This window comes from Streptomyces cellostaticus (genome assembly GCF_001513965.1).
In the GTDB taxonomy this organism is placed as follows: Bacteria; Actinomycetota; Actinomycetes; order Streptomycetales; family Streptomycetaceae; genus Streptomyces; species Streptomyces cellostaticus.
The window spans coordinates 640,632-696,447 of the sequence record NZ_KQ948016.1 but is presented as its reverse complement, the minus strand read 5'-3'; the positions used below and the strand labels follow the sequence as shown (position 1 = coordinate 696,447).

Sequence of the window (55,816 nt, the reverse complement as noted above, 5' to 3'; positions counted from 1 at the left end):
GGGGGACGCGCCCGGCTTCCGGCTGAAAGCGCTGGCACCGGTGGCCGGGCCGTACGACCTGGAGGGCACGGAGGTGCCCGCACTCGCCGACGGCCGGGTCAACGACACCAGCGGTGTGCTGTACATCTCCTATTTCCTCACCGCGCAGAACCGGCTGCATCCCATGTACAAGAACCCCGCGGAGGTCTTCCGGGCGCCCTACGCGGACCGCGTCGAGGGCCTCTTCGACGGGCGGCACGACGAGGAGGACATCAGCAGGCAGCTCGCACCCAACGTGCGGGAACTGCTGACGGACGACTTCTACCGGCAGCTCACCCACCCCACGGGCGGGTTCCTGGAGGCACTGCGCGGGGGCGACCACACCTGCGACTGGAAACCGGACGTGCCGGTGCGGCTGTACGCCGGTGACAAGGACACGGACGTGCCGATCGGCAACGCCCGGACATGCGCGCGCACCCTCGCCGCAGAGGGGGCGAGGGTGCGGGTGCTGGATCAGGGGGACGTCGACCACGTGGGGTCGTACATCGCGGCGCTGCCGAAGATCGCTCGGTGGTTCGGCGGCAAAGCGGCTTAGTACCAGCCGTTGGCCTGCCAGAAGCTCCAGGCCTGGGCCGGGCTGCCGTAGCGGGAGTTCATGTAGTCCAGACCCCACTTGATCTGGGTGGCCGGGTTGGTCTTCCAGTCGGAGCCGGCCGCGGACATCTTCGAGCCCGGCAGGGCCTGGACCAGGCCGTAGGCGCCGGAGGAGCTGTTGGTGGCGCTCGGGTTCCAGCCGCTCTCGTGCTCGACGATCTTGCTGAAGGCGTTGAACTGCGCGGCGTCCGGGATCATCTTGTGCGCGATCGCCTGGGCGGAGGAGGCCTCGGTCGTGGCGGCCTGGGCGGGCGCCGCGGTCAGTGCCATACCGGCGGTGGCGGCAGCCAGAGCGGCGGCGGTGAGGGCCTTCTTCGGGGAAGCGATGCGGCGGATGAAGGAGACGGACACGGAGAACCTCTTGCGTCGGGGACGGTGGATCGCCCGTATGTCCGAGCCACGCTTGATGCGTGGCCCCATACGTCGGCGCCGCGACCCGTTCGGGCTCGTGGCGCCTGGCGACGTCCTCAACAGAACCAGGCTCGCAGCGGGTCCGCAATGACCCCTTTTACTAGTTGTGGCCGGATCGAGGGGAAAGGTCGCTTGTGTGGCGTGGGTCTCAAAGTGCAGGTCAGAAGGGGTGCAGGAGGAGACGTATCGGACATAAGCAACTACGAACCCTGGTCGTAGGTGAGCTGCGTCATGTGGGGTGCTTCACCGCGCTGCTCACGACATGGATACGGCCCCTCACGCAGCGGGTGCGTCGAATGTGACCGCGGTCTCGAAAGCGGCGCGCCGGGTGGCCCGGCGCAGCGCGCGCAGCAGCGCCGGGCCGAGCACCAGGGTGAGGACGACCGTGCAGATCGCCCGGCCCAGGTCCCAGCCCATCGAGGTGGCCAGGCAGTAGGCGGCGAAGCGGGCCAGGTTGGCGGGGACCGTCGCCTGCGGGTCGAAGGCGATGTTCGAGGTCAGGGCGCCCATGAAGGGCCAGCCGGCCAGGTTCATGAGCGTGCCGTAGGCGAAGGCCGCGAGGAAGCCGTAGGCGGCCAGCAGCAGGAGTTCGCCCCGGCCGCGCAGGCGGACCTGGCCCGGGAGCAGCCCGGCGCCCATCGTGAACCAGCCCATCGCCAGCATCTGGAACGGCATCCAGGGGCCGACCCCGCCCGTGAGCAGCGCGGACGCGAACATCGTCACCGAGCCGAGGACGAAGCCGAAGCCGGGGCCGAGCACCCGGCCGCTGAGCACCAGCAGGAAGAACATCGGCTCGATCCCGGCCGTGCCCGCGCCGATGGGGCGCAGGGCCGCCCCGGTCGCGGCCAGCACGCCCAGCATGGCGACGGCCTTCGGGCCGAGACCGGACTCGGAGATCGTCGCCGCCACGACCGCGACCAGCAGCACCAGCAGACCGGCGAAGAGCCAGGGCGCGTCCTCGGCGTGCGCGCTCAGCTGAGAGGAGGGCGGGGCGAGGAAGGGCCAGCAGAAAGCGACCACCCCCACCGCACTGACCAGCACCAGCGCGGCGAGGGAACGGGGGCCGAGGCGGATGGCCCGGACCCGGGCCTGCGAGGCGGTCATCCCAGGGCCTCCCGCACCTCGGTCACCGTCAGCCACTGCTGCGGGGCCAGGATCTTGGTGACCTGCGGGGCGAAGGAAGGTGAGGAGACCACTATCTCCGCCGTCGGACCGTCGGCGATCACCTCGCCCTCGGCGAGCAGCACCACCCGGTGCGCGATCTCGGCGGCCAGCTCCACGTCATGCGTGGCCAGGACGATCGCGTGCCCCTCGGTGGCCAGCGCGCGCAGCACCGTGACCAGGCGGGCCTTGGCCGCGTAGTCCAGGCCGCGCGTCGGCTCGTCCAGCAGAAGCAGCGGAGGGCGGGCGGCCAGCACGACCGCCAGGGCGAGCGCCAGCCGCTGGCCCTCGGAGAGGTCACGCGGGTGCGTGTCGTCCGTGATGCCCGGCAGCAACTCGGACACCAGGGCCCGGCAGGTGCCGGGTTCGGCCCCCGCGTCCCGGTCGGCGGCCGTGCACTCCGCGGCCACCGTGTCCGCGTACAGCAGATCACGCGGCTCCTGCGGGACGAGACCGACCCGGCGTACGAGGTCCCGGGGCGGGGTGCGATGGGGTACGGCCCCGCCGACGCGGACGATACCGGCGGTGGGCTCCACCAGCCCGACCAGGGAGCCGAGCAGCGTGGACTTCCCGGCGCCGTTGCGGCCCATCAGCGCGACGGTCTCGCCGGGGGCCACGGTCAGGTCGACGTGCCGGAGGGCGGTGATCCGGGCCCGGCAGACGGCGAGGGCGCGGACCTCCGCGATCTGTGGGGGAGCGGTGGGGTCGGGGGTTGCGGCTGCGGTCCGGCGGAACAGACGGCGCCGGGGGGACGGTACGGGGACGCTGGTGCCGGGCGGGGGTGGAGTCGCTTGCCCGCGCTCGCGCGGTGCCGCCGCTGCGCCCACCCGTGCCGCCCCGGCGGCCCGACCGCCCGCAGCTGGGTGGGTCAGTCGTTTTCGCAGGTCAGCGGCGCGGCGGCGGGCGTCTCGGACCGTCAGCGGCAGCGGGGTCCAGCCGGCCAGGCGGCCCAGGTCCACCACCGGCGGGTACACCGGGGAGACGGCCATCACCTCGGCCGGGTCGCCGAACAGCGGGGCCGCGCCGGGAGCGGGCAGCAGGACGACCCGGTCGGCGTACTGGATCACACGTTCCAGGCGGTGCTCGGCCAGCAGGACCGTCGTACCGAGATCGTGGACCAGGCGCTGCAGAACGGCCAGGACCTCCTCCGCCGCGGCCGGGTCGAGCGCCGAGGTCGGCTCGTCGAGCACCAGCACCCGCGGGTGCGGGGTGAGGACCGAGCCGATCGCGACCCGCTGCCGCTGCCCGCCGGAGAGCGTGGCGATGGGCCGGTCGCGCAGATCGGCGAGGCCCAGCAGGTCCAGGGTCTCCTCCACCCGGCGCCGCATCACCTCCGGGGCGAGCCCCAACGACTCCATGCCGTAGGCGAGTTCGTCCTCCACCGTGTCCGTCACGAAGTGCGCGAGCGGGTCCTGCCCCACCGTGCCGACGACGTCGGCCAGTTCGCGCGGCTTGTGGGTACGGGTGTCCCGGCCGGCCACCGTGACCCGGCCGCGCAGGGTGCCGCCGGTGAAGTGCGGGACCAGCCCGCTGACCGCGCCCAGCACGGTCGACTTGCCGACCCCGGACGGGCCGACGAGCAGCACGAGTTCGCCCTCGGGCACCTCGAAGTCCACTCCCTGGACGGTCGGTTCGGCCGCGCCCTCGTAGGTGACACTGACCTCCTCGAAGCGGATCACGACGGCTCCTTGGGGGCTTTGGGTACGACGAAGGCGGGCAGCAGTGCGAGCAGGACGGCCGCGGCCGGCCAGAGAGGGAGAGCGGGGGCCGTCAGGGGGACGACTCCCGGGTTCAGCGCGCCCGGATCGCGCACGGAGGCGAGCGCGAGCAGCGCGGCGACGGCGGCACCCGAGCCCGCGACCAGCCAGGCGTGCGCACCCCAGGGCTCCGGGCGGTACCGGGTGCGCGGGGTGCGGCGGCCGCCCAGGCGCAGGCCCGCGAGCGCGGCGGCGACCCCGGCGCACATCACCGGCAGCCCGTAGGTGCCGCCCTCCGCGGTGAGCAGCCCGTACGTTCCCGCGCACACCCCGAGCAGGCCGCCGAGGGTGAGCGCGGTCGTCGTACGCCGCACGCGGGCGGGGACGTCGGCGGTACGGCCGTAGCCCCGGGCGTCCATCGCGGCGGCGAGGGCGACCGAGCGCTCCAACGCGCCCTCCAGAACCGGCAGTCCCACCTGGAGCAGGCCCCGCACACCCCGGTCCGGGCGGCCGCGCAGCCGGCGGGCGGCACGCAGCCGCTGGACGTCGGCGATGAGGTGCGGCGCGAAGGTGAGCGCGACGACGACGGCCACGCCGGCCTCGTACAGGGCGCCGGGCAGGGACTTGAGGAGACGCGCCGGGCTGGCGAGGGCCCCCGCGGCACCGACACAGATGAGGAGAGCGGCCAGCTTCAGGCCGTTGTAACCGGAGAAGAGAAGGGCTTCCGCGGTGACCTCGCCGCCCAGGCGGATGCCCTGTGCCCAGTGGGGGAGGGGGACTTCGGGGAGCGTGAGCAGGGTGTGGGTGCCGGGGATGGGGGAGCCGAGGACGACCGTGAAGGCGAGGCGGATGAGGAGGACGGCGGCGGCGAGCTTGACGAAGGCGGCGTAGGAGCGGGCCCAGGGAGCGGCGGAGCGGTGTGTGGCCACGACGTAGCCGGCGGCGGCTATGAGGAGGGCGAGGAGGAGGGGGTTGGTGGTGCGGGTGGCGGCGGTACCGAGCCCGAGCGACCACAGCCACCAGGCGCCGGGGTGAAGCGGTGCGCGGTGCTGATGCCGGCCGGGGGCGGGTGTCGCTCGCCCGCGCTTGCGGGGTGCCGGGGCGGCTTTGCGGCCGACAGAGCTGCAACTCCCCAGGGGCGCGGGGAACTGCGCGACCCGCCCCCACGGACCCGCGGCCGGGCACTCACCCGCGGGATCACGGCGCGACCCACCGCTAGACATCCTTGCGCCGCCGCGCCTGCCACACCGCCGCCCCGCCCAGCAGCGCGACCACGGCCACGCCGATCGGCAGCCCCAGCGACGGACCACCGTCCGACTCCTTCTTCTGCGCCCCCTTCTTCCGGGTGCCGTCGGCAGACACCTGCTCCCCGCACCCCTGCCGCGGATACCCGGCAATCGCGCACAGCAGGGCGTTCGTGTCGTAGCGCAGAGGGCCCGCCACCGCGGCCAGGGCCTCGGCCGTCGTCGCGTCGGGGGAGACGCGGGCGCAGGCGGCGCGGCGGGCGGGCGGTGTCTCGCCGGACGGGGCGTCCGCCGCCGTGCCGGAGTCGATGACGAGAGCCACGCGCTTGGTGCCCGGCTTCGCGGGCGTCGCCGCGCAGATCGTGGCGAAGTCCGCCGTGCCGCGCGGCCGGCTCGCGTCCGCGGAGTCCGCGCTCACCGCGAAGCGGAAGCCCTGCACGGCACCGTCGTCGGGGCGGGCGGTCGAGGGGCCCTCGGTGGCGTACGTCCAGTGGCCGCCGTCCCGCTCCCAGAACGACCAGTAGCGGTAACCGGCGGCATGCGCCTGGGCGGCACCGGCCACGACGACGAGCGCGGCGACGAGCAGGGCCGCGGCACGGCGGACGGCGGTCACGGCTGCTGCCGCTTCCGGCGGCCGCTGAGCAGGAAGCCGATGCCGATGCCGGCGACGAGGCCGACGCCGACGATCCACCAGACGCGCGTGCCCGAGTCGTGCGCGGCCGGCTTCGCCTTCTCGTCCGCCGCCTTCGCCGTCTGCGGCGCCGGTCCCGTCGCGTTGAGCGCCCGCACCAGGTCCGTACCGCCGAAGTCGTGCGGGTCGTCGCCCATCGCGTGCGCGGCGAAGACCAGCTCGGCGTAGGCGGCCGGGCCGCTCTGCTCCGCCCACTTCACCGCGTTCTTCTCCAGCCAGGCGTACGGCTTCTTGGCCGGCCGGGTCCAGCCGTCCGCGGCGAGCGCGACGACCGTGTCGGCGGTGTTGCCGTAGTCGGGCTGGCTCTTGCCGCCGGGCATCGGCGCGGAATTCAGGTAGCCGTCGTCGGTCAGGGCGTCCGTCAGGTAGGCGGAGGCGTTGTTCGCCACCTGGGCCGGGGTGAGCGGCTTGTCGGAGTCGGCGCAGCTGTGGCCCTGCTCCGGGGCCTTCCCGGCCTTCGTCACGAACCCCTTGCCGAGCGCGCCGAGCACCGCGGCCGCCGTCGCGTCCGCGTTGGCGGTCAGCTTGCCCTTCTTGTCCGGCTGGAAGGGGAGCGCTCCGGCCCCGGCGCCCTCGCAGGGCAGGGACCACTTGGTCAGCAGGTCGTACGGGGTCTTGCTCCCGGTATGCAGCTGGGCGGGGTCCTGGCCGACCGCGGCGAAAGCGCCGATGACGACGCTGGTGGAGTTGGTGTCGCTCACAGCGCCGGGCGAGTAGCCCCAGCCGCCGTCCTTGTTCTGGAGCGTCGTCAGCCAGACCAGGGCCTTGCGGACAGCGGCGTCGTGGCCGCCGACCGCCTGCAGGGCCTGGACGGCGGCGGCCGTGCTGTTGGTGTCGGGCCGGGCGCCGCCCTTGCCCTCGCAGGGCTTGCCGGTGTCGGCACGGAACGCGGCGAAGCCGCCCTTCTCGCACTGCTGGCCGACCAGCCACTCGACGGCCGAGGTGGCGGGACGGTACCCGAGGGTCCGCTGGGCGAGCAGAGCGAGCGACTGGCGCCACACCCCGTCGTACGTCGGGTCGTTCTTGCCGAACAGCCCGGACGGCGTCGACACCTTGGGGGAGGCGGAGGGGGACGGATCGGCGGCCGTGGCGGGTGCGGCGGCGGCCAGCACGCCTATGGCGGCGAGAGCCGCGGCACTGCGGCGGACGTTCATGGTCGGCGACTGCCTCTCCCTGCGGGGGAGCCGGGCAGCGCACGGGAGACCCCGGGCGGCTCGGCTCCGTAAACCTCGACGGTGCCGTGCGCAACGGGCCGCCGCGCACGCGAGCCGGTCAACATCCCGTGCGAGGCAGTCCGGCTCACCGCCCTGCGGCGGCTCACGGTTGCGGGCCAGCGCCGGAATTGCACCGGCTTTCCCCCGTACGGGTGTGATGACGACCTCGGCCACTTTACCGGCAGCCACGAACGGGCTGAGGAGTGGCTGTGGACGCACAGGGGCGGTGACTAAGGTCACGGCCATGACGATTACGGGGAGACTGCTGGGGTCGGGTCGTTCGGCCGACGTGTACGAGATCGACGGCGCATGGGTACTGCGCCGGGACCGCGAGGGCTGGGGGGACGCGGCCGCCGAGGGGGCCGTGATGGAGCACGTACGACGGCACGGGTACCCGGTGCCCCGGATACGGCCCTCCGGCTCGCGTACCGACCTGGTGATGCAGCGGCTGGAGGGGCCGACGATGCTGGGCGCGTTGGCCGAGGGCCGGATCGGTGCGGCTGAGGCGGGCACGCTGCTGGCCGGGCTGCTGCGCCAACTGCATGCCGTACCGGGCCGGGACGCGGCCGCACCGGGTGCGCGTGTGCTGCACCTCGACCTGCATCCGGACAACGATGGGGGTCCCCCCGGCTCGAACGAAGTTGAGAGCTGGGGGAGCTCACCGCCGACGGGCCCCGGGTCATCGACTGGTCCAACGCCGAGGACGGGCAACCGGGCCTCGACTGGGGCATGTCCGCGGTGATCCTCGCCCAGGTGGCCGTCGGGGGCGAACCCATCGCCGACGGGGCCCGGGCGATGCTCGCAGCCCTGCTCGCCGACCCCTCGGACCTCACCGACGAGGGACTGGCCGAGGCCCGCCGACGCCGGGCAGCCAACCCGACGATGAGCCGCCGGGAGGTCGAACTCCTCGGAAAGGCAGAGGAGTTGATCAGGGAAGTGGCGGCGTGGTCGGCGGCTTCCGTGACGCCGGTCCAGGCAGAAGTCGACGAGGGCCGTATGTGACGTCGGTCTGCCCATCCGTCAGGCACCGTTGCCTGGAGCCGGCCTGAGCCGCCGGGCAGGCCCTACGCCGCGTGGGTCCGCAGGCTCGCCGCAGGGATGATGCCCGCCGTCAGGTGGCGGGCCATGCGGTGGAGTCCGTGCGCAGGTGGCCGTCGGGGGCGAACCCTTCGCCGACGGGGCCCGGGCGATGCTCACAGCCCTGCTCGCCGACCCCTCGGACCTCACCGACGAGGGACTGACCGAGGCCCGCTGACGCCAGGCAGCCAACCCGACGATGAGCCGCCGGGAGGTCGAACTCCTCGGAAAGGCAGAGGAGTTGATCAGGGAAGTGGCGGCGTGGTCGGCGGCTTCCGTGACGCCGGTCCAGGCAGAAGTCGACGAGGGCCGTATGTGATGTCGGTCTGCCCATCCGTCAGGCACCGTTGCCTGCAGTCGGCCTGAGCCGCCGGGCAGGCCCTACGCCGCGTGGGTCCGCAGGCTCGCCGCAGGGATGATGCCCGCCGTCAGGTGGCGGGCCATGCGGTGGAGTCCGTGCGTGCACTGCGCCGGGTCCTCGCCCACCACCACCCAGTGCGCGAGCCGGTCGGTGACGTCCGCGTGCGCGGCCGCCGTCACCCGGTCGCCCTGCTGCCGGGTGAGGATCATGCGCTCGACGGACGACTCGTACGCGGCGGTGGGGTCCAGGTCCAGCCGGGTCAGGCGGCCGGTCGCCGCCGGGTAGGCGAACTGGATCGCGGCCGCCCGCTGCCGGGTCGGGGCCACGTCCGGAAGGCGGCCGGTGGCCAGGGCCGCGGCGGCCCGCGCCAGGTCGACGCCGGTGGCCCGCTCGACCAGCAGCGGGATCAGGTCGCCGGGCAGGTGCGGGACGACGTCGGTGACGCGGGGGCCGCGGGCGGTGAGCCGCAGGCCGATGTGCGCGACGGTGTGCGCGAGGCCGAGCGCGCGTACGGTCCGCTCCACCGTGTGGCGGAGGAAGGGGTTGTGCAGCAGCCCGTCGTGGGCGTGCACGGTGTGCCGCAGCGGCTGCCGGGCGGGCGGCGGGCCCGGGGTCGTACGGGTGAGCGCGGCGATGCGGACCTCGTCGTCGAGGACGACGGCCTCGGCCGAGACGAGCGGTCCCTCGGTGTCGTCCCGGCCCGCCGGCGGGACCTTGTGGCGGGCCAGCAGGGACCGTAACGCGGCCGGATCGGCGCAGGCCTCGGCCGTCTCCTGCGGGATGCCGGGCAGCCCCAGCCGGGCGGCGATCCGTGCGGCGGCGGGCAGTTGCTCCCTGGCCCAGGTCATGACGCCGCCGACCCCGTGCCGTGCCGCGTGCCGCGCGACCGCCTCGGCCGTGGCCGGTCCCTGGCCCGGGTCGGCAGCGATGCGGCCGGCCAGGTAGGGGAGCGCCCAGCCGGGCGGGGCGGCGCCGGCCAGTACCACCGGGTGGGCCGCCGCGATCCGCGCCAGCGCGAACTCGCCGTACGCGGCCGGCCCGCCGGCCTCGAGAAGAAGGACGGGATCCGGCATGGTCGCCTCACCTTCGTGGGGAGAAGGCGGACAGAGGAACGCCCCGGATGCTGCTCCCCCATAGGCAGCACCCGAGGCGGGTCGATCTTGCTCTCTGTACCTCGATCCTCACCTACCGCACCCTCAACTGTCAACGATTACTGCCTAATTCCGCAGGCGTTGCTGTCACGTCTGGAAGGTGCACGGGTGACCCGGTAGCCTCGCGTCAGCTCAGCCACCGAACGGACGACATGCCCAGGGGGGACCTCGGTGAGTGACGCCTACGCCCCGCTGGCCGCTGTGCTGGAGCGACTCGGGGAGCTGACCGGCCGTCCCGGCCGGCTGCCGGAGGTCCTGGATGTGGCCGACCTCTCCCACCGCACCGGCATACCCGTCGGTGTCGTCGTGGAGCTGCTCTCCGGCGGCCGGGCACCCGCGGCCGACCTCGCCCAACGGGTGCGGCAGCGGCTGGACTTCATCCGGGAGACCCGGCGCCGCCCCGACGGCAAGCGGTACTCGCTGGACGAACTGGCCAGGATCGCCGGAACCAGCCGGCAGTGGCTGAGCGTGTGGCGCAAGAGCGGTATGCCGAGCCTCGAACACGCCGACCGGCTGCGCAGGTTCTTCGGTCTGCCGGCGGGCTTCTTCGCCGCGGACGAACCGGAGGCGCTGCACGAGGCGTTGCAGCCGGTGCTGCAGAGCCTGGAGGCGGAGGCGGACCCGCTGCTGCGGCTGCGCGAGTGCGGGCTGGTCCGGCTGGCCGCGCGCGCCCCGCAGATGAATGCCCGTCAGCTGGCCACCCTCGCCGACCTGGTGGAGATGATCATTACGTCGGAGCAGACCGGGAGCCTCGGAGAGGCGAAGGGCGCCGGGCGCGCCTGATCCGGTTGCGGCGGCCGCGCCCGGTGCTCAGTGGGCGAAGGTATAGGGGTCCAGGGCGTCGTCCGGGAGGTGCTCCATGAGCATGCGTTCGCCGACGCCCGTCTCCGCCGCCAGCTGGAGCAGGACGTCCAGGGCCACATGGTCCTCGAGTGCGTGACCGGTGGAGTCGAAGACCGTCGTCCGGTGCCGGTACGGCGCCCAGCGTTCGGGATGGGAGCACACGGCCGACAGCCGGGGCCCGATCTCGGGCTCGGACAACTGCTGGCATTCGCCTTCGTGCCGCGCCTGGTCCAGGTGGTCGGGTACGACGAGTGCCGCACGCAGCAGCGGGAGGGGAAGCTCGGTCTTGCCGACCAGGTCGGCTCCGACCGCGTTGATGTGCGCATGGGGCTGGAGCCCGTCGGCGGACAGCACGGGTCCCTCCCCGACCCCGACGGTGGTGGCGGTGCAGATGATGTCGGCCGTGGCGACCAGCTCCGCGAGGCCGGCCGGGCGCACCTGAAGATCCAGGAAGCGCACGCGGTCCGCGAAGGAGGCCGCGTGGCTCGCCTCGATGTCGTGGACGAGGATCTGCTCCAGGGGGAAGACCCGGCTCAGGGCGTGGGCCTGGGTCACCGCCTGGGCGCCCGCCCCCACCAGCCCCAGCACCCGGCTCTCCGGCCGCGCCAGCAGCCGGCTGGCCACGGCGGAGGCCGCTCCCGTGCGGATCGCGGTGAGCAGTCTCGCGTCGCACATCGCGGTCAGCCGGCCGGTCTCGTCGTCGAAGCGGGTCAGCGTTGCGCTGATGACGGGTAAGTACTGACGCTTCGTCGTACGGAAGGGGGTGTAGGAGACCGTTTTGAGCGTCATGCAGTCACCGGGCACGTGGTACGGCATCCACTCGATCGACCCGGTGTCCCCATGGCACCGGCTGAAGCCGGCCCGGGCAGGTGCGACGCCTTTGCTCTTTTCGGCCAGGGCCCGGTGCAGTCGGTCGATGACCAGATCGGCGAAGACGTCACGGCCGCAGAGCTCGACTATCTTTCCCACGTGACGTTGCGTCAGAACCAGGGCGTCCATGTGCTTCCTTCCGGAGGTCGGGCGGGCAGCCCACAGTGCTGAGCGGGCACGCGGGGAGATCGGTCGGCCTTGCCGAGCACCTGTACGCCGGCTGATCCGAGACCGTGGGGAAGGCGGAGGCGGAGGGCGGCAGGCGATGGCCACGGGCCGTAAGCGGTGTTGTGGGCCTGAGGTCCCACTGGCTCGGGCGAACCGTCATCGCAGGTGTGCGGTGATCCTGCTCCCGCGCACTGTGATTGTCAAGATCTTCTGCATTGTCATGCAGAAGAACCTGACGCTCTGGTTGTCTGCAAGATGACCGGATACCCTCACGTCTGCCTCAGCAGCAGAACAGACGACGCCCCCCGGAGAACGCTCGGTGGCTCACGACGACGCATATGCCAGACTGGCCGAAACCCTGAAGGCCCTGGCCTTCGCGGCCGGGCAGCCGGAACGACTCACGGAGGTCGAGGCCGTGGACGTCGCCGCGTTGTCCCAGCACACGGGCATCGAGCAGCAGGTCGTCAGCACCCTCCTGAACGGCGGCCGCGCACCGGAGACGTCGGTGCCCGCGCGGGTGCGCCAACGGCTGGATTTCCTCCGTGCGCACTACTTGCGCAAGGACGGCAAGCCGTACTCCCAGCAGGAACTGGCCGCCATCGCGGGCGTCACCCGGCAAACGCTGAGCGAGTGGTACAAGAGGGGCCTGCCCGGCCTGGAGGCTGCGGAGAGGCTGCGTCAGTTCTTCAATCTCACGCCGGGGTTCTTCACCACGGACGAGCCCACGGCCCTGAACCTCGCCCTCGCTCCGGTGCTACGGGAGCTGGAGCGCAGGTCGGACCCGCTCGGACCCCTGCGGACCCAGGCGATGTACCGCCTTGCGCGGCGGGCACCGAGCATGCCGGACGGGGCACTGGAGGGCCTTTTGTACTGGGCGGAGCGGATCACCCGCCCGCACGACGAAGCAAGCGGGACCGTGTGACGACGTAATCGGAGAGCGCTCTCTCGGGGATGAGACCGGAAGTGGCATGCAGGTGCCACGTTTTGGCCATTCGTCAAGCCTTGGATCACCCCGTTTCCGTGGTACATCCCTTTCCTCCCGCGCACGGTTAAACGCAGCAGGTGGCTGAAGCGACAGGGGCTTGGCATATTTGCGACCACACGTGACCGCCCTGCCACGTTGAGCTGCGGACCGGCCCGACCGCGGCTCCTTCCACTTCAGTCGAGGGCCGACGGGGAGAATGGTGCGTACGACCAGGAAGATGCGCCGGCTTGCCAATGCGCTCATCGACCCCCTCAGGGTTCCGATTCCCGCAGATCCCGGCGAGCTGCTGGACGCCCTGGTCGCATCGGCCTCGCAATGGCGAGGGCGCCCCATCGTGGTGCACATGGCCAATTTCCCGGCGCCGCACACCGCCACCACGGGACTGTGGATCGAACGCGACACGCGCGACGACATCATCATCGAGGCGGGCGCCCCGCCCTGGATGAAACTGGTGATCCTGGGGCACGAGTTGTGGCACATGGCAGACAACGACTCGTCATCACTCGCCGTGCACTCCGAGAACCTCTTTCCCTCGGCGGACGGCGAAAGCTCCCGGCCGGCCGCCGCACGCACCCGGTTCCTGGAAATCGCGGAGCAACGAGCCGACCTGTTCGGAATGCTGATCGGCGACCGGCTGCGCCCCTGGCTGAAAGCCTCCCCCGACTCCGTCTACGCGGCGCAGACCTCCTGCACGAATGATCTCGCCGGCCGTATCGGGGCGGCTCTCAATTACCGTGGGACCAACAGATGAGCGACTTGATCAACTACATAAGTAGCGGAATTCTGTGGCTGGGTCTGCTGGCCAAAATACCGGATCTCGTACGCCAGCGACGTGACCCGTTTCTGCTCTCCATCAGCAGCGTTCTGGCCTTTGCCTCGCTGTGCTTCCTGTTCGGCGCACCCCGCACGGTCGGGTTCATCAACTCCGTCAGCGGTGTGCGGAACCTGGCGGCTCCCCTGACCTACGCGGCCATCACGGCCTACAGCGCCGCGTCCCTGGTCCTCATCGTGCACTGGCGCGGCGGCCCGGACACGGCCCGCACCGCCCGGCGCTGGATCCTCGGATACGCGGCCGTCCTCGGCGGCATCGCCGCCATGTTCGCGCTGGGCCACACACCGGTGGAACGCCGGACGGACTTCGACACCTACTACGCCACCACGCCGTACATCGCCGAGCTGATCGTCCTGTACCTCGTCGCGCACCTCACGGCTGTCGTGGTCACCGCATACCGGTCACTGAGCTGGGCCCGGCACGTGAAAGGCCATCTGCGCGCCGGGCTGGTGACGCTGGGCATGGGCACCGTCCTCGGTGCCGGATACAGCGTTTCCAAGATCGTCGCCGTGACCGCCCGCTGGTACGGACACAACTGGTCCCGGCTCGGCACGACGCTCTCGCCGGCCTGCGCCGGACTGGGCGCGGCGCTGACCGTCGCGGGCACCGTGATCCCGCTGGCCGGCCCCTATCTGACGAACCGAGCCCGGTGCTGGCGCGCCTACGCGCGGCTCGGCCCGCTGGACCGGGAACTCGCGGAACTGCTGACCCGCGAGAGCCTGCGTGCTCCGCGGCCCTTCTGGCCCTCGCCCACCCGATGGCTGACCTGGCGCCAGACCGCCATTTACAACGGCCTGTACTACCTCGAGCGCTATTTCGACCAAGGGCTGTACCGGGAAACGTACATCGGTGAGCTGCATACGGCAGGCGATGCGCACCGAGCAGAAGCCGTCGCATGGGCCACCGCCATCACCGCCGCGACCCAGGCGGCGAGCGAAAGAGGGAAAAGGATCACGGCTGCCGGCGAATCCGAACCGCTTCCGGCACGCCCCGACCTTCCGGCACTTCTTTGCATCGCCGACGCACTGGCCGGCTGCGAGGGCGTAGTGGCCCTGCGCCTCGACGAGGGCGCCGCCCCTGCCGAATCGGTATGAGGCCGACTGCCGCATCGGTAGGAGACCGACGCTCACCCCCAGTGCACCCTCGCCCATGCTGAACGGAGCTCTCGACCCATGAGCCTTGTCGTGTACTCAGCGTCATGCTTGTTCGGGATGGCCGCCCTGCTGCTCTTCCAGAAGCCGCGCGTCGCCCTGAGAGAGCCGTTGACCGCTTCCACCTGTGCCGCGATCTTTCTCGGCGGACTGTGCTTCTTCTGTTCGGCGCCCGTCACCCTGGACGCGGTGAACGACCTCACCGGAATACCCAATTTCGGCGCTCCCATGACCTACAGCGTCATTTCGGCGTACAGCGCCTCGCTGCTGATTCTGCTCATCAACTGGCGCGGTGGTCCCGCCGACGGAATCCGGCTCTGGAGCGTGCGGATCGCCGCCGTGTACAGCCTGCTGATCGCCGCCATCATCACGCTGTTCACCCTGGGGGACGCGCCCGTCGAACGACTGCGGGATCTCGACACGTACTACGCGAACACCCCGTACATGCGGGAGATGATCGTTCTCTACCTTGTCGGACATGGCGCCTGCATGATCACCATGTGCAGGGTGTGTCTGCGCTGGTCGCGCGAAGTGACCGGAATTCTCCGGACGGGCCTCCAGCTCATCATGGTGGGCCTGGCGCTCGACGTGGTCGGGTTTGAATGCGCGAAGTTGACGGCGGTCATGGCCCGGTGGACGGGACACGACCTGGACTACCTGTCCACCGACGTCGCGCCGCCGGTGACCTCGCTGGGCGCCCTGATCTGCAGTGCGGGCTTCGTACTCCCCCGGCTCCTGCCCGCGGCCCAGGCCCAGTGGCGCAGCCTGTGGGACTACCGGGCGCTCGCCCCGCTCTGGGCCGAAGTCCAGAACGTGCCGACCGCCCCCAAGCCCGCACCCCCGCGCTGGCAACTGCCGCGCGGCAGGCTGTACTACCGCGAGCTGAGGATTCTGGACGCCCTGCTCGCCCTGCAGTCCCGCTGCGACGGCCGGATCCGCGAGGCGGCCTACCAGCAGGCGAAGGCCCAGGGCAGTTCGCCCGGCGAGGCGAACTTCGTCGCGGCCGCCGCCATGGTGGCCGACGCCGCACGCCAGGCCGGACAACTGCCGCCACCCGAATTTTCCGAGCCGGCAGGCACATCCCGCCTGCACACGGCAGTCTTTTCGGAAACAGGCGAACTGGTCCGTCTGTCACAGGCTTTGGCGACCTCACCCGTCGTCAGAGCAGCACGCGAAGGTGCGAAGCGGGCCACTCGAAGCTGAAGGACGCCGAAGGACTAGGAGTGTGATGTCGCGTAGAGCTGTCGTCATCGGTGCCGGCATAGCCGGCATGCTCGCCGCCGCGGCGCTGTCGCCGGTCGTGGACCACGTGGTGGTGCTGGACCGCGACGAGCTGCCCGACGGGCCCGAGCACCGCACCGGTGTGCCCCAGGGGCGCCATGCCCACCTGCTGATGCACGGTGGCCTGGAGGCGATGGAGAAGCTTGTTCCCCAGGCGGGCATGCGCGCGTACCTGCTGGCGGCCGGCGCCAGGCAGATCTCGCTCAGCTCCGGCATGCTGGCCCTCACCCCCGCGGGCTGGTTCAGGCGCTGGCGGCACGACGAGTACCTCACGATCACGTGCAGCAGGGCCCTGCTGGACTGGGCCGTGCGCACCGCGGTGCTGCGCAACACCAACGTCACCGTTCACCGGGCCCAGGCGACCGGGCTGCTCGGCAGCGCCCGTCAGGTGCTCGGCGTACGCCTGTCACCCGGGGCCGGCGGCGAGTTCGCCCCCGGCCTCCTCGCCGACCACGGGCTGCGCCTCACCGGCGACGGCCGGGAAGCCGAGCTCGACGCCGACTTCGTCGTGGACGCCAGCGGCCGGGGGACCCGGGTCCTGCGGTGGCTCGAAGCGCTCGGCATCCACGACGTCCGCGAGGACAACGTCGACTCCGGCCTGGTCAATGCCACCCGCGTCTACCGCGTTCCGCAGGGCGCGCAGAACTGGCCGCTGACCCTGATCCAGGCCGACCCCTACACCGGCCGCCCCGGACGCAGCGGCATGATCGTCCCCATCGAGAACGACCAGTGGATGGTCAGCCTGGGCGGCACCCGCGGCAGCGAACCCCCGAAGGACCCCGACGACTTCCTCGGATACGCCCTCGCACTGCCGAGCCCTCTGGTGGGCCGGCTCATCGCCGACGCCACGCCCCTCACACCGGTCTTCACCAGTCACAGCACCAGCAACTCCCGCCGGTATCTGGAGAAGGCCCGCGTCTGGCCCGACCGCTTCGTCGCCCTCGGCGACGCCGCGGCCACCTTCAACCCCCTCTACGGCCAGGGCATGTCGGTGGCCGCGCTCGGCGCCCAGTCCCTGGCCGAAGCCGTCCGGCAGACCGACGTCGCCGCGCCCGGGCTGGCCCGCCGCGTCCAGCGCACGCTGGCCGGGTCCGTCGAGGCGGCGTGGTCCGTGGCCGTCAGCACGGACGTCCTGTATCCCGGTGTGGAGGGCGGCAGCCCGACCCTGGCGCACCGCCTCACCGCGGGGTACTCACAGCGCCTGACGAAGGCCGCCGCCGGCTCCTACGCTGCGGCATCCGCCCTGTGGGACGTCACCTGCCTGCGCACGGGCCCGACGCGGCTGATGCGACCGGACGCCGTCCTGTCCGCGCTGATGGGCCCCGCGCTGCCCCCGCTCTCCGGCCCACCCCTGACGGCGGACGAGCGGGCCTTCCTGGCGCGCCTCGGCCAGGGTGTTCCCACTGCGGCCCGCTGACCGGAGTCACACCGCCACGTAGGCCACCGGCTCGCTCCCCGGCACCGGTTCCGCCCGGCCCAGCTTCACCAGGCGGCGCAGATGGGCCTCGGCCTCCGAGACCGCGATGGTTCTCGATCCGTAGGGGATGTCGGGCCAGGGCCGGTTCCACTCCATGCGCTCGGCCAGCTGCCAGGGGGTGAGCGGTTCGCGCAGGAGGGCCAGCAGACCGGTGAGGCGCTGCTCGTGGTGGACGAGCAACTCCCGTACCCGGCCGGGTGCGTCGCCGAAGGAGTACTGGTGGGCGGGGAGCACCTCGGCCGGGCCGAGGCGCCCCACCCGCTCCAGGGAGTCCAGGTAGTCGCCGAGGGGGTCGGTCACCGTGGCGTCGTCGGGATCCTCGTACAGACCGATGTGCGGGGTGATCTCCGGGAGGAGGTGGTCGCCGCTGAACAGCCGCCCGTGCCCCGGGCGCCGGGCGGGGTGCTCCTCCTCCAGGTGCAGGCAGACATGGCCGGGGGTGTGGCCCGGCGTCCAGATCGCCCGCAGCCGGCGGCCGGGCAGGCCGAGGAGTTCGCCGGGGACGATCTCGCGGTCGGGCAGAGCGGGGGCGAGACCGGGAAGGGTGCGGCGGCGCGGGGCGCGCAGCGGAGCGACGTGCTCCTCGGGCGCCCCGGCGGCCGTCAGCTTGGCGGCCATGTACGCGTACCAGCGCTCCGGACGCGTCTGCCGCGCCCTGCGCACGATCGCCGCGTCGGCCGCGTGCATCGCCACCCAGGCACCGGAAGCCTCCCGCACCTGCCCCGACAGCCCGTGGTGGTCCGGGTGGTGATGTGTGATGACGACCCCGTGCACCTCCTGGACCGACGTACCGCAGGCCGCCAGCCCCGCCGTCAGCGCGTCCCAGGAGGCCGGATCGTCCCAGCCGGTGTCGACCAGCACCGGGCCCCGGTCGGTGTCCACGACGTACACCAGCGTGTGGCCCAGGGGATTGTCCGGAATGGGCACCTGAACGGACCGTACGCCCCCGCCGTGATCGAACGTCTTCGCCATCTGTCCTCCGCCCCGCCGCCCGCACCCCACGGCCATTGCCCACTATAACTAGAACTGATATCAGTTCTGAAACAGCGTCAGAAACAGGCGGTGCGGCGGGAGGCAGTCGGTCATGACCGAGCTCGTGGAACACGGACAGCTGTTCATCGGCGGGGAGTTGAGCGACCCCCTGGGCAAGGACGTCATCGAGGTGATCTCCCCGCACACCGAGGAGGTCATCGGCCGGGTGCCGCACGCCGGCCGCCAGGACGTCGACCGGGCGGTGGCCGTCGCGCGCCGCGCCTTCGACGAAGGTCCCTGGCCGCGCGCCTCGCTTGCGGAGCGGATCGAGGTCGTCACCCGGATCAAGGACGGCATCCTCGCCCGGCACGAGGAGATCGCCCGGGTGATCTCCGCCGAGAACGGCTCCCCGTACTCCTGGAGCGTGCTGGCCCAGGCGCTCGGCGCGATGATGGTGTGGGACGCGGCGATCAGGGTCGCGGGGGACTGCACGTACGAGGAGCGCAGGGACGGCGTCCTCGGGCCGATCCTCGTCCGCCGCGAACCGGTCGGCGTCGTCGCCGCCGTGGTCCCCTGGAACGTCCCGCAGTTCGTCGCCGCCGCCAAGCTCGCGCCCGCGCTGCTGACCGGCTGCACGGTCGTGCTCAAGCCGTCCCCGGAGTCCCCGCTGGACGCGTACCTGCTCGGCGAGATCGCCCGCGAGGCCGGCCTGCCGGAGGGAGTCCTGTCCATCCTCCCCGCCGACCGCGAGGTCAGCGAGTACCTGGTCGGGCACCCCGGCGTCGACAAGGTCTCCTTCACCGGCTCGGTCGCGGCCGGCAAGCGGGTGATGGAGGTGGCCGCCCGCAACCTCACCCGGGTCACGCTGGAGCTGGGCGGCAAGTCGGCGGCGGTCGTGCTGCCCGACGCCGAGGTGGCGACGGCGGTGGCGGGCATCGTCCCGGCGGCCTGGATGAACAACGGGCAGGCCTGCGTCGCCCAGACCCGCATCCTCGTCCCGCGCGCCCGCTACGACGAGTTCGCGGACGCCTTCGCACAGGCGGCCACCGCGCTGAAGGTCGGCGACCCGCTCGACCCGGCCACCCAGGTCGGCCCGCTGGTCGCCCGGCGCCAGCAGCAGCGCAACCTCGACTACATCCGCATCGGCCAGGAAGAGGGCGCCAAGATCCTCACCGGCGGCGGCCGCCCGGCCGGCCTGGAGCGCGGCTGGTACGTCGAACCGACCCTCTTCGGCGACGTCGACAACTCCATGCGGATCGCCCGCGAGGAGATCTTCGGCCCCGTGATCTGCCTGCTCCCCTACGGCGACGAACAGGAAGCGGTGAAGATCGCCAACGACTCGGACTACGGCCTGTCCGGCAGCGTGTGGACGGCCGATGTCGAGCACGGCATCGACATCGCCCGCCAGGTCCGCACCGGCACCTACTCCGTCAACACCTTCAGCCTGGACATGCTGGGCCCGTTCGGCGGCTACAAGAACTCCGGCCTGGGGCGGGAGTTCGGCCCCGAGGGCTACGGCGAGTACCTCGAACACAAGATGATCCACCTGCCGGCGGGGTCGTAGGGATGGGCGACCGCTGGCACGTCGAGGTCGACCGGTCCGTCTGCATCGGCTCGGCCCAGTGCCTCCACCACGCCCCGTCCGGCTTCCGCCTCGACTCCGCCCGCCAGTCCCACCCCGCCGACCCGGACACCGACGCGAGCGAACAGATCCTGGAGGCGGCCGAGAGCTGCCCGGTGGAGGCGATCGTCATCACGCTGGTGGGCAGCGGGGAGCCGGTGTTTCCGCCCGAGGAATAGCGGTTCCCCTTGAGTAACAGGCCCGTTCAGTCGAGCCAGGCGAGCGGGTCTTCCTCGTCCTCCCCGGATTCCCGGACCGTTGTAAAGCTGACCGGGACTCCCAGCTCTGCAAGACCGGCAAGAACGTCTGGCGAGAGGTAGAGTCCCGTCCCTGATGATTCGGCAATGCCTGCTACGTCGACCTTCACCGATTTTCCCGCCTCTTTCAGCGCGTCGAGCGACGGCTTGCGGGGGCTGAGGAATCCGATAAGTTCCGCGGCCTGTTCATCGGGGCTTTTCGAGTGTCGTTCGTCAACGGTGAGCGTGGCCCAGTCGGGACCGGAATAGATGCCCACACCTTCGGACGAGGAGAACTCCTCACTGTCGGTGAGTTGCAACGCCGCAAGCAGAAGATCAGAATTCACTTCCTGGCCTGATACGACCAGGGACGTGCTCAAGTTACCCCACGGCTTCAACTTCGCTCCAGGTTCCATGACTGTTCTTTCAGCGTTCGTTCATATTGGCTGCGACCCAGAGGGGGAAGCCTAGACGTGCGATTCGCTTGAGTTCCTCCGGCTGGAGGGTGAGGGAGCAGTCGTTCCCGGCGAATCCGTAGATGTCGACGATCACTTCGTATCCCCGCTCGACCAATTGCGCGAGCTCGGTCCGCTTGCTTTCCACCGTGGAAAGGATGTTGCCCAGCTGCTCGTGAAAGTCCCGGCTGACATTCTCGTTGCAGTTGATCCCCCACTCTCCGTCGACCTTGCCCGGGTGATCCCATTTGCTGGGTCCCGGGTTGCGCACACCAGTGGGCTCGATACCGAGGAAGGATGTGATCTCCTCGGGCTGGAGATCGCGTCCCTTGACGACGAGTGACACGTCCGTCAACACCCAGTGGCGTTTTTTTGTTACAGGCATGTATGGCTCCTCACAGGTCGGAACATTCTACTTGAGCTCACGGCATGCCGCCCAGTGAACATTTCCCATGCCGGGCTTCAGCAGCTCGCTCAGGGCGGTCTCCTTGCCGACGGTCGTCGAATTCTCGAACACACTGAAACCTCCACCGCCCGATGAGACGGGAGGCGCCAGCGTGTAGTTCGGAATTACATCGCCCGGTCCGAACGTCTCCACGTAACCCCCCGGATATACGCCTCGCTCGACGGTCAGGCCGTTGAGCCCGGGAAGTGCGTCTCCGTGCTGCACGTAGAAAGAGATGTTGGTTCCCTCGGGAACCACGGTTTCGCCGGCCCTGCTTTTGAGATAGCCATGCCCTGCGAAGACTTTCTCCCCGTCCGGACGGCCACCGGAGAGCACCCGGTCCGCATAGTAACGGCCATCAGTGTCCGGCCATTTCTTGTTCACGATCTCCGGTTTGGAGTCGCGCAGCGCCTGCATGACGTCGGCACGCTCGGGCATGGGGTCCCCGGCACCTCTGGCGGCCTGACGCTCAAGGCCCTCCCGTACTCCGCGTTGCGCCGCCGACTCCAGGCCCTCCTTCGTCGCCGTCCGCAGGCCGAGCCGCAGTCCGCCGCGGGCGAGGCCGGCGCCCTTGGTACCGATCAGCTCGGGGATCAGGCGGCCGACGAACTCCGAGGGGTCCTTCTTGAAGCCGTCCACGGCGGCCTGGACGACCCGTTCGGGATGCGTGGCCGTGGAGACCAGGCCGGAGAGCGTCATGCTGACGTTCTGCAGGTAGGCGGCCGGGTGGGTGAGGTTGTAGGGGTCGGTGGGGTTCAGGCCCCGGACGAAGTTCAGCAGTCCGGCCGTGCCCTTGAGGGCGCCGCCGACGACATGGGTGAGTTCGGTGTTGACGGCCTGGTAGCCGTCGGAGAGGTTGTTGCCGAGGCGCTCCAGCGGCGGGGGTTCGGCGGGTGCGTGCGCGAGGGCCGCCTTGACCTTGCCCTGTGCCTCGGAGGCGGCCGTGTTGCGCTGCTTGCGGGCCTCGGCGAGCTTCTCGGCCGCGGCCTTGACGTCGGCCTTGCCGGGGTCCTTGAACGGCTCGGGCTTGGGGCCCGGGTCCTCGTTCGCCTTGATCTTGGCGTTGTAGGCGTCGACCTTCTTGTTGTACGCGTCGACCGCGTCCTTGGACGCCTTCACCCCCTTCTTGTAGAGCTCCACGGCCTCCTTGGCCTGGCCCTGCGCCCACTTGACGGTGCCCGCGTACGACTCCAGCGCCCCCGCCGCCGCGTTGCAGGCCTCGGCCGCCTGCGCCCACTTGGCGGGATGAACGCCGAACTTCTCCCGGAACGCGTTGCCGCCCTCGCCCTGCCAGCCGGAGGAGTCGACCTTCCTCAGCCCCTGACTGACCTTGTCGAAAGCGCCGTGGAAGTCCCGCAGGTGCTTGGCGCTCTCGCGGATCTTGTCCGGCTTGCCGTGGACGAGCTCGTCGGCCTCCTCGGTCTGGCCGAGCTGCTGCTCGCCGGGGGTGGCACCCAGGTCGGAGGCGACCTCGTCGCCCCAGTCCTCCACACTGTCGGCCCAGTCGTGCGCACCGACGTAGTCCAGGCCCTCGCCCACCTTGTCCGTGGCCCAGTCGACGCCCTCGCCGAGCTTCTTCTTGCCCGCGTCGTAGAGGTCCTCCGCACCGCCCAGCAGCGAGTTGGTGAGGTCTCCGAGCCCCATCAGCCCTCACCGCCCTGCTGCCCGGCCGCCTTGGCACGGGCCTCGGGAGACGGGCCGAAGGTGTCGTCCAGGAACTGGTTGTACTCCTGGTCCGACACCCCCATCGCGCCGTGCAGGTTCTCGGGGTTCAGGCCCGGCATCACGCCGATGGTGCGCGAGGTCATCACGTCCCGGCCCGCGTCCTTCCAGCCCTGCCCGCTGTTGGCCAGGGCCTGGTCGAAGGACTCCTTGCTGTAGTCCACGTTGCCGCTGTAGACACCGGACTTCGCGATGTCGCCCCAGCCCATCTTCTCGACGTCCTCCTCGGAGGCGTACGGATTGCCGATGGCCGCGTTGGTGACGACCTTGAAGGTGCCCTCGACGTACTTGTCGGTCTCGTAGTACGTGCCCGCCGCCAGGCCCGTCTTCTCGGCGAAGCCGTTGCCCTCGTTGATCAGCGACCGCACGCCCCATTCCCAGCGCTCGCAGAACGACTTGAACTCACCCGTCAGCCCCTCGTGGCCGAGTTCCAGCCCGGACAGGGCGATGTCACCGAAGCCGCGCCCGGCCCCGGCCTCGCCGACCATGCCGAGCTCCTTCAGCTCGCCCAGCGCCTCGGTCAGACCCTTGGCGATCAGGCCGAGCCCGTCGGTCTTCAGGTCCTTGCCGCCGTCGGTCACCTCGTGTCCCCCGTCCCCTTGTCGACGTCCACCGCCACCTCGTCCGGCACGATCCCGCGCACGGGCGGAAACACCATGCCTTCCTCGCCGTCCGCGCAGTCCAGGGCCACTCCGCACGGCACCCCGGCCGCGGGCACGGCCACGTCCAGCAGGCGTGCGCCGAGGATCGTCTGATACGTCCACTCGCGGGCCGGCTCGCCGCGCGCGACGGCGTAACGGGCCAGCGCCTGCTCGTCGGAGAAGGCCAGGAGGAAACGGAGGCCGCCCAGATCGGCGGTCAGCAGACCGCGTTCGGAGTCCGGGCCCGGGCCGTCGCCCAACGGCACCAGGACGGGGGTACGGCGGAACTCATCGAGCAAGGCGGCGAACTCCCGCCTGCGGACTTCGGCTTCGGCCGCTTCGGCGGAGGCCCGCTCCGGCGAAGGGACCGTCGAACGGCCCGCCGCGGGGCCCGCCCGCTCCGGTGACGGCTCCGGTTCCTCCGGTGCGGGAACCGTCATCTCCGCATAGTCGTACAGCCGTGACCTGGGAACGTCGTCGCGCGGTGCCTCGTCTGCCCCGCCCCCGTGTTCAGACATGCGGACCATCATCACAAGTGCACCGGCAGGGAACAACCTGCCGCCGTCACACCCTTGTCACAGCTGCGCGTCAGCGCGAGGCACCGGGGTCGGTCAGGTCGATCAGGCGGCACACCGTCTCGATGTCGATCTTCACTTGTGCGATGGAGGCACGGCCGGACAGCCAGGTGATCAGGGCCGAGTGCCAGGTGTGCTCGATGACCCGGACGGCGGAGAGCTGTTCGGGGCTCGGGTCCTCCAGGCCCATCGCGTCCAGGATGATCACCGTGGTCTGCCGGGAGACCTGGTCGACCTCGGGGGAGACGCTGCGGTCGGCGAAGGTGAGGGCGCGGACCATGGCGTCGGCCAGATGCGGCTCGCGTTGCAGGGCGCGGAAGGCGCGCATCAGGGTCTCGGCGACGCGCTCGGCCGCGGTCTCGCCCTGCGGGGGCTTCTTGCGCAGCGTGCCGTGCATGTGCTCCAGCTGGTCCTGCATGGTGGCGACCAGCAGATGCACCTTGGACGGGAAGTAGCGGTACAGCGTGCCGAGGGCCACCTGCGAGGACTCGGCGACCTCGCGCATCTGCACGGCATCAAAACCGCCCCGGCTGGCCAGCTGTGCGCTCGCGTGCAGGATCCGGCGGCGGCGGGCCTCCTGCCGCTCGGTCAGCGGCGGCGAGGAGGGCCGGACGCTACGCGCTTCCACCTTGGATTCCGCAGGCATGGGTCCCGTTCCGTGACAGTCGGTGAGGGCGTCTGTAGGGCATGTGATCATCCTGCACGGCGGGGGCCCGCGTCGTGGCGTGAATCACCTGATCCACTGCTCACAGCGCCCCTACCTGCCGGTAGATTCAGAGCCTCTTGAACGATCAAGTCTGAAACTTGTTCTAGATTAGCGTCCCGTCGTAGTCTCGCGGGACAGTGCAGGGAGAAGGGGGTCCAGAGTGACCGCTGAGGCCAGGGAGGCCGGGTCCCCGAAGGGCCTTGCCGCCGACGGCGAGCGACCGCTCGACATCGCGCTTCTCACCTATAAAGGGAACCCGTTCTGCGGCGGGCAGGGCGTGTACGTACGGCACCTCTCCCGTGAGCTGGCCCGCCTCGGCCACCGGGTCGAGGTCATCGGCTCGCAGCCGTACCCCGTCCTGGACGAGGGGTACGAGGGCCTGACCCTGACCGAGCTGCCCAGCCTCGACCTCTACCGCCAGCCCGACCCCTTCCGCACGCCCCAGCGCGACGAGTACCGGGACTGGATCGACGCCCTCGAAGTCGCCACCATGTGGACCGGCGGCTTCCCCGAGCCGCTGACGTTCTCCCTGCGCGCCCGCCGCCATCTGCGCGCCCGCCGCGGCGAGTTCGACGTCGTCCACGACAACCAGACCCTCGGCTACGGGCTCCTGGGGGACATCGGCGCGCCCCTGGTCACCACCATCCACCACCCCATCACCGTCGACCGGCAGCTGGAGCTGGACGCGGCCGAGGGCCGGCAGCGCCGCCTGTCCGTGCGCCGCTGGTACGCCTTCACCCGGATGCAGAAGCGCGTCGCCCGCCGCCTGCCCTCCGTGCTCACCGTCTCCGGCACCTCCCGCCAGGAGATCGTGGACCACCTCGGCGTCCGTGACGACCGCATCCACGTCGTCCACATCGGCGCCGACACCGACCTGTTCGCGCCGAATCCGGCCGTCCCCGAGGTGCCCGGCCGGATCGTCACCACCTCCAGCGCGGACGTGCCCCTCAAGGGCCTGGTCTTCCTCGTGGAGGCGCTCGCGAAGGTGCGCACCGAGCACCCGGCCGCCCATCTCGTCGTCGTCGGCAAGCGCCCCACGCAGGGCCCGGTCGCCCAGGCGATCGAGCGCTACGGCCTCGAAGGCGCCGTCGGGTTCGTCAAGGGCATCTCCGACGCCGAACTGGTCGACCTGATCCGCTCGGCCGAGGTCGCCTGCGTGCCCTCGCTCTACGAGGGCTTCTCACTGCCCGCCGCCGAGGCCATGGCCACCGGCACCCCGCTGGTCGCCACCACCGGCGGGGCGATCCCCGAGGTCGCCGGACGCGACGGCGAGACCTGTCTGGCCGTACCGCCCGGTGACGCGGGGGCGCTGGCCGCAGGGCTCACGCGGCTGCTGGGGGACCCCGAGCTGCGGGCGCGGCTGGGTGCGGCAGGCCGTGAGCGGGTCCTTGGGCACTTCACCTGGGCCCGTGCGGCCGAGGGGACGGTGGCCCGCTACCGCGAGGCGATCGGCTCGGCGGCCCAGAACCCCGGCCGCTCGGCGGCTCCGGCAAGTGTTGCAGGCATCTCTTCCGAAAGCAGGGCCACGTGCTGACCGTCGATTTCTCCCGGTTCCCGCTCGCCCCCGGCGACCGTGTCCTGGACCTCGGCTGCGGGGCCGGCCGGCACGCCTTCGAGTGCTACCGGCGCGGCGCGCAGGTCGTGGCCCTCGACCAGAACGGCGAGGAGATCCGCGAGGTCGCCAAGTGGTTCGCGGCGATGAAGGAGGCGGGTGAGGCCCCGGCCGGGGCCACCGCCACCGCCATGGAGGGCGACGCGCTGGCGCTGCCCTTCCCCGACGAGTCCTTCGACGTCGTCATCATCTCCGAGGTGATGGAGCACATCCCCGACGACAAGGGCGTGCTCGCCGAGATGGTGCGCGTGCTCAAGCCCGGCGGCCGGATCGCCATCACCGTGCCGCGCTACGGCCCCGAGAAGGTCTGCTGGGCACTGTCCGACGCCTACCACGAGGTCGAGGGCGGCCACATCCGCATCTACAAGGCCGACGAACTGCTGGCCAAGGTCCGCGGGGCCGGCCTGAAGCCGTACGGCAGCCACCACGCGCACGCCCTGCACTCGCCCTACTGGTGGCTGAAGTGCGCCTTCGGCGTGGACAACGACAAGGCGCTGCCGGTGCGGGCGTACCACAAGCTGCTGGTCTGGGACATCATGAAGAAGCCGCTGGCCACCCGGATCGCCGAACAGGCGCTGAACCCGGTCATCGGCAAGAGCTTCGTCGTCTACGCGACCAAGCCCCACCTGCCCCGGCTCGCCGAGACCGAGACCGAGACCGGGCTCTTTGAGGCGGCCGCCCAGTGACCACCCCCCGGACAGAACACCTCGTCCTGCCCGGGGTCCTCACCGCCGAGCAGGCCGCCGCGACCGTGCGCGGCATCCTCGCCGTACAGCGGGAGGACGGCGCGATCCCGTGGTTCCGCGGGCACCACCTCGACCCGTGGGACCACACCGAGGCCGCGATGGCCCTGGACGCGGCCGGCGAGCACGAGGCCGCCGAGCGGGCCTACCTCTGGCTCGCCGCCCACCAGAACGAGGACGGCTCCTGGTACGCGGCCTACGCCGACGGAGCCCACGACGACGTCACCGACCGCGCCCGCGAGTCGAACTTCGTCGCCTACATAGCCGTAGGCGTCTGGCACCACTACCTGTCCACCGGCGACGACACGTTCCTGGACCGCATGTGGCCGTGCGTCTACGCGGCCATGGAGTGGGTGCTGCGGCTCCAGCAGCCCGGCGGCCAGATCGGCTGGCGGCGCGAGGACGACGGCACGCCCACCACGGACGCGCTGCTCACCGGCAGTTCCTCGATCCACCACGCCCTGCGCTGCGCGCTCGCCGTCGCCGACCAGCGCGAGGAGCCGCAGCCGGACTGGGAGCTGGCGGTGGGCGCCCTGCGCCATGCGATCCGCCGGCACCCCGAGCGCTTCCTCGACAAGGACCGCTACTCGATGGACTGGTACTACCCGGTCCTCGGCGGTGCGCTGACCGGCGCGGAGGCCAAGTCCCGCATCGAGGCGGACTGGGATCGCTTCGTCGTGCCCGGCCTGGGCGTGCGCTGCGTCGTACCCAACCCCTGGGTGACCGGCGGCGAGTCCAGCGAACTGGCCCTCGCGCTGTGGGCGATGGGCGAGTCGGACCGTTCTCTGGAGATCCTCCAGTCCATCCAGCACCTGCGCGACGCGGAGAGCGGCCTGTACTGGACGGGCTACGTCTTCGATGACGACGCGATCTGGCCGCGCGAACTCACCACCTGGACGGCGGGCTCCCTCCTGCTGGCGGTCGCCGCCCTCGGCGGCCACGACGCCACGTGCGCGGTCTTCGGAGGGGAGCACCTGCCGGCCGGCCTGGACCCCGACTGCTGCCGCTGAGGGCCACGACGCCACGGACATGCCCTTCGGCACCCCGGACGGAGTCGCCCAAGTGGCGGACAGCGGCCGTCCGGGTGAGGCTTCCGGAGGAAGCAACCCACTCGGGGAGACACGTCCGGAGGACCCCGTGCCCGTACCGATACGGCGTCTCTGTGTGGCGCTCACCCTGTGCTGCGCCCTGCTGGCCGGTTCCACCGCCTGCGGAAACAGCGAGAAGACCAGTACGAAGGGCACCGTGCAGGTGGACGCCGTCGACGCGGCCACGCCCAGCCCGAGTACGTCCGCCGAGCGCCAGAAGTTCGCCAAGACCCGCTTCGTCGCGAACGCGGGCCTCGCAGCCGGCGCCACCTACCAGTGGATCGTGAAGCCCTGGAAGGCGGGCAAGTTCAAGAAGGGCGCCCACGGCCGCAGACTGGCCCTGGTGAAGGCCGGTCTCGCCGGCGCCTTCACCTACAACCGGCTCAAGGCGGCCCAGCGCAACGCCCAGGGCGACCCCACGCTCTCCAAGGCCCTCGCCCCGCTGACCGCCGGTATCGAGGCGCTCAAGAGTCTGCCGTCCAGGCTGCGCAGCGGCGACGAGTCCGCGGCGGGCACCTTCGACGACCTCATCAACAAGGTCAAGGACGCAGGCAAGAGCGCAGGCGCCCCGGTCAAGGACCAGGTACCGTCCGCCTCCCAGCTGAACGGCGGCTAGGCGTCGGCCAGGCGGCGTTCAGCTCCGCCAGCACCCGCAGCGTGTGCAGGTCCGGTGACAGGGCCAGCAGGTCCGTCACCGGGCCCGTGCGCCACAACTCCAGCCGCTCGGCGATGCGTTCGCGCGGGCCGACCAGGGAGATCTCGTCGGCGAAGGCGTCCGGCACCGCCAGCACGGCCTCCTCGCGCCGCCCGGCCAGGAACAGCTCCTGGATCCGCCGCGCCTCGACCTCGTAGCCCATGCGGGCCATGAGATCCGCGTGGAAGTTGCGGGCCGCGTGCCCCATCCCGCCGATGTAGAAGCCGAGCATCGCCTTCACGGGCAGCAGCCCCTCGGCGACGTCGTCGCACACCTTCACCCGCGCCATCGGGGCCACCATGAACCCCTCAGGCAACTCCCGTACCGCCTCCCCGTACACCTCCGGCCGGCTCGGTGCCCAGTACAGCGGCAGCCAGCCGTCGGCGATCCGGGCCGTCTGGGCGACGTTCTTCGGGCCCTCCGCACCCAGCAGGACGGGCAGATCGCGGCGCAGGGGATGGGTGATCGACTTCAGCGGCTTGCCCAGCCCCGTGCCGTCCGGCCCCCGGTACGGCAGCGGATGGAAGCGCCCGTCCGACTCCACCGGCGCCTTTCTCCGCAGCACCTGCCGTACGACGTCCACGTACTCCCGCGTCGCGGTCAGCGGCGACTTCGGGAACGGGCGGCCGTACCAGCCCTCCACCACCTGCGGCCCGGACAGGCCCAGTCCCAGCATCATCCGTCCCCCGGAGAGGTGGTCCAGGGTCAGCGCGTGCATCGCGGTGGTGGTCGGGGAACGGGCGGCCATCTGGGCAACTCCCGTACCCAGCCGGATCCTTGTGGTCTGCGCGGCGATCCAGGTCAGCGGGGTGAAGGCGTCCGAACCCCAGGACTCGGCCGTCCACACGGAGTCGTACCCGAGCCGCTCCGCCTCCTGGGCCAGCGCCACATGACCGGCGTCCGGACCGCGCCCCCAGTAGCCGAGTGCCAGACCGAGCCGCATGATGCCTGCCTCCTGACGGTGCGTCAGTTCAGTAGCCGGGAGGCGACTGTACGGCAACGGCCCCCCGCCCGGAAGGGCGAGGGGCCGTGCGTGACGGTACCGGTGCGTCAGCCGCGCTGGATCCCGGAGGTGTCCTGGAGCACACCGCGGCGGCCGTCCTGGGTCTGTGCGATCAGCTGCGCCCCGCGCTGCTCGACCGCCAGGTACCAGGTGCCCGGCGCCAGTTCGGCGATCGGGGTCGGCGAGCCGTCCTCCGCGAACAGCGGCCGGGTCACCGGCACGGCGAACCAGAACGGCGAGAAGTCCGCGGCAGCGGCCGGCTGCGGCGCCGGAGCGGCGCCCTGCGGGGCCGGAGCACCCGGAGCACCCGGAGCACCCGGCGCACCCGCGCCCGGCTGCCCGAACGGCTGCCCCGGCTGCGGCTGGGCACCGTACGGCTGCTGCGGCTGGGGGGCACCCGGGTAGCCGTAACCACCGGGCGGCTGGGCACTGTAGGGCTGCGGGGCGGCCGGCTTGGCGGCCGGGATCAGCGAGGCCTGCAGGGCGGGTGCGATCGGGGTGGCGATGGCGGCAGCCGCCATGACCACGGTGGCGATGAGCGCGAGGACCAGGCCCGTGCCGGCGCTCGGCCCCTTGTCGGAGACTTCGCCGATGTTGTTCGCGCCGCCGGCCGGGTCGATGACGTTGCCGAGGGCGCTCCACGCGGCGAAGACGGTGAACGCCACACCGAACTGGCCGAGGTCCAGGCCCGCCACCTTGAGCGGCTGCGGCGCGGTCCGGGCGAAGACGACGAGCGCAGCGCCGATGACCCCCGCCAGGACGACGCTGAGCAGAATCGGTCCGCTGACCCACAGGTTCGGGAGGTTGAGGCTGTCCGATGCCCCGTCGATCGAGTAGTTGTCGAGGAACGACGCGATGAACAGCAACACCGCTGCTCCGATCACCACGCCGTCGCCTCTAGTGAGGGAGCGGATATTCACTTCAAAGGTCCTTCGTCGGTCGTCTCGTCGTCGGTAGACACTATCGTCCGCAAGATCCTGCTGTCCGGTCGGTTCCGCCCGCCGGTCAGGACCCGCGCAGGAAACTCACGATTCCCTCAGAGATCCCTTGCGCGGCCTTCTGCCGCCAGGCGCCACTGGTCAGCAGTGCCGCGTCCTTGCTATCGCGCATGTTGCCGCACTCGATGAACACCTTGGGGACTGTCGACAGATTGAGACCGCCCAGATCCCGACGTGTGACGAGACCGGTACCGTCGCCCACGTAGTTGGAGGGGGGCTCGCCCGTGACGCGCAGGAAGTTGCCCGCGACGCGCTCGCCGAGGTCGCGGGAAGGGCCCACGATCGGGCGGGTGTCGGCGGCGCCGGCGTGCACGGACGCCGGGAGGATGACGTGGAAGCCCCGGTCGCCCTCGGCCGAACCGTCGGCGTGGAGGGAGATGGCGGCGTCCGCGTGCGCGGTGTTCCCGATTCGGGCCCGCTCGTCCACGCACGGACCCCAGGGCGGGCTGTCCCCGTCACGGGTCAGTTTCACCGTGGCGCCCTGCTTCTCCAGGACCGCACGCAGCCGGTGGGCGACGTCGAGGGTGAACTGCGCCTCGGTGTAACCACTGTTGGTGGACGTGCCGGTGGTGTCGCACTCCTTCTTGTTCGTGCCGATGTCCACCTGGCGGTTGATCTCGGCCGCGTGCCGGAAGTTGCCGGGGTTGTGGCCCGGGTCGATGACGACGACCTTGCCCTTGAGGGGACCGGAGCCGGCGGGGGCGGAGCCGGTGGGCGTCGAGCCCCGCTTCTTGGCGTCGTCCGTGGCGGGGGCCGACCAGGGCTTCGCCGTGCTCGGCGAGGCCACGGAGGCCCGCGCACCCGCCGTGCCCGAGCCGCCCACCGCCTCGTACACCAGCCAGCCCAGCAGCGCACCGGGCACGAGCGCGGCGAGCGCGACGGTCAGCGGGCCGCGCCGGGGCCGACGGGGCTGCGGGGGATCGAAGTCAGGGCCTACGTACGACACGACTGCGACTCTAACCGTGGGCCCGGATCCCCGCTTCCGTTCGCTGCAGGACCCGCAGCGACCCGGCCACCGAGACCTCCGTGAACGCGCCCGACTCCAGGGCCCTCAGATAGACGCGGTACGGCGCCTGGCCGGTGAACTCGTCCTCGGGGTCGGGGAAGACGTCGTGGATGACGAGCAGGCCGCCTGCGGCCACGTGGGGCGCCCAGCCCTCGTAGTCGGCGTTCGCGTGCTCGTCGGTGTGGCCGCCGTCGACGAAGACGAGGCCGAGCGGGGAGTTCCAGATCGCCGCGATCTGCGGCGAGCGGCCGACCAGCGCCACCACGTGCTCCTCCAGGCCCGCCTTGTGCAGGGTCCGGCGGAAGGCCGGCAGCGTGTCCATCAGGCCGATCTCGGGGTCCACGGTCTCCGGGTCGTGGTAGTCCCAGCCCGGCTGCTGCTCCTCGCTGCCCCGGTGGTGGTCGACGGTGAGCGCGGTGACACCGGCCTCGCGGGCCGCGTCGGCGAGCAGGATGGTGGACCGTCCGCAGTACGTCCCGACCTCCAGCAGCGGCAGCCCCAGCCGCCCTGCCTCCGCCGCCGCCGCATACAGCGCCAGCCCCTCGTCCACGGGCATGAACCCCTTCGCCGCCTCGAACGCGGCCAGGATCTCGGGCTTGGGTGCGGGGCCGGGCATGGGGCACCTTTCGGTCGTACGACTGTCCGACCGCCCATGCTGCCGCACCCCCGGCCACTTATGTGACAGGGGGTGCGTACAAAGGGGCGCGGGGCTGTGTCGATATGCGGCTCCGCCGCGCGGGCGCGACCAGCCACGACGGCCCGCAGACGCCGGACGGCCCACGTGGCACCCCAGTAGGCGCTATGCAGTCACCGTGTCCCCAGGCAGAGACAGGTCCAGGTCAATCGCCCGCTCCTCTCCGGAGTGCGTCGCGGACGACGCAAGCGGCCCATGACCAAAGGCCCGTGCGGCCAGCACATACGCACCCTCGGCCGGCACCGCGAGGGCATAGCTGCCGTCCGCCTCGGAGAGGGTCGCCCCCGCCTGGCGGCCCCGCCGGTCGATCAGCGTGACCTTGGCTCGGGCCACCGGAGTGCCGGTGGCGTCCAGCACCCGGCCCCGGAAGCCCCGCAGCACCTCCTCGGCCTGCTCCAGCACAGCATCTTCCTCACTGCTCGCCCGCAGCTGCGTGTGCTGAGCCGGGCGGCCGGGCTTCGGCAGGAACACCGCGAGCAGCAGGCCCACCGCGACGGCGGCGGTGGCGATCAGGAAGGAGACGCGGAAGCCGTGCATGGTCGGGATCTCGATCCCGCCCACGTTGTTCGCCGTGTTGGCCAGCACCATGCCGATGACGGCGCTGGAGACGGACGTACCGATGGACCGCATCAGCGTGTTCAGGCCGTTGGCCGCGCCGGTTTCCGAGGCCGGGACCGCGCCGACGATCAGCGCGGGGAGGGAGGAGTAGGCGAGGCCGATGCCCGCGCCCAGGACCACGGACGTGACGATGGTCTGCCAGGCCGCGTCCATCAGGCCGAGGCCGCCGCCGTAGCCGATCGCGATGATCAGCAGGCCGATGATGAGGGTGGTCTTCGGGCCGTAGCGGGCGGACAGCCGGGCGTACACCGGCGCCGTGAACATCATCGTCAGGCCCAGCGGGGCCACGCACAGCCCCGCGACGACCATGGACTGGCCGAGGCCGTAGCCGGTCGCGGCGGGCAGCTGGAGCAGCTGGGGCAGGACGAGCGAGACGACGTAGAAGCTGACGCCGACCATGATCGAGGCGAGGTTGGTGAGCAGCACCTCGCGGCGGGCGGTGGTGCGCAGGTCGACCAGCGGGGCCTGGATGCGCAGCTCGTACAGGCCCCACAGGAGGAGGACGACGACGGACGCGGCGAACAGACCGAGCGTCGTACCGGAGGACCAGCCCCAGTCGCTGCCCTTGGTGATGGGCAGCAGGAGCAGGACCAGGCCGGTGGACAGGCCGAGCGCGCCGAGCACGTCGAAGGAGCCCTCGGCGCGCATCGGGGACTCCGGTACGACGAGGAGGGTCAGGACGATGGAGAGGACGCCGAGTCCTGCGGCGCCGTAGAACAGGGCGTGCCAGTCCATGTGCTGCGCGACCAGGGCCGCGGCGGGCAGCGCGAGGCCGCCGCCGACGCCGATCGAGGAGCTCATCAGGGCCATCGCCGAGCCGAGCTTCTCGCGCGGCAGCATGTCCCGCATCAGGCCGATGCCCAGCGGGATCGCGCCCATGGCGAAGCCCTGGAGGGTACGGCCCGCGATCATCGTGAGCAGCTGGCTGGTGAGCGCGCTGACCAGGGCGCCGACCACCATCACGGCGAGGCTGAGGATCAGCATGCGGCGCTTGCCGTAGAGGTCGCCGAGCCGGCCCATGATCGGGGTGGCCACGGCGCCGGACAGGAGGGTCGAGGTGAGGACCCAGGTGGCGTTGCTGGGGGCGGTGTCCAGCAGCTGCGGCAGGTCCTTGATGACCGGCACGAGCAGGGTCTGCATCACCGCGACCACGATGCCCGCGAAGGCGAGCACCGGGACCACGGCCCCGCTTGCCCTCCGGTCGGGCTGGTCGGTCGTCGTGTGGGTCATTGAGTGAGGCCTCCCGCGTGAATAAGTGCCGGGTAAACCTCGTATGCACAGGCAACTATTCCGTTGCTTCGGGCCTCTAATGAATCCTTGACCGATCCATGGGTTTCTGATCTGCCGTCAGGTGCTGGCGCGTCAGTGGAACACGTTCTAATCTGGCGCGCCATGAAGGCCTATGTCGCCGGGGTCGGAATGACCCGTTTCGAGAAGCCCGAGACCAGGGACTGGCAGTACTGGGACATGGTGCGGGAGGCGGGAAGCGCGGCACTCGCGGATGCCGGCATCGCGTACGCCGATGTGGAACAGGTTCCCGTCGGTTACTGCTTCCAGCCCTCCACCGCCGGCCAGCGCGCCGCGTACGAACTCGGCCTGACCGGCATCCCCGTCTACAACGTCAACAACAACTGCGCGACCGGCGCCACCGCGCTGATGCTGGCCCGGCAGCTGGTCGAGAGCGGGACCTCGGACTGCGTGCTGGCGCTGGGCTTCGAGAAGATGAAGAAGGGCGCGCTCGGGGGAGGGGCCGACGGAGGAGCCCGCGGCGGAGCCGCAGATGACTGGAGCTCGACCTCCCCGGTCGCCCGGCACTACGGGATCATGGCCGCCCGGCACGGCTTCGAGATGACCCCGCCGACCGCGCAGATCTTCGGTGACGCGGCCCGCGAGCACATGGAGAAGTACGGCACCACCGAGGCGCAGCTCGCCGCCGTCGCCGCCAAGAACCACCGCCACTCGGCGCACAACCCCTACGCCCAGTTCCGGGACGTGTACGAGGTGGCCGACATCCTCGCCGCGCGCACGGTGCACCGGCCGCTGACCAAGCTCCAGTGTTCGCCGACCTCGGACGGCGCGGCGGCGGCCGTGGTGGTCTCGGAGCGGTTCGCCGCGGAACGCTCCCTGACCGGCCTCGTCGAGATCGTCGCCCAGGCCATGACCACGGACACCGAGGAGTCCTTCGCGTCCGGCTCCTGTATCGACGTCGTCGGGCAGCCCATGTCCCGCGAGGCGGCCCGGCAGGTGTACGAGCGGGCCGGGCTCGGCATCGAGGACGTGCACGTCGTGGAGCTGCACGACTGCTTCTCCGTCAACGAACTGCTGACCTACGAGGCGCTCGGCATGTGCCCGGCCGGCGAGTCCGGCAAGCTCGTGGAGTCCGGGGCGACGACCTACGGCGGCCGCTGGGTGGTGAACCCGTCCGGCGGGCTGATCTCCAAGGGTCACCCACTGGGTGCGACGGGCCTCGCCCAGGCCGCCGAGCTGGTCTGGCAGCTGCGCGGCGAGGCGGGCGAGCGGCAGGTGCCCGGGGCCCGGGTGGGCCTCGCCCACAACATCGGTCTGGGCGGCGCGGCGGTGGTGACCCTGCTGCGGGCGGCGTAGCCCGGGTGTAGGCCGTAGGGCCCAGGAACGGGTGGTCCGAAATGCCGATGCAAGGACCGTAACCGGGTTGAGAGCATGACACCCATGCTTGATGCCGCCGACACCTCGCCCCTCATATCCCGCCGCCTCACGCCTCCCACCTGGCTGGTGGTGGCGCTGGCCTGCGCCGGACAGTTCCTCGTCATACTCGATGTGTCGGTGGTGAACGTCGCCCTGCCGTCGATGCGCACGGACCTCGGGCTGAGCGCGTCCGGTCTCCAGTGGGTGGTGAACGCGTACGCCATCGCCTTCGCCGGGTTCATGCTGCTCGGCGGGCGGGCCGGTGACCTCTACGGCCGCAAGCGGATGTTCCTGGTCGGGCTCGGCCTGTTCACGCTGGCCTCGCTGGGCGGCGGGCTCGCCCAGGAGGGCTGGCAGCTGCTGGTGGCGCGGGCCGTGCAGGGGCTGGGCGCGGCGGTGCTCGCGCCCTCGACGCTGACGCTGCTGACGGCGGCGGTGCCCGAGGGACCGGCCCGGGCGCGGGCGATCGCCACCTGGACCGCGGTGGGCGCCGGCGGCGGGGCCGCGGGCGGACTGGTCGGCGGGGTGCTGGTGGACACGCTGTCCTGGCGCTGGGTGCTGCTGATCAACGTGCCCATCGGTGCGGTGGTGCTGGCCGGCTCGCTGCGGTGGCTGACGGAGAGCCGGGCGGGGGACGGGCGGCGGCTCGACCTGCCGGGCGCGCTGCTGGTGACGGCGGGTCTGGCGACGCTGGCCTACGGCATCTCGCAGACCGAGGCCGAGGGGTGGACGGCTGCGGCCACGCTGGTGCCGCTGGCCGCCGGACTCGCGCTGGTCGGCGCGTTCCTCGCCGTCGAGGCCCGCACGGCGGCCCCGCTGATGCCGCTCGGACTGTTCCGGCTGCGCTCGGTGGCGTCGGCGAACACGGCGATGTTCCTGAGCGGTTCGGCGATGTTCTGCATGTGGTTCTTCATGACGCTGTACGCGCAGAACGTGCTCGGCTACTCGCCGCTGGGCGCCGGACTCGCGCTGGTGCCCAGTTCGCTCGCGGTGGTGCTCGGCTCCAAGCTGGCGCCCCGCTACCTGCCGACGCTGGGCGCCCGCAACCTGGCCGTGCTGGGGGCGCTGGTGGCGGCCGCCGGGTTCGCGTGGCAGTCGACCATGACCGCCCACGGCGCCTACCTGACCTCCATCATGTTCCCGGGGATCCTCATGATGCTGGGCGCCGGGCTCTCGGCGACGCCGCTGGCCGCGCTCGCCACGTCGGGGGCGCAGCCCTCGGACGCCGGGCTGGTGTCCGGTCTGGTCAACACCTCGCGCACGATGGGCGGTTCGCTGGGGCTCGCGGTCATGTCGACCATCGCGGCGGCGCGTACGGCGCACGTCGGGAGCGGCGCCGAGGCTCTGACCGAGGGGTACGCGCTGGCGTTCCGGGCGGGGACCGGGGTGCTGCTGGGCGGGGCGGTGCTGATGCTGCTGTGGCTGCCGAGGAAAATTTCCGCGAGTTCCGTGAACTGAGGCAACGGTCCGGGCGGCCCGTGGACTCCTTTTGACATCTAGGAGGTGCCCATGGGGGATCGGAAGCAGGCTCGGGACGAGGAGTTCCAGAGCTTCATGACCGGCCGCTGGCCGCGGCTGATGCGTACGGCTTTTCTCCTCACGGGGGAGCAGCACGCCGCGGAGGACCTGGTCCAGTCGACGCTCGAACAGGTCTATGTGAACTGGCGCAGGGTCGGCTCGGCCGACGACCCGGAGGCGTACGTACGGCGCGTGATGATCAACGCGCATGCGCGCAGGCACAGAAGACGGCTCAAGGAGTTCCTGGCGCCGAGGGACGACTCGGGCCTGGCGCACGAGGTGCCCGACACGGGCGACCGGATCGCGCAGGCCGACGACCGCAGTGCCCTGCTCAAGGCGCTCGCCCAGCTGCCCGCGCGGCAACGGGAGGCGGTGGTGCTGCGCTACTGGGAGGACCTGACGGAGACCCAGGCGGCGGAGGCGATGGGCTGCTCGGTCGGCACGGTCAAGAGCAACGCGGCCAAGGGGATCGCCAAGCTCCGCGCCGTAGAGGGACTGGCCGAGACGGTGACACAGGGAGGGCGGAAGTGATGAGCGCGGACCGGAACGGGAACCACGACATGAGCCAGACGGACATCGCCTTCCTCCTCGCGGACGCCGCGGACGAGGTCGAGATCGGTGCGGCCCCGGTGCAGGCGGTCATCCGCGGCGGACGGCGGCGCAGGGCGCGGCGCTGGGCGGTGGCCTCCGCCACGGCGCTGGTGGTGGCCGGGACGACGGGCGCCCTGGCGGTGACCGGGCTGCCGGGCGGCGGGCACGCGGACCGGCAGGCGAACGTGGCGAACCCGCCGGCCTCGCCCGAGGCACGGCATGTGTACGAGCCGCAGGAGACCGAGCTGTCGCGGGGCATGTTCAAGGGGAAGCCCTGGTACGTCGACATGCAGGTGTGGGGAGCGCCCCGGAACGAGGACGAGGCGGCCCGGCAGTACGACGCCATGGCCGCGCGGGGCATCGAGCCGGTGGACGACAAGCCCGCCGCGCTGATCGGCAAGACCTCGTACTTCGTGACCCGGAAGTACGGCAGCCAGCGCCCTCGGCAGTTCCTGTTCGACTCGCGGCAGAAGCTGGAGCGGCTGTCGGGCAGGGACCTGCAGTTCGCCACCAATCCCCTGGACGACACGAGCGATCCGCACGGGGACCGCGTGGCGGTCGGGGCGGTCGCCAAGACCGCTCGGGAGGTCACCTGCTTCTGGAAGGACGGCACGACGACCCTCGTGAAGAGGGGCCCGGTCGTCTACGAACACAACCTTCCGAAGCCGGCGATCGTGCCGGTCGCGGGGTATCCGACGGCGAACTGGTTCGTGTGCGTGGCACCCGAAAGGACCGGCGCCAAGACGGCCGAGGTGACGAAGTAGGAGCCCCGGGAGGTCACAGCCACCCCTGCTGCCGGGCCTCCCGCACCGCCTCCGCCCGGTTCCGCGTGCCCGTCTTGCCGATGGCGGAGGACAGGTAGTTGCGGACCGTGGACTCGGACAGATGGAGCTTCGCGGCGACGTCGGCGGCCGTCGCCCCGTCCGCGGAGGCCTTGAGCACCTCGCACTCCCGGGCCGTCAGCGGGTTCGGCCCGGCGCTGAGCGCGGCCGCGGCCAGCGCCGGATCGACCACGGTCTCCCCGGTGAGCACGCGCCGGATCGCCTGGGCCAGCTCCGCCACCGGTCCGTCCTTGACGAGGAAGCCGGCCGCTCCGGCCTCCATGGCCCGGCGCAGATAGCCGGGCCGGCCGAAGGTGGTCAGGATCAGCACCCGGCAGTCGGGTGCCTGTTCGCGCAGCTCGGCCGCCGCGTCCAGGCCGCTGATGCCCGGGAGTTCGATGTCCAGCAGCGCCACGTCCGGCCGGTGCAGCAGCGCGGCCTGGACGATCGCGTCGCCGGTCGAGACCTGGGCGACCACCTCGATGTCGTCCTCCATGCCGAGCAGCAGGGCGAGGGCGCCGCGCAGCATGCCCTGGTCCTCGGCGAGCAGGACTCGGATGTTCTTCACGGCCCCAGCGTAGCCAAGGGCGGCCAAAGGGCCGTCAATTAAAGACTCGTCATTGATCGGGTCCGCGGGGGTTGACGGCCATCGGTGGTGCGCAAACAATCGCCTCTGCATTTCCGGTATTCGTTCGGTATTTCGACGTCTCATAGGTTCGGCATTTCGATCGAACGACGTTCGGTATATCGACCAATCCGGCCGTCCCCCCGCACCGCCCTACCAGGAACCGAAGAGGTGCCCGTGTTCCCCAGACTTCTGCGCTCATGTCCACGGCGGCTCCGCAGCGCCGCCCTCTCCGTGCTCGCCACCCTCGCGACCGTCGCCGCGCTCGTCGTCGGCGTCGGCGCCCCGCAGGCCGCCGCCGCGAGCTCGCTGCCCTGCGACGTCTACGCCGCCGCGGGCACGCCATGCGTCGCCGCGCACAGCCTCGTCCGCGCGCTGTACTCGTCGTACAACGGCTCGCTCTACCAGGTGAAGCGGGCCTCCGACGGCGCCACCGCGAACATCGGCCTGCTGTCGGCCGGCGGGTATGCCAACGCGGCCGCCCAGGACTCCTTCTGTTCCGGTACGACCTGCATCATCACCGAGATATACGACCAGTCCCCGCGCCACAACCACCTCACCGTCGAGGGCGCGGGCGGGGCCGGCGCGGCCGATGTGGGGGCGCCCGCGGACGCCCTGCCGGTGACCGTCGGCGGGCACCAGGTCTACGGCCTGGAGATCTCCGCCGGCATGGGCTACCGGGACAACTCCACCTCGGGCGTGGCCGTCAACGGGCAGGCCGAGGGGATGTACATGGTGACCTCCGGCACCCACGTCAACGGCTCCTGCTGCTTCGACTACGGCAACGCCGAGACCAACAACAAGGACACCGGCAACGGCCACATGGACGCCATCAACTTCGGCACCGAGTGCTGGTTCTCCCCGTGCTACGGGCAGGGACCCTGGGTGCAGGCCGACCTGGAGAACGGGCTGTTCCAGTCCGACGCCGGGTACAGCAAGAACACGTCCAACACCGGCACCGGACCGCTGCCGTTCGTGACGGCGCTGCTGAAGAACAACGGTCAGAACCATTTCGCGCTGAAATACGGCAATGCGCAGAACGGCGGACTTACCACCACCTATTCCGGTGGCGAGCCGACCGCGAGCGGCTACTCGCCGATGCACCAGGAGGGCGCGATCGTCCTCGGCACCGGCGGTGACAACAGCAACGGCTCCATCGGGTCCTTCTTCGAAGGCGTGATGACCTCGGGCATCCCGACGGACGCCGCCGACAACGCCGTCCAGGCCGACATCGTCTCCGCCGGCTACGGCGGCCCGACCGGCAGCACCGGCACGCTGAACGCCGGCTCGGAGATCTCGCTGCGCGCGACGACGTCCTGCTGCACCACCGACTACATCCGCCACCAGAACAACGCGGCCGTCATCTCCCCGGTGGCGTCGGGCAGTTCGTCCCTCGACAAGAACGACGCGACGTGGATCGTGCGCCGGGGGCTCGCCGACAGCTCCTGTGTCTCCTTCGAGTCGCGGAACTACCCCGGTGACTTCCTGCGCCACTTCGACTACCGGCTCTACCGGCAGCCCATGGACGGCACCAGCCAGTTCCGGTCCGACGCCACCTTCTGCCCACAGACCGGCAAGAGCGGCACGGGCACCTCGTTCGCCTCGTACAACTACCCGACGAAATACCTGCGCCACTACAACAGCAACGTCTACCTAGCGAGCAACGGCGGTTCCAACGCCTGGGACAGCAGCACCTCGTGGAGCAACGACGTGAGCTGGGCGGTCAGCTCGCCCTGGGCGCCGTAGCCGCTCCCACCGCGGTCAGTTCCGCCGGTTCCACCGGGAGTTCGGCGGTGACCGTGAAGCCGCCGCGCGGCGACGGGCCGGCCGTGAGGGAGCCGCCTGCCGCCGCGAGGCGCTCGGTCAGCCCCTTCAGGCCGGTGCCGCCGATGCCCTCCCGGGCGTGGGTGACGGCCTTGCCGGTGCCGTTGTCGGTGACGGTGAGCCGGGCCCGGTCGGCGGTGCTGTGGACGGTGATCTCGCAGCGGGTGGCGTCGCTGTGCCGGACGACGTTGGTGACCGCCTCGCGCACCACCCAGCCGAGCAGCGCCGCGGTCTGCGGGGCCAGCGGCGTCCCGGACTGGCGCACCACCGGCTCCAGGCTCGCCGCGGACAGTGCCGAGCGGGCCCGGGTCAGCTCGGTGGCCAGGCTGCCCTCGCGGTAGCCGGTCACCGCCTCGCGGATCTCGGTGAGGGCCTGCCGGCCCACCGACTCGATGTCACCGATCTGCGTCAGCGCCGCGTCCATGTCGCGCGGGGCCAGCCGCCGGGCCGCCTCCGACTTCACCACGATCACCGACAGGGTGTGCCCGAGCAGGTCGTGCAGGTCGCGGGAGAAGCGCAGCCGCTCCTTCTCCACCGCCCGCCGGGCCAGCTCCTCCCGTGCGGCGCGCAGCTCCCGCACGGCCTCGGACAGGCCGAGGATCGCGGCGGTCACCATGCTCGACAGGAACGTCGCGTAGCCGATGTTCGTCGCGTCTCCCCATCCGTCGCGGACACCGGAGACAGCCGCCGCGTACATCGAGAGCAGCACGCCGGTGCGGCCCAGCCAGGGGCCGCGCAGGGTGGCGCCGGTCGCCAGGCCCAGCAGCGGGAAGAACATCAGCCAGTTGCCGCCGTACCCGATCGCCAGGCCCGTGGTCAGCAGGCCCATCAGCAGCAGCGCCACCCGGGTGGAGACCGCCTCGCGCTTCTCCCGCTCGAAGGAGCGGAAGGTGACGTAGACGTACAGGGAGTTGAAGGCCAGCAGGCCCAGGGCGCCGATCCATGGGTTGGGGGTCTTGCCCTGGAGCAGGTTGGAGAAGGACCCCATGCCCATCAGCAGCCAGGGGAGCAGGGCGAAGCCGGTGGGCGGCGGGCCCGGGTGATCGACGGCCGGTGCGTCCCCGTTCTTCCGGGCCGCCTTCTGCGCGGTCCTGAAGCGCTCCATGTCCGCCTGCCAGCGGGCACGCGCCTCCCGCAGGGCCTGGATGCGGCGTCTTGTCTCCGTCCACCACGACATGTCTCTGTTCCCCCGATCAGATGGTGCCCGCCCGACGGCGGTGCGGCAGCACAGCGTACGAACCGAACGCCGGCAGCAGGATGGTCAGCCACGATGATCGCACCGAGGGCCCGGTCGGCCGGTAGCCGACGGCGCGCTGCGTCTGTGTCATGGCTACGACGTTAGGGATCCGGCCCTGTCCCCGGCAGATGCGGATGTCCGCACTCGGGCAGTACAAATGTCACCGCCACGCCACCTGACACAGCGTCAGGAGCCTTCACAACTGCGGGGTGCTGGGCTATACAGGGGGCGCCGGACTGGAACGCGTTCTAGATCCGCCCCGTGGACGACCTCGGTGCGGCCGACGGTGCGGACGTCCGCACCGAGGTCTTGAGACCCGTCAGGAGCCCCATGCCCATCGACGAAGCCTTGGCCCTCGCCGCCGAGCCCCGGACCGGCGAGATCAGCTGGACCGCCAAGGACGTCCAGCTCTACCACCTCGGCATCGGCGCCGGCGCCAACCCGGACAAGGACAGCCCCGCCACCGATCCCGACGAGCTGCGCTACACCCTGGAGTCCCGGCTGCACGTCCTGCCGAGCTTCGCCACCGTCGCCGGCGCCGGCTCGCCCGGTGTGATCAGCGGCCTGTCCATGCCCGGCATCGACGTCGACCTGGCGAAGGTCCTGCACGGCGGTCAGAGTCTGGAGATCCACCGGCCCATCCCGGCCGAGGGCACCGCCACCGCCACCGGCCGCATCGCCGCCGTGTACGACAAGGGCAAGGCCGCCGTCCTCGTCATGCGCACCGAAGTCGCCGACGCCGAGGGTCCGCTGTGGACCAACGACGCGCAGATCTTCGTACGGGGGGAAGGCGGCTGGGGTGGCGACCGCGGCCCCGCTGCCCGCCCGGAGCCGCCCACCGGCGAACCCGACCGGACCGCCGAGCGGCCGATCCGCGCCGACCAGGCCCTGCTCTACCGCCTCTGTGGCGACCACAACCCGCTGCACGCCGACCCCGAGTTCGCCAAGCTCGCCGGGTTCGACCGGCCCATCCTGCACGGGCTGTGCACCCACGGCATCACGCTGAAGGCGGTCGTGGACACGCTGCTCGGCGGGGATGTGAGCCGGGTGCGCGGGTACACCACGCGGTTCGCCGGGGTCGTGTTCCCGGGGGAGACCCTGCGGATCCGGATGTGGCAGCAGGGCGGCGAGGTCCGGGTCGCCGTGAGTGCCGTCGAGAGGAACGACGCGCCCGTTCTGGCCGACACCATCGTTCAGCACTCCTGAGTCAGCACTCCGAGGGGAGCCGCACCATGCGCGCAGCCGTACTGCACGAGATCGGCCAGGACAAGCTGGAGGTCCTCGAGGACATCGAGGCGGTGGGCTTTGGCCCCGGCAAGGTGAGGGTCCGGGTGCGGGCCGCCGGGCTGTGCCACTCGGACCTGTCCGCGATGAACGGGGTACTGCCGCAGCCGGCCCCGTTCGTGCCCGGCCACGAGGGTGCGGGCGAGATCCTCGAAGTCGGCGAGAACGTAGGCCACTTGAAGCCCGGCGACCGGGTGGTCGTCTGCTGGCTGCCCGCCTGCGGCGCCTGTCCCGCCTGCAAGCGCGGCCAGACCGAGCTGTGCCTGGCCGGGTTCATGAACGCGGGCACCCCCAACTTCAAGCGCCCCGGCGGTGACGTGTTCGGCTTCGCGGGCACCGGCACCTTCGCCGAGGAGGTCGTCGTGGACGCGGGCTGCGCGGTGCCCATCCCCGAGGACGTGCCGTTCGACATCGCCGCCCTCATCGGCTGCGGGGTGACGACGGGTCTCGGCGCCGCCCTCAACACCGCCGATGTGGAGGCCGGTTCGTCGGTCGCCGTCATCGGCTGCGGAGGCGTCGGCATCGCGGCCGTGCAGGGGGCCCGGCTGAAGGGCGCCGCCGAGATCGTCGCCGTCGACCCGGTCGCCTCCCGGCGCGAGTCCGCGCTCACCTTCGGCGCCACGAAGGCCGTCCCGCCGGAGGAGCTGGCCGACGCCAAGCAGCAGGTCACCGGCGGCGAGGGCTTCGACTACGTCTTCGAGGTCGTCGGCCGGTCGGCCACCGCCCGCACCGCGTACGAGAACACCCGGCGCGGCGGCACCCTCGTCGTGGTCGGCGCGGGCGCCATGGACGACTTCCTCCAGCTCAACATGTTCGAGCTGTTCTTCGACGAGAAGCGGATCCTGCCGTCCATGTACGGCGGCGGGGACGTCCTGCACTCCTACGAGCGCACCATCGCCCTGTGGCGGGCGGGCCGCGTCGACCTGGAGGGCCTGATCACCCACCGGGTGCCGCTGGCGGAGATCAACGAGGCACTGGACCAGATGCGTACCGGGACGGCCCTGCGTACGTGCATCGAGATCTGAGAGATCCGAGGACTTGACCGATGTCACTGCCACTTGAGGGGCTGTCCGCCGTCGTCACCGGTGCCGGGCGCGGTCTCGGCCGGGCCGAGGCCCTCGAACTCGCCCGGCTCGGCGCGGCCGTCGTCGTCAACGACTACGGGCAGAGCGGCCGCGACGGCTCCGGCGAGGCCTCGGCAGGCCCCGCCGAGGAGGTCGCCGCCGCGATACGCGACCTGGGCGGCCGGGCGGTCGCACACACCGGCGACGTCTCCGACCTCCGACAGGCCCGCGAACTGGCCGGCCTGGCCGTCGCCGAGTTCGGCAAGCTGGACATCCTCGTCAACAACGCAGGCATCCTGCGCGACCGCATGGTCTTCTCCATGACCGAGGACGAGTGGGACTCGGTGATCCGCGTCCACCTCAAGGGACACTTCAACACCACCCACTTCGCGGCCGCACACTGGCGCGAGCGGTCCAAGGCGGCCGGGGGACCGGTGTACGGGAGGATCGTGAACACTTCCTCGGAGGCGTTCCTCGCCGGTTCCGCCGGGCAGCCCAACTACGCGGCGGCGAAGGGCGGAATCGTCGGCCTGACCACCTCCACGGCGCTCGCCCTCGCCAAGTACGGCGTCACGGCCAACGCGATCTGCCCGCGGGCCCGGACCCGGATGACCGAGGACGTCTTCGCGGGCTTCCAGGAACCGGACGAGGGCCTGGACCCGCTCGCCCCCGAGCATGTGGCCCCGCTCGTCGGCTATCTGGCCTCGCCCGCGGCCGCCCGGGTCAACGGCCAGCTGCTCGTCGTCCACGGCGGCATGGTCGCGGTCGTCGAACGGCCACGGGTGCAGGCGAAGTTCGACAGCAAGCAGGAGACGTTCACCTACGACGAACTCGACGCGCTGCTCACCCCGCACTATGCGGACCGGCCGCCGGGGGAGACGTTCGCCGCCGCGGAAGTGCTGGGCCTCAAGCGCGGATGAAACGACAGAGGGGGTGCCCGTCGGACGACGGGCACCCCCTCTTCCTCGTACCGTCAGGCAGCCACCTCGGTCATCTCCCCAGCCGGCTTGCGGTGCCGGCCGTGCGGAGTCGTCTCACCCTCCTGGGCCGCGATCGGGCCCCGGTGCCGGCCGTGGCCGACAGCCTCCTGAGAGTCGGCAGACAGCTGCTCCGTCGTGCTGGTGTCGCTCATCGGAAGAATTCACCCCGTCGATATGATCTTTCGTACAGCCGGGCGAGTGTAACCGGCACACCACGGGCCGAATCCAGGCGCACACGCCAACCGCCACTAGTTCGTTACAAGTCGTCCGAGCGGGGCCTGCTGCAGCGGCACCGGACGGGCCGCCACCGGTTCCAGAGGGTCCGGTTGCGCCGCCTTCCGGGACACCTCGGGCGCACCGGCGGCGGTGCCGCCCCGGACCGGAACCTCCAGGCCCGCGTCCCCCGGTCCCCCCGTCTCCGCCCTGGGCGTCGTCAGCTCCGCCACGCCGCACGGGACCTCCCTCGTGGCGTACGGCAGCCGCAGCACCCCGTCCCGCGTCCACAGCCCGGCCCCGGTCAGCCACCCCTTGGGCGCGGGCAGATGACGTACCTGCCGCTCGGCCGGCCGCCAGATGCCGACCCAGCTGCCGAAGGGCCCGTCGATGCGCAGCGCCACCGCGCAGCTCTCCGGCATCAGCACCTGCCCCGGCTGGATCGCGAACGGCGTCACCGCGCAGTCCGGTACCCGCAGGCACTCCAGGAAGCGCACCGGCAGCGTGCTGCCCATGACCCCCCAGCCCAATCGTTCCTGCCCCGGGCAGGGCGCGTCCGAGGAGATCAGCAGCAGCCCGCTGTCCGGGTCGGCCAGCAGCAGCCGGTCGTTGCTGTCGTCCGCGATCTGCAGCAGCGGCGAGATCTCTCCGGCGCGCTCCAAGTCCACCACGACCGTCTTTGTGCGCCCGCCCAGTTCCCGGTCGAGCGCGAGCAGTCGCCCGGTGCGGTCCAGCCAGACCCCGCCCGAGCAGCGGCCCGGGACCTCGGCCAGCTGCTCGGGCCCGAAGGAACCGCCCGCCACCAGCCACACCGCCGTGGAGCGCGGACCGACGGCGAGGGCGTAGGCGCGCCTGCCGCACGGCGCCGGCGGCAGCAGCCCGAGCCGGGTGCCGGGCTCCGGGCACTCCACCGCGCCCAGCGGCAGCTCGCCGGTGCCGGGGCCGGTCGGGTACAGCAGCGAGAAGGCGTGCCGCCGTGCGACGAGCCGGTGGATCAGCACCCGCCCGTCCGCCATCGGCTGCACCCGGGTGCCGGGCTCCTCCGGCTGGTTGCCGGGCAGCGGCACCGCGTACGGCTCCGGGCCGTCCAGGGTCCAGCGCTCCGGGAACCAGGAGTCACCGCTCAGCGCGAGGCGGGCCGCGTACGCGCCGTCCGCCGTGATGGTGCACCCCGTCCCCGGCGCACCGCCGTCCGCACCGTTCCCGCCGACAGAGGGCGGTTCGATCGCACAGGCCGTCATCGTTCGGTCACCTCCGGCGACGAAGCTAGTTTTCGCACGCACAGGCGTGGGACCGGCGGACCCGGGCTTCACACGTACGTGTGGCGCAGAAGCGATTCGCCTGAGGGAACGGAGACGTATGTGCTGAGCGGGGCCACGAGTGAGCGCAGCGGTACAGCCCCGCAGAACAGCCAGGTAGCCTTTTCCCCGTGCCCCGTCTGTCTGAAGTCATCGCCGCGCTGGAGACCCTGTGGCCCGCCGAGCGGGCCGAGTCCTGGGACGCGGTCGGCACGGTCGTGGGCGACCCCGACCAGGACGTCACCCGGGTCCTCTTCGCCGTCGACCCGGTGCAGGACATCGTCGACGAGGCGGTGAAGCTGGGCGCCGACCTGCTCGTCACCCATCACCCCCTCTACCTGCGCGGGACGACCACGGTCGCGGCCTCCACCTTCAAGGGCCGGGTGGTGCACACGCTCATCAAGAACGACATCGCCCTGCACGTGGCCCACACCAACGCCGACACGGCCGACCCGGGCGTGAGCGACGCCCTCGCCGGTGCGCTCGACCTGCGTGTCGTACGACCCCTCGTGCCGGACCCGACCGACCCGGAAGGGCGCCGCGGGCTGGGCCGTATCTGCGAACTGGACCACCCCCTGACCCTCGGCGAGCTGGCCGCCCGGGCCGCCGAGCGGCTGCCCGCCACCGCGCAGGGCATCCGGGTGGCCGGCGACCCCGAGGCCGTCGTCCGCACGGTCGCCGTCAGCGGCGGCTCCGGCGACAGCCTCTTCGACCAGGTCCGCGCGGCCGGCGTCGACGCCTTCCTCACCGCCGACCTGCGCCACCACCCGGCCTCCGAGGCCGTGGCGCACAGTCCCCTCGCGCTGCTCGACGCGGCGCACTGGGCCACCGAGTGGCCCTGGTGCGAGCTGGCCGCAGCCCAGCTCGACGAGATCTCCGACCGTCATGGCTGGGACCTCAGGGTCCATGTCTCCAAGACGGTCACCGACCCCTGGACCGCCCACGCGGCGTCCTCCGTCACGACTAGTTAACCGGGAGCCCCCAACTGAACGCCGCGCCCGCCGACCAGATCCGACTCCTCGACGTCCAGGCCCTCGACGTCCGCCTGCAGCAGCTGGCGTACAAGCGGAGGTCGCTGCCCGAGCACGCCGAGATCGAGTCGCTGACCAAGGACCTGACGCAGCTGCGCGACCTCCTCGTGGCCGCGCAGACCGAGGAGAGCGACACCGCCCGCGAGCAGACCAAGGCCGAGCAGGACGTGGACCAGGTGCGCCAGCGCGCCGCCCGCGACCAGCAGCGCCTGGACTCCGGCGCGGTCACCTCGCCGAAGGACCTGTCCAACCTCCAGCACGAGATCGCCTCCCTCGCCAAGCGCCAGGGCGATCTGGAGGACGTCGTCCTGGAGGTCATGGAGCGCCGCGAGGCCGCGCAGGAGCGGGTGACCGAGCTGACCGAGCGGGTCGGGTCCGTGCAGTCGAAGATCGACGACGCGAGCGCCCGCCGGGACTCGGCCTTCGAGGAGATCGACGGCGAGGCCGCCTCGGTGACCAAGCAGCGCGAGGTCATCGCCGGCTCCGTCCCCGCGGACCTGCTCAAGCTGTACGACAAGCTGCGCGAGCAGCAGGGCGGCATCGGCGCGGCCAAGCTGTACGCGCGCACCTGCCAGGGCTGCCGCCAGGAGCTGGCGATCACCGAGCTGAGCGAGATCCGCGCGGCGGCGCCGGACACGGTGGTCCGCTGCGAGAACTGCCGCCGCATCCTGGTGCGTACGGCCGAGTCGGGTCTGTAAAGGAGCTGACGCGGTGCGGGAGTTCATCGTCGAGGCGGACGGCGGGTCGCGGGGCAACCCGGGGCCCGCGGGCTACGGGTCCGTGGTGAGCGACGCGGCGACGGGCGAGACCCTCGCCGAGGCCGCGGAGTACATCGGCATCGCCACGAACAACGTGGCCGAGTACCGGGGCCTGCTGGCGGGCCTGCGCACGGCGCACGCCCTCGACCCCGCCGCCCAGGTCCACGTCCGGATGGACTCCAAGCTGGCCGTCGAGCAGATGTCGGGCCGCTGGAAGATCAAGCACCCCGACCTGAAGCCGCTCGCCGCCGAGGCGAGCAGGGTCTTCCCGCCGGACCGGGTCACCTACGAGTGGATCCCCCGCGAACGCAACAAACACGCCGACCGCCTGGCGAACGAGGCGATGGACGCGGGCGCAAAGGGCGAACAGTGGTCGCCGTCCGCGTCCCGTGCAGCCGACATGGCTGCCGCAGCCGCCGCAGCTGCGGGCAGTCGTGCTGCGGGGGCGGCGCGGGCGAAGGGTGAAGCACCTGCCGCAGCTGCGGGCAGTCGTGCCGCTGGGGCGGCACGGATGGGCGCAGCGGCACCTCCCGGCGAGCAGCGCCCTACCACCCCCAGCGAGCAGCACCCTTCCAGCTCCAGCGGGGAATCCCGGTCCACCTCCAGCGAGCAGCGCCCCGGCTGGAGCGCCGCCCCCGACCTCGGCGCCCCCGCCACCTTCGTCCTCCTCCGCCACGGCGAAACCCCCCTCACCCCCCAGAAGCGCTTCTCCGGCAGCGGCGGCACCAACCCCTCCCTCTCCGACGCCGGCCGCGAGCAGGCCCGCCGAGTCGCGGAGGCGCTCGCCACGCGCGGCACGATCCAGGCGATCGTCGCCTCCCCGCTCGCCCGCACCCGCGAGACCGCCGGCTTCGTCGCCACCCGCCTCGGCCTCGACGTCACGATCGACGACGGACTGCGCGAAACGGACTTCGGCGCCTGGGAGGGCCTCACCTTCGGCGAGGTCCGAGAGCGCCACCCGGACGACCTGAACGCCTGGCTCGCCGACCCGGAGGCCCACCCCACCGGCGGCGGCGAGAGCTTCGCGGAGACCGCCACCCGCATGGAGGCCACCCGGGAGAAGCTGGTCGCGGCCTACGCCGGCCGTACCGTCCTGCTGGTCACCCACGTCACCCCGATCAAGACCCTCGTCCGGCTCGCCCTCGGCGCTCCGCCCGAGTCGCTGTTCCGCATGGAGCTCTCCGCCGCCTCCCTGTCGGCGGTGGCGTACTACGCGGACGGCAACGCGAGCGTGCGGCTGTTCAACGACACGTCCCACCTGCGTCCCTGAGCCCGGCGGCGGCCCGCGCCAGCTCCTCGACCCGGGCCCAGTCCCCGGCGGCCACCGCGTCCGCCGGGACCATCCAGCTTCCGCCCACGCAGCCGACGTTGGGCAGGGAGAGATACTCCGGCGCGCTCGCCGGCCCGATGCCGCCCGTCGGACAGAAGCGGGCCTGCGGCAGCGGACCGGCCAGCGACCTCAGATAGGCCGTACCGCCCGCCGCCTGCGCCGGGAAGAACTTCATCTCCCGCACCCCGCGCTCCAGCAGCGCGACGACCTCCGAGGTGGTCGACACCCCGGGCAGGAACGGCACCCCGGACCCGCGCATCGCGTCCAGCAGCGCGTCCGTCCACCCCGGACTGACCAGGAACCGCGCCCCGGCCGCCACGCACTCGCTCACCTGCTCCGGCGTGAGGACCGTGCCCGCCCCGACCACCGCGTCCGGCACCTCCCCGGCGATCGCCCGGATCACGTCCAGCGCGGCAGACGTCCGCAGCGTCACCTCGATCGCGGGCAGCCCGCCGGCCACCAGCGCCCGCGCCAGCGGCACGGCGTCGGAGGCGTCGGACACGACCACGACGGGCACGACGGGCGCGAGATCCAGCACGGAGGCAGCCGAAGAGGAGGGCAGCGGTGAGGTCATGCCCTCATCGTGCCCACGGGCAGCATCATGCGCAAAGGGCGTTGCACATGATGCAATGCGATCAACGGCCGCTCAGTGGATCTCCTCCACCAGCACGTCCAGCGCCCACGGCTTCCCCGCCTTCCCCGGCGCCTCCGCCTCCACCGCGTACCCGAGGTCCCGCAGCGCCGCCACCAGCTCGGCGGGGTCCTTCGGCGCGGTTCCGGCCGACAGCAGGCTCCGTACGATCCGGCCCTTCGTCGCCTTGTTGAAGTGGCTGACGACCTTCCGCGTCGGCGCGTGCAGCACCCGCACGGTCGCGGTCCGCCCGGCGACCTCGCCCTTCGGCTTCCAGGCCGCCGCGTAGGCGGCCGAGCGCAGGTCCAGCACCAGTCCGCCGCCGGCCGCCTCCGGCAGCGCCTCGGCCATCGGCGCCCGCCAGTGCCCGGCCAGCGCGCCGAGGCCCGGCAGCTTCACGCCCATCGAACAGCGGTAGGAGGGGATACGGTCCGTCACCCGCACCGCGCCCCACAGCCCCGAGAAGACCAGCAGCGAGCGCGCCGCCCGCTTCTTCGCGGCCGCGTCCAGCGAGGCCAGGTCCAGGGCGTCGTACAGGACACCGGTGTAGATCTCCCCGGCGGGGCGGGCCCCGGCCGTGCGCAGCCCGGCGTTCTTCGCGACCTCGCCGCGCAGCCCCTCGCTCAGCCCGAGCACCTCGCGCGCCTTCTCCTCGTCGCCGGTGCACAGCTCCACCAGTTCCCCGAGCACGGCCTCCCGCGCACCGGCCAGCCCCGGCAGGGACAGCGCCTCCGGCTTCAGCGGGGCGCCACGGCCCGAGGACGCCTTGCCTTCCGAGGGCGGCAGCAGGACAAGCACGGGTACTCCTTCGTCTAGAGCTCTGCGCCAGCGTACGGGGTGCTGCTCACGCGCCTTCGCCCTACGCTCGACACATGCCCCGCCGCAAGATCCGCGTGACCGGCGCTCCCAAGGCCCCCCTCGGGGCCGCCCTCGCCGCGCTCCGCGCCGAACTCGGCGTACCGGAGGCCTTTCCGGCCGAGGTCCAGGAGGAGGCGGAGCGGTCGGCGAAGGCGCCCGCCCTGCCGTCGTACGACGCCACGGACCTCCCCTTCTTCACCGTCGACCCGGCCGCCTCCACCGACCTCGACCAGGCGATGCACCTGTCCCGGCAGGGCGCCGGCTACCGGGTCCGGTACGCCATCGCCGACGTCGCCGCCTTCGTCGCACCCGGCGGGGCCCTGGACGCGGAGACGCACCGGCGGGTGAACACCCTCTACTTCCCCGACCAGAGGGTCCCGCTGCATCCCACCGTGCTCAGCGAGGGCGCCGCGAGCCTGCTGCCCGGCCGGTCGCGGCCGGCCGTGCTGTGGACCCTCGACCTGGACGCGGAGGGCCGTACCGTCGCCGTCGACGTGCGCCGGGCCCTGGTCCGCAGCCGGGCGAAGCTCGACTACGCGGGCGTGCAGCGGCAGATCGACGGCGGGACGGCCGAGGAGCCGGTGGCGCTGCTGAAGGAGATCGGCCTGGCCCGGGAGCGCCTTGAGGTCGAACGCGGCGGCATTTCCCTCGACGTCCCCGAGCAGGAGATCACCGAGCGGGGCCACAGCTACGAGCTGGCCTACCGCGCCCCGCTGCCCGCCGACGGCTGGAACGCCCAGCTCTCCCTGCTCACCGGGATGGCCGCCGCCGACCTGATGCTGGTCACCGGCACCGGCATCCTGCGCACCCTCCCGGCCGCCCCCGACGGCGCCGTGGCCCGACTGCGCCGCACCGCGGTCGCCCTCCACATCGACTGGCCGCACCACGTGTCGTACGCGGCACTGATCCGCACCCTCGACCCGCACGACCCCCACCACGCGGCCTTCCTCCAGGAGTGCACGACCCTGCTGCGCGGCGCGGGCTACACGGTCTTCCGGGACGGGAAGCTGCCCGCGATCACCACGCACGCCGCCGTCGCCGTCCCCTACACCCACTGCACGGCCCCCCTGCGCCGCCTGGCCGACCGCTACTCCGCCGAACTCTGCCTCGCGGCCGCCGCCGGCCACACCCCGCCCGACTGGGTGCTCACCGCGCTCGACGCCCTGCCCCGGCAGATGGCCGACGGCAGCCGCCGCGCGGCCACGGTCGAGCGGGAGTGCGTCGACCTCGTCGAGGCGGCCCTCCTCAAGGACCGCGTCGGAGACGTCTTCGACGCCTGCGTGGTGGACCTCTCGGACCGTCAACCGGCAGTCGGCACCGTGCAGTTGGCGTCCCCGGCCGTCATCGGCCGGATCGAGGGCGAGCACCTGCCACTCGGACAGCGCCTGCGCGTCCGCCTCACCCGAGCGGATCCGGGAACGGCAAAGGTCCTGTTCGTGCCCGCGTGAGAGCCCCCACGAGCCCGTCGGCGTCGTCGGCGTGCAGCCGTCGCGGCAAGGTCAAGCGCGGGACGCAGGCCTCCCGAACCAGCGCTCCAGGGAGTCGGTCAGCGCGTCCCGGGTGTTCCCGTCGCCCGCGGCCCACGCCACGAAGCCGTCGGGCCGCAGCAACAGCCCTGTCAGGTCGGCTCGTTCGGGGCAGGTGGCCGTGAGGATGTCCAGGCGGTCGCCGTACCCCTCGGCGCGGGCGCGCAGCTCGGGGTCGTCCGCGAGGTCGAGGAGGAGGGCCCGGCCGGTGTGCAGGTGGTCGCCGAGCCGGGTGCCGTCGGCCAGTTCCAGGTCGGGGGCGCTGTGGCCGGTCAGCGGGTGGTCGCCGGGCAGGTCGTAGCGCTGCCAGACGCCGGAGATCTGCGTGACCAGGTAGGTGGTGCCGGGGGTGGTCAGGGCGAGGTCGGTCACCACCCGGCGCAGGGCGCGGGCGTGCCGGTCGGGGCGCATCAGCGCGATCTGTGCGCGGGTCCAGTCGAGCACCCAGGCGCCGATCGGGTGCCGTTCGGCGGTGTAGCTGTCCAGCAGGGACTCCGGTGCCCGGCCGCGCACCACGGCGGCGAGCTTCCAGCCCAGGTTCATCGCGTCCCCGATGCCGAGGTTGAGCCCCTGCCCGCCGAACGGCGAGTGCACGTGCGCCGCGTCGCCCGCGAGCAGGACGCGGCCCTTGCGGTATTCGGTGGCCTGGCGGGCGTTGTCGGTGAACCGGGTCGCCGAGAGCACCTTCGTGATGGTCACCTCCGGCACGCCCGACACCCGGCGCAGGCTCGCCTGGAGTTCCTCGGCGGTGACGGGTGCCGAGCGCTCGCCCGGGGGCCCGTCGAACTCCACGCTGAGGACGCGGCCCGGGAAGGGCCCGTGGACGTACGTCCCGACGTCGGTGGTGTTCCAGCCCGCGCCCAGCCGCTCGGATCCGGTCAGCTCCACGACCGCCTGGTAGCCGGTGATCTCCGGGGCCGTACCCGGGAAGTCGAACCCGGCGAGCTTGCGGACGGTGCTGCGGCCGCCGTCGCAGCCCACCAGCCAGCCGGCCCGGATCTCCTCGGGGCCACTCAGGTGTACGGTCACCCCGTCCTCGTCCGCCTCGAAGCCGGTCAGTTCCACGCCTCGGCGCACCTCGACGCCCAGCTCTGCGGCCCGCGCGGCCAGGATCCGCTCCAGCTCGGCCTGCGGCACGCCGAGCCCGGCCTCGGCGGCCGGGCCGACGTCCGCCCAGGCGGGGTCGGAGCCGTCGAACAGGGCGGGGTCCATCATGATTCCGGCGAAGTGCCCGGCGAACTTGGGCGGGATCGTGGGCTGCTTCCCGAAGGCGCGCATGCGCTCCCGGGCCGCCTCCCACACCGCCGCCATCGCGGGCAGCAGTCCCCGCCGGTAGAAGGCGACCGCGCTCGGGATGTTGACCGCGCCCGCCTTGATCGTCTCGTCCACCGCGGTCAGCCGCTCCACGACCAGCACCCGGGCCCCGCCGAGCGCCAGCTCGCAGCCGAGGAACAGCCCCACCGGCCCGGCGCCGGCCACCATCACGTCGTAATCCGTCGCCCCGTTTTCGTTCGCCGTCACGGACTTCGTGGGCTTCTTTGTCGTCATGCGCTTCACTGTAGTCACTAAAAGTTTAGAGCGGCTATAGTTTTTCTATGAGCAAGGGGCCAGAGCCTTCCCTGCGGGAGCGCAAGAAGCGGGAGACGCGGCAGCGGATCTCGAACATCGCGACGCTGCTGTTCGCGGAGCGGGGCTTCGATGCGGTGACCGTCGCCGAAGTCGCCCGGGTTGCGGGCGTCTCCGCCATGACGGTCTTCAACTACTTCCCGCGCAAGGAGGACCTGTTCCTCGACCGCATTCCCGAGGCGGCCGAACTGTTCGCCGAGGCGGTGCGCGGCCGCGCCCCCGGGGAGTCTCCGCTCGCCGCCTTGCGTCGCCTCGCGCTCCAACTGCTCGACCAGGGCCACCCGTTGAGCGGGGTGGGGGAGAGGTTCGTGTACTTCTGGCGGGTCGTCATCGACTCGCCGGCCCTGCGTGCCCGCGCCCGCGAAGGCCTTGAGGAGGTCGAGTCCGCCCTGGTGGCCGCCCTTGCCGAGGCCGGTGCGGCCGACCCGCACCTCCTGGCGGCCCTGACGGTCGCCGCGTACCGCACGGTCTACGTCACGTCGGCGCGCCGGCTGATGGCGGGGGACCCGGTGGAGGAGGTCGCGGAGGATCACCGAGCGCGCCTGAAGAGCGCGTTCGCGGCGCTGGAGCGGATGGCCCCGCAATAGTCGCCCTCTTGACGGCTAACGCCGTTAGCCATACCGTCATGGCTAACGGCGTTAGCCAGATCGGTCTGGCTCCGGACGTCGTACGACCCTGGAGGCAGCCATGACCGGTACGACCGCCGGCGCCACCCACCCCCGTTCCACGCTCACCGTCCTGCGCCGCACCGCCTGGCTCGCGGCCGCCCTGTTCTGGTCCGCCTTCGCGGTCCTGGAAGCCGTGAACCACGGCTGGGCCGCCGGCACCCTCGCGCTCGCCTTCCTGGTCCTGCCCGACCTG

General features: G+C 71.7%; 55 protein-coding genes, 1 pseudogene and 1 riboswitch (2 of these 57 only partly in view). Of the genes and pseudogenes, 28 read left to right on the top strand and 28 right to left on the bottom strand.

Annotated features, from left to right (window positions below; genetic code table 11):
• On the top strand, positions 1-574 hold the final stretch of the coding sequence (locus AQI88_RS06765; RefSeq protein WP_066993345.1) for an alpha/beta hydrolase family protein. Its footprint begins 698 nt before the window's first position; the window shows 574 of its 1,272 coding nt (coding positions 699-1,272); its start codon lies off the left edge, out of view; it ends in the stop codon at positions 572-574.
• On the opposite strand, the gene AQI88_RS06760 is transcribed toward AQI88_RS06765, so the two are convergent.
• The 6 genes from AQI88_RS06760 to AQI88_RS06735 all read right to left on the bottom strand — a co-directional run bounded on the left by AQI88_RS06760 (position 571) and on the right by AQI88_RS06735 (position 6,991).
• Positions 571-984: an aggregation-promoting factor C-terminal-like domain-containing protein gene (locus AQI88_RS06760; protein WP_066993788.1), complete on the bottom strand. Its 414-nt coding sequence runs from the start codon at positions 982-984 to the stop codon at positions 571-573. The genes AQI88_RS06765 and AQI88_RS06760 overlap by 4 nt on opposite strands.
• A 336-nt stretch (positions 985-1,320) precedes the next feature.
• Positions 1,321-2,148, bottom strand: a complete 828-nt coding sequence (locus AQI88_RS06755) for an ECF transporter S component (RefSeq protein ID WP_066993341.1) — start codon at positions 2,146-2,148, stop codon at positions 1,321-1,323.
• Positions 2,145-3,884: an ABC transporter ATP-binding protein gene (locus AQI88_RS06750; protein WP_066993339.1), complete on the bottom strand. Its 1,740-nt coding sequence runs from the start codon at positions 3,882-3,884 to the stop codon at positions 2,145-2,147. Before AQI88_RS06750 ends, AQI88_RS06755 begins: the two co-directional genes overlap by 4 nt.
• Positions 3,881-5,125, bottom strand: a complete 1,245-nt coding sequence (locus AQI88_RS06745; RefSeq protein WP_107118476.1) for an energy-coupling factor transporter transmembrane component T — start codon at positions 5,123-5,125, stop codon at positions 3,881-3,883. Before AQI88_RS06745 ends, AQI88_RS06750 begins: the two co-directional genes overlap by 4 nt.
• A complete protein-coding gene (locus tag AQI88_RS06740) occupies positions 5,118-5,759 on the bottom strand; it encodes an SCO2322 family protein (RefSeq protein ID WP_066993336.1) in 642 nt (213 codons plus the stop codon). Before AQI88_RS06740 ends, AQI88_RS06745 begins: the two co-directional genes overlap by 8 nt.
• Positions 5,756-6,991, bottom strand: a complete 1,236-nt coding sequence (locus AQI88_RS06735) for an SCO2321 family membrane protein (protein ID WP_066993332.1) — start codon at positions 6,989-6,991, stop codon at positions 5,756-5,758. Before AQI88_RS06735 ends, AQI88_RS06740 begins: the two co-directional genes overlap by 4 nt.
• Positions 6,992-7,108: 117 nt before the next feature.
• A riboswitch (cobalamin riboswitch) is annotated at positions 7,109-7,256 on the bottom strand.
• Between the two features lie 39 nt (positions 7,257-7,295).
• Here AQI88_RS06735 and AQI88_RS06730 point away from each other — a divergent pair.
• Positions 7,296-8,053: pseudogene (locus tag AQI88_RS06730) on the top strand (BUD32 family EKC/KEOPS complex subunit).
• Positions 8,054-8,509: 456 nt separating this feature from the next.
• Here AQI88_RS06730 and AQI88_RS06725 read toward each other — a convergent pair.
• The gene (locus tag AQI88_RS06725; RefSeq protein WP_066993329.1) at positions 8,510-9,562 is read right to left on the bottom strand and encodes an ATP-grasp domain-containing protein; all 1,053 of its coding nucleotides are present in this window, start codon (positions 9,560-9,562) and stop codon (positions 8,510-8,512) included.
• A 249-nt stretch (positions 9,563-9,811) separates the two neighbouring features.
• Here AQI88_RS06725 and AQI88_RS06720 point away from each other — a divergent pair, with 249 nt between their 5' ends.
• Positions 9,812-10,423 carry a helix-turn-helix domain-containing protein gene (locus tag AQI88_RS06720; RefSeq protein ID WP_066993326.1) on the top strand — a complete coding sequence of 204 codons (612 nt, stop codon included), beginning with the start codon at positions 9,812-9,814 and terminating at the stop codon, positions 10,421-10,423.
• A gap of 27 nt (positions 10,424-10,450) precedes the next feature.
• On the opposite strand, the gene AQI88_RS06715 is transcribed toward AQI88_RS06720, so the two are convergent.
• Entirely contained in the window at positions 10,451-11,452 is a 1,002-nt protein-coding gene (locus AQI88_RS06715) for an ornithine cyclodeaminase family protein (RefSeq protein WP_244184053.1), read from the bottom strand.
• A 388-nt stretch (positions 11,453-11,840) separates the two neighbouring features.
• On the opposite strand from AQI88_RS06715, the gene AQI88_RS06710 reads away from it, so the two are divergent.
• The 5 genes from AQI88_RS06710 (at position 11,841) to AQI88_RS06690 (ending at position 17,187) form a co-directional block, all read left to right on the top strand.
• Positions 11,841-12,443 carry a helix-turn-helix transcriptional regulator gene (locus AQI88_RS06710; RefSeq protein WP_066993322.1) on the top strand — a complete coding sequence of 201 codons (603 nt, stop codon included), beginning with the start codon at positions 11,841-11,843 and terminating at the stop codon, positions 12,441-12,443.
• Between the two features lie 280 nt (positions 12,444-12,723).
• Complete coding sequence (locus tag AQI88_RS06705; protein WP_244184052.1) at positions 12,724-13,257, top strand: toxin; 534 nt, start codon at positions 12,724-12,726, stop codon at positions 13,255-13,257.
• Entirely contained in the window at positions 13,254-14,432 is a 1,179-nt protein-coding gene (locus AQI88_RS06700) for an MAB_1171c family putative transporter (RefSeq protein ID WP_066993319.1), read from the top strand. Before AQI88_RS06705 ends, AQI88_RS06700 begins: the two co-directional genes overlap by 4 nt.
• 117 nt (positions 14,433-14,549) lie before the next feature.
• A complete protein-coding gene (locus AQI88_RS06695; RefSeq protein ID WP_317936626.1) occupies positions 14,550-15,692 on the top strand; it encodes an MAB_1171c family putative transporter in 1,143 nt (380 codons plus the stop codon).
• 25 nt (positions 15,693-15,717) lie between these two features.
• Complete coding sequence (locus AQI88_RS06690) at positions 15,718-17,187, top strand: NAD(P)/FAD-dependent oxidoreductase (RefSeq protein ID WP_066993313.1); 1,470 nt, start codon at positions 15,718-15,720, stop codon at positions 17,185-17,187.
• Between the two features lie 6 nt (positions 17,188-17,193).
• Here the strand turns inward: AQI88_RS06690 and AQI88_RS06685 are convergent, their stop codons facing one another.
• Positions 17,194-18,219: a Strvi_7410 family MBL fold metallo-hydrolase gene (locus tag AQI88_RS06685; protein WP_066993310.1), complete on the bottom strand. Its 1,026-nt coding sequence runs from the start codon at positions 18,217-18,219 to the stop codon at positions 17,194-17,196.
• Between the two features lie 112 nt (positions 18,220-18,331).
• Between AQI88_RS06685 and AQI88_RS06680 the strand changes: the two genes are divergently transcribed.
• Both AQI88_RS06680 and AQI88_RS06675 read left to right on the top strand, forming a co-directional pair.
• The gene (locus AQI88_RS06680) at positions 18,332-19,783 is read left to right on the top strand and encodes an aldehyde dehydrogenase (protein ID WP_066993307.1); all 1,452 of its coding nucleotides are present in this window, start codon (positions 18,332-18,334) and stop codon (positions 19,781-19,783) included.
• A 2-nt stretch (positions 19,784-19,785) separates the two neighbouring features.
• A complete protein-coding gene (locus tag AQI88_RS06675; protein ID WP_066993304.1) occupies positions 19,786-20,019 on the top strand; it encodes a ferredoxin in 234 nt (77 codons plus the stop codon).
• Between the two features lie 26 nt (positions 20,020-20,045).
• Here AQI88_RS06675 and AQI88_RS06670 read toward each other — a convergent pair whose 3' ends face one another.
• The 6 genes from AQI88_RS06670 to AQI88_RS06645 form a co-directional block, all read right to left on the bottom strand.
• The gene (locus tag AQI88_RS06670) at positions 20,046-20,492 is read right to left on the bottom strand and encodes a hypothetical protein (protein WP_159050304.1); all 447 of its coding nucleotides are present in this window, start codon (positions 20,490-20,492) and stop codon (positions 20,046-20,048) included.
• 10 nt (positions 20,493-20,502) lie between these two features.
• Positions 20,503-20,916, bottom strand: coding sequence for a DUF4279 domain-containing protein (locus tag AQI88_RS06665; protein ID WP_079057423.1), 414 nt, complete (start codon positions 20,914-20,916; stop codon positions 20,503-20,505).
• A gap of 27 nt (positions 20,917-20,943) precedes the next feature.
• The gene (locus tag AQI88_RS47470; RefSeq protein ID WP_066993297.1) at positions 20,944-22,620 is read right to left on the bottom strand and encodes a putative T7SS-secreted protein; all 1,677 of its coding nucleotides are present in this window, start codon (positions 22,618-22,620) and stop codon (positions 20,944-20,946) included.
• Complete coding sequence (locus AQI88_RS06655; protein WP_066993295.1) at positions 22,620-23,279, bottom strand: hypothetical protein; 660 nt, start codon at positions 23,277-23,279, stop codon at positions 22,620-22,622. The genes AQI88_RS47470 and AQI88_RS06655 overlap by 1 nt, the downstream gene beginning before the upstream one ends.
• Positions 23,276-23,857, bottom strand: coding sequence for a hypothetical protein (locus tag AQI88_RS06650; RefSeq protein WP_066993779.1), 582 nt, complete (start codon positions 23,855-23,857; stop codon positions 23,276-23,278). The genes AQI88_RS06655 and AQI88_RS06650 overlap by 4 nt, the downstream gene beginning before the upstream one ends.
• 70 nt (positions 23,858-23,927) lie before the next feature.
• Positions 23,928-24,560: a TetR family transcriptional regulator gene (locus tag AQI88_RS06645; RefSeq protein ID WP_066993294.1), complete on the bottom strand. Its 633-nt coding sequence runs from the start codon at positions 24,558-24,560 to the stop codon at positions 23,928-23,930.
• Positions 24,561-24,780: 220 nt separating this feature from the next.
• On the opposite strand from AQI88_RS06645, the gene AQI88_RS06640 reads away from it, so the two are divergent.
• From AQI88_RS06640 to AQI88_RS06625, 4 genes are all read left to right on the top strand, one after another.
• Positions 24,781-26,154: a glycosyltransferase family 4 protein gene (locus AQI88_RS06640; protein WP_066993291.1), complete on the top strand. Its 1,374-nt coding sequence runs from the start codon at positions 24,781-24,783 to the stop codon at positions 26,152-26,154.
• Positions 26,148-26,918, top strand: a complete 771-nt coding sequence (locus tag AQI88_RS06635; protein WP_066993289.1) for a class I SAM-dependent methyltransferase — start codon at positions 26,148-26,150, stop codon at positions 26,916-26,918. Before AQI88_RS06640 ends, AQI88_RS06635 begins: the two co-directional genes overlap by 7 nt.
• Positions 26,915-27,985: a prenyltransferase/squalene oxidase repeat-containing protein gene (locus AQI88_RS06630; RefSeq protein ID WP_066993286.1), complete on the top strand. Its 1,071-nt coding sequence runs from the start codon at positions 26,915-26,917 to the stop codon at positions 27,983-27,985. The genes AQI88_RS06635 and AQI88_RS06630 overlap by 4 nt, the downstream gene beginning before the upstream one ends.
• A gap of 127 nt (positions 27,986-28,112) precedes the next feature.
• Entirely contained in the window at positions 28,113-28,679 is a 567-nt protein-coding gene (locus AQI88_RS06625; protein ID WP_066993283.1) for a hypothetical protein, read from the top strand.
• Here AQI88_RS06625 and AQI88_RS06620 read toward each other — a convergent pair.
• The 5 genes from AQI88_RS06620 to AQI88_RS06600 form a co-directional block, all read right to left on the bottom strand.
• The gene (locus tag AQI88_RS06620) at positions 28,636-29,700 is read right to left on the bottom strand and encodes an LLM class F420-dependent oxidoreductase (protein ID WP_066993280.1); all 1,065 of its coding nucleotides are present in this window, start codon (positions 29,698-29,700) and stop codon (positions 28,636-28,638) included. The genes AQI88_RS06625 and AQI88_RS06620 overlap by 44 nt on opposite strands.
• A 107-nt stretch (positions 29,701-29,807) precedes the next feature.
• Positions 29,808-30,680: a hypothetical protein gene (locus tag AQI88_RS06615; protein WP_066993277.1), complete on the bottom strand. Its 873-nt coding sequence runs from the start codon at positions 30,678-30,680 to the stop codon at positions 29,808-29,810.
• 85 nt (positions 30,681-30,765) lie between these two features.
• Positions 30,766-31,704 carry an N-acetylmuramoyl-L-alanine amidase gene (locus AQI88_RS06610; RefSeq protein ID WP_079057422.1) on the bottom strand — a complete coding sequence of 313 codons (939 nt, stop codon included), beginning with the start codon at positions 31,702-31,704 and terminating at the stop codon, positions 30,766-30,768.
• A 10-nt stretch (positions 31,705-31,714) separates the two neighbouring features.
• Positions 31,715-32,380 (bottom strand): class I SAM-dependent methyltransferase, encoded by a 666-nt coding sequence (locus tag AQI88_RS06605; RefSeq protein ID WP_066993274.1) that lies wholly within the window; start codon positions 32,378-32,380, stop codon positions 31,715-31,717.
• A 183-nt stretch (positions 32,381-32,563) separates the two neighbouring features.
• Positions 32,564-34,306: an MFS transporter gene (locus AQI88_RS06600; RefSeq protein WP_066993270.1), complete on the bottom strand. Its 1,743-nt coding sequence runs from the start codon at positions 34,304-34,306 to the stop codon at positions 32,564-32,566.
• 162 nt (positions 34,307-34,468) lie between these two features.
• Between AQI88_RS06600 and AQI88_RS06595 the strand changes: the two genes are divergently transcribed.
• From AQI88_RS06595 to AQI88_RS06580, 4 genes are all read left to right on the top strand, one after another.
• On the top strand, positions 34,469-35,680 hold the full coding sequence (locus AQI88_RS06595; RefSeq protein WP_066993267.1) for a lipid-transfer protein: 1,212 nt from the start codon (positions 34,469-34,471) through the stop codon (positions 35,678-35,680).
• A gap of 75 nt (positions 35,681-35,755) precedes the next feature.
• A complete protein-coding gene (locus tag AQI88_RS06590) occupies positions 35,756-37,198 on the top strand; it encodes an MFS transporter (RefSeq protein ID WP_107118474.1) in 1,443 nt (480 codons plus the stop codon).
• A gap of 51 nt (positions 37,199-37,249) precedes the next feature.
• Entirely contained in the window at positions 37,250-37,789 is a 540-nt protein-coding gene (locus tag AQI88_RS06585; RefSeq protein WP_066993262.1) for a SigE family RNA polymerase sigma factor, read from the top strand.
• Positions 37,789-38,613 carry a hypothetical protein gene (locus AQI88_RS06580; protein WP_208615728.1) on the top strand — a complete coding sequence of 275 codons (825 nt, stop codon included), beginning with the start codon at positions 37,789-37,791 and terminating at the stop codon, positions 38,611-38,613. The genes AQI88_RS06585 and AQI88_RS06580 overlap by 1 nt, the downstream gene beginning before the upstream one ends.
• 13 nt (positions 38,614-38,626) lie before the next feature.
• Here AQI88_RS06580 and AQI88_RS06575 read toward each other — a convergent pair whose 3' ends face one another.
• Positions 38,627-39,238 carry a response regulator gene (locus AQI88_RS06575; RefSeq protein ID WP_279616528.1) on the bottom strand — a complete coding sequence of 204 codons (612 nt, stop codon included), beginning with the start codon at positions 39,236-39,238 and terminating at the stop codon, positions 38,627-38,629.
• Between the two features lie 234 nt (positions 39,239-39,472).
• On the opposite strand from AQI88_RS06575, the gene AQI88_RS06570 reads away from it, so the two are divergent.
• Positions 39,473-41,041, top strand: a complete 1,569-nt coding sequence (locus AQI88_RS06570; protein WP_066993765.1) for an alpha-L-arabinofuranosidase B — start codon at positions 39,473-39,475, stop codon at positions 41,039-41,041.
• Here AQI88_RS06570 and AQI88_RS06565 read toward each other — a convergent pair.
• Positions 41,019-42,296: a sensor histidine kinase gene (locus AQI88_RS06565; protein ID WP_167357445.1), complete on the bottom strand. Its 1,278-nt coding sequence runs from the start codon at positions 42,294-42,296 to the stop codon at positions 41,019-41,021. The two genes, AQI88_RS06570 and AQI88_RS06565, sit on opposite strands and share 23 nt — an antisense overlap.
• Before the next feature lie 16 nt (positions 42,297-42,312).
• Entirely contained in the window at positions 42,313-42,447 is a 135-nt protein-coding gene (locus AQI88_RS48450; RefSeq protein ID WP_279616527.1) for a hypothetical protein, read from the bottom strand.
• Positions 42,448-42,686: 239 nt separating this feature from the next.
• Between AQI88_RS48450 and AQI88_RS06560 the strand changes: the two genes are divergently transcribed.
• The 3 genes from AQI88_RS06560 to AQI88_RS06550 are packed head-to-tail and all read left to right on the top strand — an operon-like array spanning position 42,687 to position 45,624.
• On the top strand, positions 42,687-43,562 hold the full coding sequence (locus AQI88_RS06560; RefSeq protein ID WP_066993763.1) for a MaoC/PaaZ C-terminal domain-containing protein: 876 nt from the start codon (positions 42,687-42,689) through the stop codon (positions 43,560-43,562).
• Positions 43,563-43,588: 26 nt separating this feature from the next.
• A complete protein-coding gene (locus AQI88_RS06555; protein WP_066993257.1) occupies positions 43,589-44,665 on the top strand; it encodes a Zn-dependent alcohol dehydrogenase in 1,077 nt (358 codons plus the stop codon).
• 20 nt (positions 44,666-44,685) lie between these two features.
• Positions 44,686-45,624, top strand: coding sequence for a 3-oxoacyl-ACP reductase (locus AQI88_RS06550; protein ID WP_066993255.1), 939 nt, complete (start codon positions 44,686-44,688; stop codon positions 45,622-45,624).
• Between the two features lie 53 nt (positions 45,625-45,677).
• Here AQI88_RS06550 and AQI88_RS46535 read toward each other — a convergent pair whose 3' ends face one another.
• Positions 45,678-45,836, bottom strand: a complete 159-nt coding sequence (locus AQI88_RS46535) for a hypothetical protein (RefSeq protein ID WP_167357444.1) — start codon at positions 45,834-45,836, stop codon at positions 45,678-45,680.
• 96 nt (positions 45,837-45,932) lie between these two features.
• On the bottom strand, positions 45,933-47,138 hold the full coding sequence (locus AQI88_RS06545) for a hypothetical protein (RefSeq protein ID WP_066993253.1): 1,206 nt from the start codon (positions 47,136-47,138) through the stop codon (positions 45,933-45,935).
• 188 nt (positions 47,139-47,326) lie between these two features.
• Between AQI88_RS06545 and AQI88_RS06540 the strand changes: the two genes are divergently transcribed.
• Genes AQI88_RS06540 through AQI88_RS06530 form a run of 3 tightly spaced genes read left to right on the top strand, consistent with a single transcriptional unit; the run spans position 47,327 to position 50,254 of the window.
• The gene (locus tag AQI88_RS06540; RefSeq protein ID WP_066993250.1) at positions 47,327-48,166 is read left to right on the top strand and encodes a Nif3-like dinuclear metal center hexameric protein; all 840 of its coding nucleotides are present in this window, start codon (positions 47,327-47,329) and stop codon (positions 48,164-48,166) included.
• 14 nt (positions 48,167-48,180) lie between these two features.
• Entirely contained in the window at positions 48,181-48,924 is a 744-nt protein-coding gene (locus AQI88_RS06535) for a zinc ribbon domain-containing protein (RefSeq protein WP_079057420.1), read from the top strand.
• Between the two features lie 13 nt (positions 48,925-48,937).
• Positions 48,938-50,254 (top strand): bifunctional RNase H/acid phosphatase, encoded by a 1,317-nt coding sequence (locus AQI88_RS06530; RefSeq protein ID WP_066993245.1) that lies wholly within the window; start codon positions 48,938-48,940, stop codon positions 50,252-50,254.
• Here AQI88_RS06530 and eda read toward each other — a convergent pair.
• On the bottom strand, positions 50,226-50,888 hold the full coding sequence (eda, locus tag AQI88_RS06525) for a bifunctional 4-hydroxy-2-oxoglutarate aldolase/2-dehydro-3-deoxy-phosphogluconate aldolase (protein ID WP_066993243.1): 663 nt from the start codon (positions 50,886-50,888) through the stop codon (positions 50,226-50,228). The two genes, AQI88_RS06530 and eda, sit on opposite strands and share 29 nt — an antisense overlap.
• 72 nt (positions 50,889-50,960) lie before the next feature.
• The gene (gene yaaA / locus AQI88_RS06520) at positions 50,961-51,743 is read right to left on the bottom strand and encodes a peroxide stress protein YaaA (RefSeq protein WP_066993241.1); all 783 of its coding nucleotides are present in this window, start codon (positions 51,741-51,743) and stop codon (positions 50,961-50,963) included.
• Between the two features lie 74 nt (positions 51,744-51,817).
• On the opposite strand from yaaA, the gene AQI88_RS06515 reads away from it, so the two are divergent.
• The gene (locus tag AQI88_RS06515; protein WP_066993239.1) at positions 51,818-53,251 is read left to right on the top strand and encodes an RNB domain-containing ribonuclease; all 1,434 of its coding nucleotides are present in this window, start codon (positions 51,818-51,820) and stop codon (positions 53,249-53,251) included.
• Between the two features lie 51 nt (positions 53,252-53,302).
• Here the strand turns inward: AQI88_RS06515 and AQI88_RS06510 are convergent, their stop codons facing one another.
• Positions 53,303-54,811, bottom strand: a complete 1,509-nt coding sequence (locus AQI88_RS06510; protein ID WP_066993760.1) for an FAD-dependent monooxygenase — start codon at positions 54,809-54,811, stop codon at positions 53,303-53,305.
• Positions 54,812-54,924: 113 nt separating this feature from the next.
• Between AQI88_RS06510 and AQI88_RS06505 the strand changes: the two genes are divergently transcribed.
• Positions 54,925-55,542 carry a TetR/AcrR family transcriptional regulator gene (locus AQI88_RS06505; protein WP_066993237.1) on the top strand — a complete coding sequence of 206 codons (618 nt, stop codon included), beginning with the start codon at positions 54,925-54,927 and terminating at the stop codon, positions 55,540-55,542.
• 100 nt (positions 55,543-55,642) lie between these two features.
• On the top strand, positions 55,643-55,816 hold the start of the coding sequence (locus AQI88_RS06500; protein WP_079057419.1) for a DUF4260 family protein. 246 nt of this gene lie beyond the right edge of the window; 174 of the gene's 420 nt are visible here — the first part of the coding sequence; it begins with the start codon at positions 55,643-55,645; its stop codon lies off the right edge, out of view.

Excerpts from the sequence above, each read along its gene's own strand:
- AQI88_RS06755 (WP_066993341.1), bottom strand. The coding sequence starts at position 2,148 with ATGACCGCCTCGCAGGCCCGGGTCCGGGCCATCCGCCTCGGCCCCCGT.
- AQI88_RS06745 (WP_107118476.1), bottom strand. The coding sequence starts at position 5,125 with ATGTCTAGCGGTGGGTCGCGCCGTGATCCCGCGGGTGAGTGCCCGGCC.
- AQI88_RS06735 (WP_066993332.1), bottom strand. The coding sequence starts at position 6,991 with ATGAACGTCCGCCGCAGTGCCGCGGCTCTCGCCGCCATAGGCGTGCTG.
- AQI88_RS06725 (WP_066993329.1), bottom strand. The coding sequence starts at position 9,562 with ATGCCGGATCCCGTCCTTCTTCTCGAGGCCGGCGGGCCGGCCGCGTAC.
- AQI88_RS06705 (WP_244184052.1), top strand. The coding sequence starts at position 12,724 with ATGCGCCGGCTTGCCAATGCGCTCATCGACCCCCTCAGGGTTCCGATT.
- AQI88_RS06700 (WP_066993319.1), top strand. The coding sequence starts at position 13,254 with ATGAGCGACTTGATCAACTACATAAGTAGCGGAATTCTGTGGCTGGGT.
- AQI88_RS06695 (WP_317936626.1), top strand. The coding sequence starts at position 14,550 with ATGGCCGCCCTGCTGCTCTTCCAGAAGCCGCGCGTCGCCCTGAGAGAG.
- AQI88_RS06690 (WP_066993313.1), top strand. The coding sequence starts at position 15,718 with ATGTCGCGTAGAGCTGTCGTCATCGGTGCCGGCATAGCCGGCATGCTC.
- AQI88_RS06685 (WP_066993310.1), bottom strand. The coding sequence starts at position 18,219 with ATGGCGAAGACGTTCGATCACGGCGGGGGCGTACGGTCCGTTCAGGTG.
- AQI88_RS06680 (WP_066993307.1), top strand. The coding sequence starts at position 18,332 with ATGACCGAGCTCGTGGAACACGGACAGCTGTTCATCGGCGGGGAGTTG.
- AQI88_RS06675 (WP_066993304.1), top strand. The coding sequence starts at position 19,786 with ATGGGCGACCGCTGGCACGTCGAGGTCGACCGGTCCGTCTGCATCGGC.
- AQI88_RS06670 (WP_159050304.1), bottom strand. The coding sequence starts at position 20,492 with ATGGAACCTGGAGCGAAGTTGAAGCCGTGGGGTAACTTGAGCACGTCC.
- AQI88_RS06665 (WP_079057423.1), bottom strand. The coding sequence starts at position 20,916 with ATGCCTGTAACAAAAAAACGCCACTGGGTGTTGACGGACGTGTCACTC.
- AQI88_RS47470 (WP_066993297.1), bottom strand. The coding sequence starts at position 22,620 with ATGGGGCTCGGAGACCTCACCAACTCGCTGCTGGGCGGTGCGGAGGAC.
- AQI88_RS06650 (WP_066993779.1), bottom strand. The coding sequence starts at position 23,857 with ATGTCTGAACACGGGGGCGGGGCAGACGAGGCACCGCGCGACGACGTT.
- AQI88_RS06645 (WP_066993294.1), bottom strand. The coding sequence starts at position 24,560 with ATGCCTGCGGAATCCAAGGTGGAAGCGCGTAGCGTCCGGCCCTCCTCG.
- AQI88_RS06620 (WP_066993280.1), bottom strand. The coding sequence starts at position 29,700 with ATGCGGCTCGGTCTGGCACTCGGCTACTGGGGGCGCGGTCCGGACGCC.
- AQI88_RS06605 (WP_066993274.1), bottom strand. The coding sequence starts at position 32,380 with ATGCCCGGCCCCGCACCCAAGCCCGAGATCCTGGCCGCGTTCGAGGCG.
- AQI88_RS06600 (WP_066993270.1), bottom strand. The coding sequence starts at position 34,306 with ATGACCCACACGACGACCGACCAGCCCGACCGGAGGGCAAGCGGGGCC.
- AQI88_RS06595 (WP_066993267.1), top strand. The coding sequence starts at position 34,469 with ATGAAGGCCTATGTCGCCGGGGTCGGAATGACCCGTTTCGAGAAGCCC.
- AQI88_RS06590 (WP_107118474.1), top strand. The coding sequence starts at position 35,756 with ATGACACCCATGCTTGATGCCGCCGACACCTCGCCCCTCATATCCCGC.
- AQI88_RS06585 (WP_066993262.1), top strand. The coding sequence starts at position 37,250 with ATGGGGGATCGGAAGCAGGCTCGGGACGAGGAGTTCCAGAGCTTCATG.
- AQI88_RS06580 (WP_208615728.1), top strand. The coding sequence starts at position 37,789 with ATGAGCGCGGACCGGAACGGGAACCACGACATGAGCCAGACGGACATC.
- AQI88_RS06565 (WP_167357445.1), bottom strand. The coding sequence starts at position 42,296 with ATGTCGTGGTGGACGGAGACAAGACGCCGCATCCAGGCCCTGCGGGAG.
- AQI88_RS48450 (WP_279616527.1), bottom strand. The coding sequence starts at position 42,447 with ATGACACAGACGCAGCGCGCCGTCGGCTACCGGCCGACCGGGCCCTCG.
- AQI88_RS06560 (WP_066993763.1), top strand. The coding sequence starts at position 42,687 with ATGCCCATCGACGAAGCCTTGGCCCTCGCCGCCGAGCCCCGGACCGGC.
- AQI88_RS06555 (WP_066993257.1), top strand. The coding sequence starts at position 43,589 with ATGCGCGCAGCCGTACTGCACGAGATCGGCCAGGACAAGCTGGAGGTC.
- AQI88_RS06550 (WP_066993255.1), top strand. The coding sequence starts at position 44,686 with ATGTCACTGCCACTTGAGGGGCTGTCCGCCGTCGTCACCGGTGCCGGG.
- AQI88_RS46535 (WP_167357444.1), bottom strand. The coding sequence starts at position 45,836 with ATGAGCGACACCAGCACGACGGAGCAGCTGTCTGCCGACTCTCAGGAG.
- AQI88_RS06545 (WP_066993253.1), bottom strand. The coding sequence starts at position 47,138 with ATGACGGCCTGTGCGATCGAACCGCCCTCTGTCGGCGGGAACGGTGCG.
- eda (WP_066993243.1), bottom strand. The coding sequence starts at position 50,888 with ATGACCTCACCGCTGCCCTCCTCTTCGGCTGCCTCCGTGCTGGATCTC.
- AQI88_RS06515 (WP_066993239.1), top strand. The coding sequence starts at position 51,818 with ATGCCCCGCCGCAAGATCCGCGTGACCGGCGCTCCCAAGGCCCCCCTC.
- AQI88_RS06510 (WP_066993760.1), bottom strand. The coding sequence starts at position 54,811 with ATGGTGGCCGGCGCCGGGCCGGTGGGGCTGTTCCTCGGCTGCGAGCTG.
- AQI88_RS06505 (WP_066993237.1), top strand. The coding sequence starts at position 54,925 with ATGAGCAAGGGGCCAGAGCCTTCCCTGCGGGAGCGCAAGAAGCGGGAG.